Source organism: Micromonospora sp. NPDC050695 (assembly GCF_040654415.1).
In the GTDB taxonomy this organism is placed as follows: domain Bacteria; phylum Actinomycetota; class Actinomycetes; order Mycobacteriales; family Micromonosporaceae; genus Micromonospora.
In genome coordinates, this window is the sequence record NZ_JBFAHZ010000036.1 from 1 (window position 1) to 55,488 (window position 55,488).

Annotated in this window: 54 protein-coding genes and 1 pseudogene; 19 read left to right on the forward strand and 36 right to left on the reverse strand. The window is 71.6% G+C overall.

Annotated elements, in window-relative coordinates; all coding sequences use genetic code 11:
* Both AB0H52_RS23025 and AB0H52_RS23030 read right to left on the reverse strand, forming a co-directional pair.
* The coding region (locus tag AB0H52_RS23025) for a transposase family protein (protein WP_357949859.1) at positions 1-245 on the reverse strand (245 nt) is incomplete at its 3' end.
* A gap of 195 nt (positions 246-440) precedes the next feature.
* A complete protein-coding gene (locus AB0H52_RS23030) occupies positions 441-680 on the reverse strand; it encodes a hypothetical protein (RefSeq protein WP_151493247.1) in 240 nt (79 codons plus the stop codon).
* Positions 681-1,186: 506 nt separating this feature from the next.
* Between AB0H52_RS23030 and AB0H52_RS23035 the strand changes: the two genes are divergently transcribed.
* The gene (locus AB0H52_RS23035) at positions 1,187-2,857 is read left to right on the forward strand and encodes a hypothetical protein (RefSeq protein ID WP_357949862.1); all 1,671 of its coding nucleotides are present in this window, start codon (positions 1,187-1,189) and stop codon (positions 2,855-2,857) included.
* A gap of 374 nt (positions 2,858-3,231) precedes the next feature.
* Positions 3,232-3,624 carry a DUF4145 domain-containing protein gene (locus tag AB0H52_RS23040; RefSeq protein WP_192580530.1) on the forward strand — a complete coding sequence of 131 codons (393 nt, stop codon included), beginning with the start codon at positions 3,232-3,234 and terminating at the stop codon, positions 3,622-3,624.
* A gap of 117 nt (positions 3,625-3,741) precedes the next feature.
* Here AB0H52_RS23040 and treZ read toward each other — a convergent pair whose 3' ends face one another.
* Genes treZ through glgX form a run of 3 tightly spaced genes read right to left on the reverse strand, consistent with a single transcriptional unit; the run spans position 3,742 to position 9,888 of the window.
* Positions 3,742-5,466: a malto-oligosyltrehalose trehalohydrolase gene (gene treZ / locus AB0H52_RS23045; protein ID WP_357949865.1), complete on the reverse strand. Its 1,725-nt coding sequence runs from the start codon at positions 5,464-5,466 to the stop codon at positions 3,742-3,744.
* Entirely contained in the window at positions 5,463-7,769 is a 2,307-nt protein-coding gene (gene treY / locus AB0H52_RS23050; protein ID WP_357949868.1) for a malto-oligosyltrehalose synthase, read from the reverse strand. Before treY ends, treZ begins: the two co-directional genes overlap by 4 nt.
* A gap of 1 nt (position 7,770) precedes the next feature.
* Entirely contained in the window at positions 7,771-9,888 is a 2,118-nt protein-coding gene (gene glgX / locus AB0H52_RS23055; RefSeq protein ID WP_151491087.1) for a glycogen debranching protein GlgX, read from the reverse strand.
* Positions 9,889-10,175: 287 nt separating this feature from the next.
* Here glgX and AB0H52_RS23060 point away from each other — a divergent pair, with 287 nt between their 5' ends.
* Positions 10,176-11,621 (forward strand): glycosyltransferase family 4 protein, encoded by a 1,446-nt coding sequence (locus tag AB0H52_RS23060; protein ID WP_357949872.1) that lies wholly within the window; start codon positions 10,176-10,178, stop codon positions 11,619-11,621.
* Between the two features lie 294 nt (positions 11,622-11,915).
* Here the strand turns inward: AB0H52_RS23060 and AB0H52_RS23065 are convergent, their stop codons facing one another.
* The 4 genes from AB0H52_RS23065 to AB0H52_RS23080 form a co-directional block, all read right to left on the reverse strand.
* Positions 11,916-13,199 carry a citrate synthase gene (locus AB0H52_RS23065; protein ID WP_151491089.1) on the reverse strand — a complete coding sequence of 428 codons (1,284 nt, stop codon included), beginning with the start codon at positions 13,197-13,199 and terminating at the stop codon, positions 11,916-11,918.
* Between the two features lie 176 nt (positions 13,200-13,375).
* Positions 13,376-15,406 (reverse strand): sulfatase-like hydrolase/transferase, encoded by a 2,031-nt coding sequence (locus AB0H52_RS23070; RefSeq protein ID WP_151491090.1) that lies wholly within the window; start codon positions 15,404-15,406, stop codon positions 13,376-13,378.
* Positions 15,399-16,823 carry a methyltransferase gene (locus AB0H52_RS23075; protein ID WP_151491091.1) on the reverse strand — a complete coding sequence of 475 codons (1,425 nt, stop codon included), beginning with the start codon at positions 16,821-16,823 and terminating at the stop codon, positions 15,399-15,401. The genes AB0H52_RS23070 and AB0H52_RS23075 overlap by 8 nt, the downstream gene beginning before the upstream one ends.
* Before the next feature lie 17 nt (positions 16,824-16,840).
* Entirely contained in the window at positions 16,841-16,990 is a 150-nt protein-coding gene (locus AB0H52_RS23080) for a hypothetical protein (protein ID WP_167517342.1), read from the reverse strand.
* A gap of 169 nt (positions 16,991-17,159) precedes the next feature.
* On the opposite strand from AB0H52_RS23080, the gene AB0H52_RS23085 reads away from it, so the two are divergent.
* Entirely contained in the window at positions 17,160-17,285 is a 126-nt protein-coding gene (locus tag AB0H52_RS23085; protein ID WP_357949876.1) for a hypothetical protein, read from the forward strand.
* An 87-nt stretch (positions 17,286-17,372) separates the two neighbouring features.
* On the opposite strand, the gene AB0H52_RS23090 is transcribed toward AB0H52_RS23085, so the two are convergent.
* From AB0H52_RS23090 to AB0H52_RS23110, 5 genes are all read right to left on the reverse strand, one after another.
* A complete protein-coding gene (locus tag AB0H52_RS23090; protein ID WP_151491092.1) occupies positions 17,373-18,599 on the reverse strand; it encodes a glycosyltransferase in 1,227 nt (408 codons plus the stop codon).
* Positions 18,596-20,833, reverse strand: coding sequence for a glycosyltransferase family 39 protein (locus tag AB0H52_RS23095; RefSeq protein WP_151491093.1), 2,238 nt, complete (start codon positions 20,831-20,833; stop codon positions 18,596-18,598). The genes AB0H52_RS23090 and AB0H52_RS23095 overlap by 4 nt, the downstream gene beginning before the upstream one ends.
* 44 nt (positions 20,834-20,877) lie before the next feature.
* On the reverse strand, positions 20,878-22,329 hold the full coding sequence (locus AB0H52_RS23100) for a HAMP domain-containing sensor histidine kinase (protein WP_357949923.1): 1,452 nt from the start codon (positions 22,327-22,329) through the stop codon (positions 20,878-20,880).
* Between the two features lie 31 nt (positions 22,330-22,360).
* The gene (locus tag AB0H52_RS23105; RefSeq protein WP_151491094.1) at positions 22,361-23,107 is read right to left on the reverse strand and encodes a response regulator transcription factor; all 747 of its coding nucleotides are present in this window, start codon (positions 23,105-23,107) and stop codon (positions 22,361-22,363) included.
* Between the two features lie 97 nt (positions 23,108-23,204).
* Entirely contained in the window at positions 23,205-23,495 is a 291-nt protein-coding gene (locus tag AB0H52_RS23110) for a hypothetical protein (protein ID WP_225854618.1), read from the reverse strand.
* Positions 23,496-23,637: 142 nt separating this feature from the next.
* Here AB0H52_RS23110 and AB0H52_RS23115 point away from each other — a divergent pair, with 142 nt between their 5' ends.
* The 6 genes from AB0H52_RS23115 (at position 23,638) to AB0H52_RS23140 (ending at position 29,392) form a co-directional block, all read left to right on the forward strand.
* Positions 23,638-24,576 (forward strand): serine/threonine-protein kinase, encoded by a 939-nt coding sequence (locus tag AB0H52_RS23115; RefSeq protein WP_357949881.1) that lies wholly within the window; start codon positions 23,638-23,640, stop codon positions 24,574-24,576.
* Between the two features lie 69 nt (positions 24,577-24,645).
* Positions 24,646-25,071 (forward strand): OsmC family protein, encoded by a 426-nt coding sequence (locus AB0H52_RS23120; protein WP_151491096.1) that lies wholly within the window; start codon positions 24,646-24,648, stop codon positions 25,069-25,071.
* A 368-nt stretch (positions 25,072-25,439) separates the two neighbouring features.
* The gene (locus AB0H52_RS23125) at positions 25,440-26,201 is read left to right on the forward strand and encodes a hypothetical protein (RefSeq protein ID WP_357949926.1); all 762 of its coding nucleotides are present in this window, start codon (positions 25,440-25,442) and stop codon (positions 26,199-26,201) included.
* Between the two features lie 42 nt (positions 26,202-26,243).
* Positions 26,244-27,077, forward strand: coding sequence for an inositol monophosphatase family protein (locus AB0H52_RS23130; RefSeq protein WP_357949884.1), 834 nt, complete (start codon positions 26,244-26,246; stop codon positions 27,075-27,077).
* A 65-nt stretch (positions 27,078-27,142) separates the two neighbouring features.
* Positions 27,143-27,763: a helix-turn-helix domain-containing protein gene (locus AB0H52_RS23135; RefSeq protein ID WP_357949887.1), complete on the forward strand. Its 621-nt coding sequence runs from the start codon at positions 27,143-27,145 to the stop codon at positions 27,761-27,763.
* A 105-nt stretch (positions 27,764-27,868) separates the two neighbouring features.
* The gene (locus AB0H52_RS23140) at positions 27,869-29,392 is read left to right on the forward strand and encodes an FAD-dependent monooxygenase (protein ID WP_357949890.1); all 1,524 of its coding nucleotides are present in this window, start codon (positions 27,869-27,871) and stop codon (positions 29,390-29,392) included.
* Positions 29,393-29,413: 21 nt separating this feature from the next.
* Here AB0H52_RS23140 and AB0H52_RS23145 read toward each other — a convergent pair whose 3' ends face one another.
* From AB0H52_RS23145 to AB0H52_RS23165, 5 genes are all read right to left on the reverse strand, one after another.
* Positions 29,414-29,962 carry an ATPase gene (locus AB0H52_RS23145; RefSeq protein ID WP_151491931.1) on the reverse strand — a complete coding sequence of 183 codons (549 nt, stop codon included), beginning with the start codon at positions 29,960-29,962 and terminating at the stop codon, positions 29,414-29,416.
* A gap of 112 nt (positions 29,963-30,074) precedes the next feature.
* Positions 30,075-30,521, reverse strand: coding sequence for a response regulator (locus AB0H52_RS23150; protein WP_278122827.1), 447 nt, complete (start codon positions 30,519-30,521; stop codon positions 30,075-30,077).
* Positions 30,522-30,590: 69 nt separating this feature from the next.
* Positions 30,591-30,938, reverse strand: coding sequence for an STAS domain-containing protein (locus tag AB0H52_RS23155; RefSeq protein ID WP_151491933.1), 348 nt, complete (start codon positions 30,936-30,938; stop codon positions 30,591-30,593).
* Positions 30,939-31,043: 105 nt separating this feature from the next.
* Complete coding sequence (locus AB0H52_RS23160) at positions 31,044-32,093, reverse strand: cobalamin-dependent protein (RefSeq protein ID WP_151491934.1); 1,050 nt, start codon at positions 32,091-32,093, stop codon at positions 31,044-31,046.
* Positions 32,090-33,856, reverse strand: coding sequence for a PP2C family protein-serine/threonine phosphatase (locus AB0H52_RS23165; RefSeq protein WP_357949894.1), 1,767 nt, complete (start codon positions 33,854-33,856; stop codon positions 32,090-32,092). The genes AB0H52_RS23160 and AB0H52_RS23165 overlap by 4 nt, the downstream gene beginning before the upstream one ends.
* A 210-nt stretch (positions 33,857-34,066) precedes the next feature.
* Between AB0H52_RS23165 and AB0H52_RS23170 the strand changes: the two genes are divergently transcribed.
* Together AB0H52_RS23170 and AB0H52_RS23175 are read left to right on the forward strand one after the other, a co-directional pair.
* Positions 34,067-34,495 (forward strand): STAS domain-containing protein, encoded by a 429-nt coding sequence (locus tag AB0H52_RS23170; protein WP_225854709.1) that lies wholly within the window; start codon positions 34,067-34,069, stop codon positions 34,493-34,495.
* 76 nt (positions 34,496-34,571) lie between these two features.
* Positions 34,572-34,916, forward strand: a complete 345-nt coding sequence (locus AB0H52_RS23175) for an STAS domain-containing protein (protein WP_151491936.1) — start codon at positions 34,572-34,574, stop codon at positions 34,914-34,916.
* Between the two features lie 68 nt (positions 34,917-34,984).
* Here the strand turns inward: AB0H52_RS23175 and AB0H52_RS23180 are convergent, their stop codons facing one another.
* Positions 34,985-35,299, reverse strand: a complete 315-nt coding sequence (locus AB0H52_RS23180; protein WP_151491937.1) for a hypothetical protein — start codon at positions 35,297-35,299, stop codon at positions 34,985-34,987.
* A 202-nt stretch (positions 35,300-35,501) separates the two neighbouring features.
* Here AB0H52_RS23180 and AB0H52_RS23185 point away from each other — a divergent pair, with 202 nt between their 5' ends.
* From AB0H52_RS23185 to AB0H52_RS23195, 3 genes are all read left to right on the forward strand, one after another.
* The gene (locus tag AB0H52_RS23185) at positions 35,502-36,476 is read left to right on the forward strand and encodes a DUF2267 domain-containing protein (RefSeq protein WP_151491938.1); all 975 of its coding nucleotides are present in this window, start codon (positions 35,502-35,504) and stop codon (positions 36,474-36,476) included.
* Between the two features lie 79 nt (positions 36,477-36,555).
* The gene (locus AB0H52_RS23190) at positions 36,556-37,341 is read left to right on the forward strand and encodes a fused MFS/spermidine synthase (protein WP_151491939.1); all 786 of its coding nucleotides are present in this window, start codon (positions 36,556-36,558) and stop codon (positions 37,339-37,341) included.
* Positions 37,342-37,406: 65 nt separating this feature from the next.
* Positions 37,407-38,480 (forward strand): AI-2E family transporter, encoded by a 1,074-nt coding sequence (locus AB0H52_RS23195; RefSeq protein WP_151491940.1) that lies wholly within the window; start codon positions 37,407-37,409, stop codon positions 38,478-38,480.
* On the opposite strand, the gene AB0H52_RS23200 is transcribed toward AB0H52_RS23195, so the two are convergent.
* Both AB0H52_RS23200 and AB0H52_RS23205 read right to left on the reverse strand, forming a co-directional pair.
* Entirely contained in the window at positions 38,451-39,752 is a 1,302-nt protein-coding gene (locus tag AB0H52_RS23200) for an NAD(P)/FAD-dependent oxidoreductase (RefSeq protein ID WP_151491941.1), read from the reverse strand. The two genes, AB0H52_RS23195 and AB0H52_RS23200, sit on opposite strands and share 30 nt — an antisense overlap.
* Before the next feature lie 55 nt (positions 39,753-39,807).
* Complete coding sequence (locus tag AB0H52_RS23205) at positions 39,808-41,961, reverse strand: glycogen debranching N-terminal domain-containing protein (protein WP_357949900.1); 2,154 nt, start codon at positions 41,959-41,961, stop codon at positions 39,808-39,810.
* 119 nt (positions 41,962-42,080) lie between these two features.
* Here AB0H52_RS23205 and AB0H52_RS23210 point away from each other — a divergent pair, with 119 nt between their 5' ends.
* Entirely contained in the window at positions 42,081-43,562 is a 1,482-nt protein-coding gene (locus AB0H52_RS23210) for a M20/M25/M40 family metallo-hydrolase (protein ID WP_357949903.1), read from the forward strand.
* Between the two features lie 14 nt (positions 43,563-43,576).
* Here AB0H52_RS23210 and AB0H52_RS23215 read toward each other — a convergent pair whose 3' ends face one another.
* Entirely contained in the window at positions 43,577-44,119 is a 543-nt protein-coding gene (locus AB0H52_RS23215) for a GNAT family protein (protein ID WP_357949906.1), read from the reverse strand.
* A 183-nt stretch (positions 44,120-44,302) separates the two neighbouring features.
* Between AB0H52_RS23215 and AB0H52_RS23220 the strand changes: the two genes are divergently transcribed.
* Positions 44,303-44,863, forward strand: coding sequence for a CGNR zinc finger domain-containing protein (locus AB0H52_RS23220; protein ID WP_151492384.1), 561 nt, complete (start codon positions 44,303-44,305; stop codon positions 44,861-44,863).
* A gap of 184 nt (positions 44,864-45,047) precedes the next feature.
* Here the strand turns inward: AB0H52_RS23220 and AB0H52_RS23225 are convergent, their stop codons facing one another.
* From AB0H52_RS23225 to AB0H52_RS23270, 10 genes and pseudogenes are all read right to left on the reverse strand, one after another.
* Entirely contained in the window at positions 45,048-45,776 is a 729-nt protein-coding gene (locus AB0H52_RS23225) for a VOC family protein (RefSeq protein ID WP_347403761.1), read from the reverse strand.
* Positions 45,777-46,077: 301 nt separating this feature from the next.
* Complete coding sequence (locus tag AB0H52_RS23230; protein WP_192580449.1) at positions 46,078-46,245, reverse strand: hypothetical protein; 168 nt, start codon at positions 46,243-46,245, stop codon at positions 46,078-46,080.
* Positions 46,246-46,282: 37 nt separating this feature from the next.
* Complete coding sequence (locus tag AB0H52_RS23235; RefSeq protein ID WP_357949911.1) at positions 46,283-47,458, reverse strand: alginate lyase family protein; 1,176 nt, start codon at positions 47,456-47,458, stop codon at positions 46,283-46,285.
* 171 nt (positions 47,459-47,629) lie between these two features.
* Positions 47,630-47,824, reverse strand: coding sequence for an SDR family oxidoreductase (locus tag AB0H52_RS23240; protein ID WP_225854751.1), 195 nt, complete (start codon positions 47,822-47,824; stop codon positions 47,630-47,632).
* 47 nt (positions 47,825-47,871) lie between these two features.
* Positions 47,872-47,994, reverse strand: a pseudogene (locus AB0H52_RS23245) (hypothetical protein); the annotation flags it as partial.
* A gap of 138 nt (positions 47,995-48,132) precedes the next feature.
* Positions 48,133-48,426: a DUF6510 family protein gene (locus AB0H52_RS23250; RefSeq protein ID WP_151492382.1), complete on the reverse strand. Its 294-nt coding sequence runs from the start codon at positions 48,424-48,426 to the stop codon at positions 48,133-48,135.
* Positions 48,427-48,467: 41 nt separating this feature from the next.
* Positions 48,468-49,232: a ferredoxin reductase gene (locus tag AB0H52_RS23255; protein WP_357949929.1), complete on the reverse strand. Its 765-nt coding sequence runs from the start codon at positions 49,230-49,232 to the stop codon at positions 48,468-48,470.
* Between the two features lie 7 nt (positions 49,233-49,239).
* Positions 49,240-49,839: a sulfite oxidase-like oxidoreductase gene (locus AB0H52_RS23260; RefSeq protein ID WP_357949915.1), complete on the reverse strand. Its 600-nt coding sequence runs from the start codon at positions 49,837-49,839 to the stop codon at positions 49,240-49,242.
* A gap of 76 nt (positions 49,840-49,915) precedes the next feature.
* Positions 49,916-50,938 (reverse strand): TerC/Alx family metal homeostasis membrane protein, encoded by a 1,023-nt coding sequence (locus AB0H52_RS23265; RefSeq protein ID WP_151492380.1) that lies wholly within the window; start codon positions 50,936-50,938, stop codon positions 49,916-49,918.
* Between the two features lie 209 nt (positions 50,939-51,147).
* Positions 51,148-51,558 (reverse strand): DUF2267 domain-containing protein, encoded by a 411-nt coding sequence (locus tag AB0H52_RS23270; protein ID WP_151492379.1) that lies wholly within the window; start codon positions 51,556-51,558, stop codon positions 51,148-51,150.
* A 178-nt stretch (positions 51,559-51,736) separates the two neighbouring features.
* Here AB0H52_RS23270 and AB0H52_RS23275 point away from each other — a divergent pair, with 178 nt between their 5' ends.
* Both AB0H52_RS23275 and AB0H52_RS23280 read left to right on the forward strand, forming a co-directional pair.
* Complete coding sequence (locus AB0H52_RS23275) at positions 51,737-52,009, forward strand: DUF2795 domain-containing protein (RefSeq protein WP_151492378.1); 273 nt, start codon at positions 51,737-51,739, stop codon at positions 52,007-52,009.
* A gap of 42 nt (positions 52,010-52,051) precedes the next feature.
* Positions 52,052-52,720, forward strand: coding sequence for a DUF1345 domain-containing protein (locus AB0H52_RS23280; protein WP_151492377.1), 669 nt, complete (start codon positions 52,052-52,054; stop codon positions 52,718-52,720).
* A 205-nt stretch (positions 52,721-52,925) separates the two neighbouring features.
* Here AB0H52_RS23280 and AB0H52_RS23285 read toward each other — a convergent pair whose 3' ends face one another.
* From AB0H52_RS23285 to AB0H52_RS23295, 3 genes are all read right to left on the reverse strand, one after another.
* Positions 52,926-53,594 (reverse strand): hypothetical protein, encoded by a 669-nt coding sequence (locus tag AB0H52_RS23285; protein WP_151492376.1) that lies wholly within the window; start codon positions 53,592-53,594, stop codon positions 52,926-52,928.
* Positions 53,595-53,679: 85 nt separating this feature from the next.
* On the reverse strand, positions 53,680-54,651 hold the full coding sequence (locus tag AB0H52_RS23290; RefSeq protein WP_357949920.1) for a pirin family protein: 972 nt from the start codon (positions 54,649-54,651) through the stop codon (positions 53,680-53,682).
* 189 nt (positions 54,652-54,840) lie between these two features.
* Positions 54,841-55,035, reverse strand: a complete 195-nt coding sequence (locus tag AB0H52_RS23295; protein ID WP_151492374.1) for a hypothetical protein — start codon at positions 55,033-55,035, stop codon at positions 54,841-54,843.
* Positions 55,036-55,488: the final 453 nt, after the last annotated feature.

A 55,488-nucleotide genomic window follows, 5' to 3' on the forward strand; every position in this document is an offset into this window, starting at 1 on the left:
GCCTCGTCCAGGTCGTACAGCCAGTCGGCGATCGCGGCGAACGACGAGGCGCCGGCCAGGACCGCGCAGACCGCGACGGTCAGCAACGCGGCCAGGGGATACCGCACTCCGTGCGGATCACGCGGGTCCGGGATCACGCTGACAGCGTCCAGGAGCCCACGACGTTCACCCTCGGTGATCGGCGGTGATGGCGTCTCACCGCTGGGGGTTGTCACAGTCAGTACGGAGATCAGAGATGATGACATCTGCGGGTGGAGTCCTCGGTGTCGTGCAGTCCTAGAGAAACTCCATGATCACCCTGAGGGCTTCACCCGCTCCAACCGCCTCCACATAGGCCAATCACCCAGCATCATCCCAGCTCACCAGCTTACCGAACGAGAACGCAACAGCCCTGGTCGGTTCACGCAGCCTCAATTGGCGCATCTTAGCGTCGAAGCTGGCTACGCCCGCCAGGCGATTAGCAGGAAATAAAGACCTGCTGTTAATCGCCTAGCAACACGCCAACCGCCATCAGCCAGGACTTTTTCAGGCCGGCACTGGTCGATCATCAAATCGCGAACATTGGCCTGGCTCGAGCTTGACCAGGCAACATGTACACCGAAGCCAACTGACCCGATTGATTGGGTCAGTTCAGCCTCACATCCAATCAAGAGTGTCACACCAAAAATCACCGAACCCACGACGACTTAGATTATAAAAGCCAACGTGACGTCAACGCTCTGACCTTAGAAGACTGCAAGCTTGTGCGTCTGACCCAGAAGGGAGGCATCACCTGCTTCGTAGATCGGCGCAGCACTGTCACCACAAGCTCGGCGTGTCCGAAATCGGACAGTACGGCGGGTCGTGAATGACAATTTTTTCAGCTTGTCCTTGCTCCCTGGACCATCCAACGAGCAAGCAACCGCACCTAGCTGAGGGGGCGACGCTGGCGACGCCACCACGCCACGGCATCCCAGGGCAGCGCTGTTCAGACAGTCAGAGACAGTTCGGTTCGATAGCGGAAGTAAGCACTCAAGCCCTCAGCGGTAGGGCTCCTTTTGTCTGCAAGCGAGATATCAACTTTAGGGCCGATATTACGGTAATGACGGATCTCGCAGAAACCCTCGGGGGTTGCGGCGCAAATGACCTTGTGCTATCTGTTACCTTGCAATATGCATTTCTGACCAGAGGATGAGGATGTGTTGCCGTGCCGAGGACCCGTCGACTCCGGAGCGATTTCAACTTGGGAGCTGGACAGGCCGAAGCCGACCCCCTTCTCAGTGAAGCCTTCTATGAATCAGGCGATTACCGGGCGATCCGATCGCGCCGAGACCCTCGCTGCTTCGTAGTCGCACGTACCGGTGCTGGCAAATCAGCTGCCCTGACCCACCTTGAGGAAGAATTCCCGGGAAAGGTCATCAGGATTGCCCCGCAAGACTTATCACTCCCGTATATCACCGATATCCAGGCCGTCAAATACCTGGATCAGTTGAATGTGCGTTTGGATCTCTTCTTTGAGGCACTATGGAAGCATGTCCTGCTTGTTGAGATCATTCGCCACAGATACAGCGTCGACTCCCCTGTCGCAAAGCAGAACTTTCTCCAAACCCTAGTGGAGAAGATTAGCCGCGACCCAGGCAAGCGCGAGGCGCTAAAATATCTTGAAGAATTCGAGGGAAAGTTCTGGTGCGAAACCGATCAACGGGTTCGTGAGATTGTCGATAAATTCGAGAGGAGTGTTGAGCGAAATGCGGGCACCGATCTCGGCTGGAATCGGCGGGCTGGCGACCTGGGCGGGAATCGGCCCGCTGCATTGGACAAAGACCGAGCCGAGGAAGCAGACTATTATCAACGGATTGTCAACGAAACACAGCTCGCCCGCTTGAATAAGATGATCTCAGTCCTGAACGAAGACATCATCGACAGCCCGCAGAACGCGGTTTACGTCATCATCGATGATCTCGATACACAATGGGTGGACGAGCGCCTTTCAAACGATTTAGTGCGATGCCTGTTCAGCGCCGTTCTCAGCTTGAAGCGTGTTCAAAACCTGAAAGTCCTCGTGGCGCTTCGAACTAATATCTTCGAAAAAATTGACTTTGGTCAGCGCGGGGCGCAGGGCGAGAAGTTTCGTTCGCTAGTGCTAAACATGAAGTGGACCCGATCAGACCTGCGTGAAATGCTCGACGAACGAGCGCGGGCGGCCGGCCGAGAAGCCGGCCTAGAAATCGATTCAATCTCGGACGTTATTCCTCACACCAACACTCGCCGCGGGGATCCCATAAATCACATATTTGACCGGACCCTTCTCCGGCCCCGTGACGCCATCTCCTACCTGAACGAATGCTTCAGCTCGGCTATTGACGGTGGCAGCAGGCTCACATGGGAGGACATCAGCGGCGCGGAGAGGGCCTACTCGTCGGACCGACTATTAGCGCTTCGCGACGAGTGGGGTCCTTCATACCCGGGAATAATGGATGCCTTCGAGGTCTTCCGGGGGTGCCCGTACCCGATGACCAAGTTGGAGTTTCAGAGTTATCTCGACGAGGTCATGCTTCTGCCCGCAAAAAGGCATTTCGAAGGCGTCGAGTGGGTCGAGTTGCTCTCGAAGGACATGTGGAACTCAGGAAATGGAAAGCTCGAGTGGATCAAGGTCTACAAGCCCCTCATTGCCCTCTTCTTCAATTTTGGATTCATCGGCTGCAGGGAGGGAAGAAGCTCGGAAGCCTTATACGCTCACGATGAGCCAGACTACGTGGATCACGACATGAAGTTCACCCCGGATTGCCAGTTCTTCATCCATCCAGCTTTTCATTGCGCGCTGGATATCCAGATCGCAGAGTCGGAGCGCCGGCGCCTGTCCCTCCACCACCATTGATACCGCATGAGCGGCCCGACCGAGAGCAGGACAAAGGGTTGGATGGCCGCTCACCCACCTGTGGTTACTTAGGGGAAGATATGACTGCGCCACCTGCCAGGGACTACGGAAACTTCGTCGAACCCATGCCGGACCTTGACGCTTACCACTGCGCTTTTGCGAACTGCGCTACCTATACTCAACAGCAAGAGATGACCGTAACTTTCAGCCTGAAGACCATTGGAATCAAATGGCTGGCCCGGCGTTGCCAACGATGCTTTCGGCCTACCCTCTGGGCGATAGAGGATGCAACAGCGACTGACTGGAAACTGGTCCACCCGCCTCGCATTAGCGGCCAACCTGCCCACCCCGATATGCCTGCTCAGATTCTTGCCGTGTATCAGGAAGCTCAATCCGTGGCAGAGCTGTCCCCCCGCAGTGCTGCGGGCCTGCTTCGCCTTGCCCTCCAAATGCTGGTCGACGAATTGGTCCCCGGACCAGGCGCGCTCGACGGCAAGATTGGTAAGCTGGTAGCCCAGGGATTGGATCCTCGAATCCAGCGAGCCATGGACGTGCTACGCGTAATTGGCAACAACGCAGTCCACCCTGGTCAGATTGATCTCGAGGGAAACGCATCAATCGTTCGTTCGCTATTCGGCTTACTCAACCTTGTTATCGAGCAGATGATATCTAGACCAAAACACATCGATTCCATTTTCGATATTCTGCCTGAGGGGGCGCTCGAGGGCATCGAAAGACGCAACCTTAGAGCCGTCAATTCGTCCTAGCCTTAGGGACTACTTTGCCCAGCCAAAGCGCAAAGGTGCGACCGCAAGGCCGAGGGGCGTATTGCGCAAAAGGCACTGGCCCGAGCAGACACGAGGACGAGGCGGCTCGGCCACAGCTCACAGCGCCACGATCGCCGCAGTCTCCGCCGGCAGTTGGATCCGGTCCCGCATCACGGTAACGCCCTCCCCCGTGGCCAGCAGCACTCGCCGCGCCACCCCAGGCAGCGACACCCCCTGCCCCCGCCCGGCAAGGTTGGCGACAACCAGCGTGTCCCCTCGCCGCATCAGCAGGAACTGGTCCCCGTGCTGCACAGAAACAGCATGCAGCCGAGGATCCGAGAGATCAGGCAGGGACCGTCGCAAAGCGATCAACCGCTGGTAGAACGCCAGCATCGAAGCGTGCTCAGGCTTGTCCAGCTCAGCCCAGTCCAACCGCGACCGTACGAACGTCTGCGGGTCCTGCGGATCCGGCACGTCCCCCTCAGGCCACCCGTGCGACGCGAACTCCCGCCGCCGCCCGGTCCGTACCGCGGAGGCCAGCTCCGGCTCGGGATGCGAGGTGAAGAACTGCCACGGCGTGGAGGCAGCCCACTCCTCGCCCATGAACAGCATCGGAGTGAACGGCGCGGTCAGCAGCAACGTGGCCCCGACCCGCAGCAGCGAAGGCGACAGCGAGGCGGAGATCCGATCCCCGGTGGCCCGGTTCCCGATCTGGTCGTGGTTCTGGAGGTAGGCCACGAACCGGTGCCCAGGAATCCGGGGATCAACCGGTCGCCCATGGTGACGGTTGCGGAAGCTCGACCACGTGCCCGCGTGGAAGAAGCCGCCCGTCAGCACGTCCGACAGCGTCTCCAGGGAGCCGAAGTCACCGTAGTAGCCCTGCCGCTCCCCCGTCAGCAGGGTGTGCAGCGCGTGGTGGGCGTCGTCGTTCCACTGGGCGTGCAGACCGAAGCCGCCCGCCTCCCGGGAGGTGATCAGCCGTGGGTCGTTGAGATCGGATTCGGCGATCAGCGACAGCGGCCGACCCAGGTGCGTCGACAACGACTCCACCGAGACGGCCAGCTCTTCCAAAATCGGAACAGCCCGCGAGTCGGGCAGGGCGTGTACGGCGTCCAGGCGTAGCCCGTCGACGTGGTAGTCGCGCAGCCACATGAGCACGCTGTCGATGATGTAGCGGCGGACCTCGTCGGAGTGCGGGCCGTCCAGGTTGACCGAGCGGCCCCAGGTGTTGCTCTGCTCGGCGAGGTAGGGCCCGAACTGCGGCGCGTAGGCCCCGGAGGGCCCGAAATGGTTGTAGACGACGTCGAGGATCACCCCCAGACCGCGAGCATGGGCGGCGTCGACGAACCGTTTCAGGCCGTCGGGGCCGCCGTAGGGCTGGTGCGGGGCGAACCAGCAGACGCCGTCGTACCCCCAGTTGTGTTCGCCGTTGAAGGCGTTGACCGGGAGCAGTTCGACCAGGTCGACACCGAGGTCGACCAGGTGGTCGAGGCGGTCGATGGCCGCGTCGAAGGTGCCCTCCGGGGTGAAGGTGCCGATGTGCAGCTCGTAGAGGATGCTGCCGGGCAGCTGCCGGCCCGTCCAGGAGGAATCAGTCCACTGGAACGCAAGATGGTCGTAGCGGCGGCTCGGCCCGTGCACTCCAGCAGGTTGCCACGGCGAGCGGGGGTCGGGCAGGGGTGTGTCGTCGTCGTTCAGCAGAAAGGAGTAGTCGAGGCCGGCGTCGGGGACGTCGACCTGCCACCAGCCGTCGGCGGCGGCGCGCATCTCGTGGTCGGTGTCGCCGGTCAGGCGCAGGCGTACGCGGGTGGCGTCCGGAGCCCAGACGGAGAATTCGGTCATGAAACGGCCTCCTCGGCGGCGGTGAGAGGAGCCAGCAGAGCGACGGGATAGTCGGCCAGAAGAGTGTCCAGCGACGTCTCCCCGCCACTGTAGACCCGGCCGGTGAACAGGTCCTTCACCTCGTTAACGGGAAGCGACAGGATTGTGTCGCGCCACCCACCGGCGCGCGCCAGACCCAGCGGCAGTCGGGTCGCGACGGCGATCGCGCCACCCCGGTCGAAGGCCACCACGTGCCGGGCCGCCGGCCCGTCCACGGGCACCGGCCGGTAGCCGGTGAACAGCTCCGGGTGCGCCCGCCGCAACCGCAGGGTCCGCGACACGACGAGCAGCTTCGCCGCTGCGTCGGTGTCGATCGGGGGACGCCAGCCGTCGTCGAGCCGTGCCAGCATCTCTCGGCGTACGTCGAAGTCGACCGGGCGGCGGTTGTCGGGGTCGACGAGGGAGTTGTCCCACAGTTCGGTGCCCTGGTAGGTGTCGGGCACGCCGGGCATGGCCAGTTGCACGAGCTTCTGGCCGAGCGAGTTGCACCAGCCGGCGGGGGTGAGGGCGGCGGCGAGTTCGATCAGCTCGGCGTGCAGCTGATCGTCGTCGTACATCCGGTCGATGACCGCGTGCATGGCCTGTTCGTAGGCCGGGTCGGGGTCCGCCCAACTGGTCGAGGCCGCGGCCTCCCGGGCGGCCTTCTCGGCGTACGCGTGCAGCCGCTCCCGTTCGATCGGCCACGCGCCGACGGCGGTCTGCCACAGCAGGTGGGCGAACGCCGGGTCGGGCAGCGGGGCGTACTCCATCCAGGCCGTGACCTGCTCGCCCCAGCGGCCCGGCAGTTCGCTGAGCACGGCGAGGCGGGCGCGGACGTCCTCGCCGCGTTTGGTGTCGTGGGTGGCGGTGGTGGTCATGCTGGCCGGCCAGCGGACCTGGCGCGCGTTGGCGAAGCGGTGGAACTCGGCGAGGGGCACGCCGAAGTGGGCGGGGCTGCCGCCGACCTCGTTGAGCGCCACGAACCGGGTCCACCGGTAGAACGCCGTGTCCTCCACGCCCTTGGCCATCACCGCGCCGGTGAGCTGCGGAAACCGTTGGCCCAGCTCGTCGTCGGGGTCGCGCAGCCGGCGAGTGATCGCGTCCAGGGCGGTCGCCAGGTCGGGGCGGCGGCGGCCCGCCTCGGAGCGGGCGGCGGCGAGGTGCCGGACGCCGTGCGGCGGGTAGCCCCGGTAGACGGGAAACGCGGCGGCCAGCTCGGCGAGCGCGGTGCGCGCCTGTTCGGTCGGCACCTCGGGGGCCAGCGCGGCCAGCCGGGTCAGCTCGGCGGCGAGCAGGTGGGTGGCGGCGGCCAGTTTCGTGGCGTGGGTCAGGTCCTCCCACGAGGTGTGCCGGCCGGTCAGCCGGGTGTCCAGCACGGTGAAGTCGCCCTCGGCGTCGGTGTCGACGAACAGCCCGTTCACCGCGGCGAGGGCGTCGTAGCCGGTGGTGCCGTCCACCGGCCAGTCCGGCAGCTCCTCGCCGTACTCCAGGATCTTCTCCACCACGATCCAGGCGTCCGGCGCGGCGGCCCGCAACCGGGTCAGGTAGCCGGCCGGGTCGCGCAGGCCGTCCGGGTGGTCGACGCGGATGCCGTCGACCTCACCGGCGGCCGTCCAGCGCAGGATCAGCTCGTGGGTGGCGGCGAACACCGCCGGGTCCTCCACCCGCAGACCGGCCAGGCCCGCGATGGCGAAGAACCGGCGGTACGTCAGCTCGGCGTCACCGCGCCGCCAGGAGATCAGCTCGTAGTGCTGCCGGTCGTGCACCGCTCGGGCATCGCCGTCGCCGGTGCCGTCGGCGATCGGGAAGCGGTGCTCGTGGTAGCGCAGCTCACCGTCGACCAGCTTGAGGTCGTCGAGGGCGGCCGGGTCGTCGGCCAGCACCGGCAGCAGCAGCCGGCCCCTGTCCCAGTCGATGTCGAACCAGTCGGCGTACGACGAGTCGCGCCCCCGACGCAGCACGTCCCACCAGGCCGGGTTGGCCGGGGGTACGGCGACACCGGCGTGGTTGGGGACGATGTCGACGACCAGGCCGAGCTGCCTGTCGCGCAGTGCGCGCAGCAGCCGTTGCCGAGCGGCCTCGCCGCCCAGCTCCGGGCCGACCGCCCGATGGTCGACGACGTCGTAGCCGTGCTGGGAGCCGGGGGTGGCGGCCAGCAGGGGTGCGCTGTAGAGGTGGCTGACGCCCAGGTCGGCGAGGTAGTCGACGACGGCGGCGGTGGCGTCCAGGTCGAAGCCGGGGCGGACCTGGATCCGGTAGGTGGCCTTCGGAGGGGTGGCCGGCATGTCAGATCGTCCTCTCCAACACCACCAGGGAACGGTCCGGCACCCGGATGGTGCCGCCCGCGCTGATCACCGTGACGTCGTCCGGTTCGGGTTCGGCGGTGCTGATCACCCGTTCCCACTTCTGCCCGTACTCGCTGCCCGGCAGGGTGAACTCCAGCGGCGCGTCGTGGGCGTTGAAGCAGAGCAGGAACGAGGCGTCGTGGTGGCGCTGGCCGTACTGGCCGCGCTCCGGGATGCCCTCCCCGTTGACGAACAGCGCCACCGAGCGGCCGAAGTCGTTGCCCCAGTCCTCGCCGGTCATCTCCCGCCCGTCCGGGGTGTGCCAGGCCAGGTCGGGCAGCGGCTCGTCGATGCCGCGCCCGCCGACCGGCAGGCCGGTGAAGAACCGGCGGCGGCGGAACACCTGGTGCCGTTTGCGGAACGCGGTCAGCGTCTGGACGAACTCCAGCAGCTGCGAGTCCGCGTTTTCCCAGTCGACCCAGGCCAGCTCGCTGTCCTGGCAGTAGACGTTGTTGTTGCCGTGCTGGGTGCGGCCCAACTCGTCGCCGTGGCCGATCATCGGCACGCCCTGCGACAGCATCAGGGTGGCCAGGAAGTTGCGCCGCTGCTTGGCCCGCAGCGCGAGCACCGCCTCGTCGTCGGTGTCGCCCTCCACGCCGCAGTTCCACGACCTGTTGTGGCTCTCGCCGTCGCGGTTGTCCTCGCCGTTGGCCTCGTTGTGCTTGTCGTTGTACGACACCAGGTCGTTGAGGGTGAACCCGTCGTGCACGGTGACGAAGTTGATGCTGTGGAACGGGCGGCGACCGTCGTCCTGGTAGAGGTCGGCGGAGCCGGAGATCCGGGACGCGAACTCGGCGAGGGTGGCCGGCTCACCGCGCCAGAAATCCCGCACGGTGTCGCGGTACTTGCCGTTCCACTCGGTCCACAGCGGCGGGAAGTTGCCCACCTGGTAGCCGCCCGGGCCGACGTCCCACGGTTCGGCGATCAGCTTGACCTGGCTGACCACCGGGTCCTGCTGCACCACCTCGAAGAAGGTGGACAGCCGGTCCACCTCGTAGAACTCGCGGGCCAGGGTGGCGGCCAGGTCGAAGCGGAAACCGTCGACGTGCATCTCGGTCACCCAGTAGCGCAGCGAATCCATGATCAGTTGCAGCGAGTGCGGGGCACGGACGTTGAGGCTGTTGCCGGTGCCCGTGTAGTCGACGAAGTAGCGGCGGTCCTCCTCGCTGAGCCGGTAGTAGCTGGGCGCGTCCACGCCCTTGAAGCTCAGCGTCGGGCCGAGGTGGTTGCCCTCGGCGGTGTGGTTGTAGACCACGTCGAGGATGACCTCGATGCCCGCCGCGTGCAGCGCCTTGACCATGCCCCGGAACTCCTGCACCTGCTGGCCGAGGTGGCCCAGCGCCGAGTAGCCGTGGTGCGGGGCGAAGAAGCCGATCGTGTTGTAGCCCCAGTAGTTGCGCAACCCCAGGTCGACGAGCCGGTGGTCGTGGACGAACTCGTGCACCGGCATCAGCTCGATCGCCGTCACCCCGAGCCGGGTCAGATACTCGATCATCGGCGGGGAGGCGATGCCCGCGTACGTGCCGCGCAGCTCCTCCGGGATGTCCGGGTGCCGCATGGTCAACCCGCGTACGTGCGCCTCGTAGATCACCGAGTGGTGGTACGGGGTGCGCGGCGGCTTGTCGTTGCCCCAGTCGAAGTACGGGTTGACCACCACCGACTTCGGCATGAACGGCGCCGAGTCGGTCTCGTTCATCTTCTCCGGCTCGCCCAGCTCGTAGTCGTACACCGCCGGATCCCACGTCACGTCACCGTCGATGGCCTTGGCGTACGGGTCGAGCAGCAGCTTGTGCGGGTTGCAGCGCAGCCCGTTCGCCGGGTCGTACGGGCCGTACACCCGGAAGCCGTAGCGCTGGCCCGGCTCGATGCCGGGCAGGTACGCGTGCCACACGTACGCGTCGACCTCACGCAGCTCGACGCGGCGCTCCGCGCCGGTGTCCCACTCGTCGAACAGGCACAGCTCGATCCGCTCGGCCACCTCCGAGAAGATGGCGAAGTTGGTGCCCATCCCGTCGTAGGTGGCGCCCAGGGGGTACCGCTCGCCCGGCCAGACCTGCATGTCGCTCCCTCAAAGCACGGTCATGTGCGGCCGTATTGCCCCGCGCCCCGGCACGCCAATCCATCCTTTCAGGCGATGGTCGAAATCCAGCTGTCCGATGCGCGCTACACCCCTCAGGTGTCTTCCGTCACCATGGCCTCTCTCGAGGTGCGGTATCGCGCTCGATGCCCTTTCCTTGTTGGGGACACGCGCCCGCGCGTGCCCACTCGGCCCTCGGCCACCCCGACACCTCACACTCCGCCGCCACTGATGCCGGCGCGCACCACCATGCCTGGACGGAGATTGATGTGACGACCCTGCGGGTCGGCGAGTTGCTCGCTGACGCCACGGACCGAGCCCACCTGCCCACCCTGACCGCCCGGCCCCAGACCCCCGCGCAGCCCGGTCTCCCCGCGCAGCCCGGCACGCCCGCGCCGGCGCCGCCCGGCCCGGGGGTGCCGCCGCGGACCCGTCGCATCCTGATGCTGTCCTGGGAGTACCCGCCGGTCCTCGTCGGCGGTCTCGGCCGGCACGTGCACGCCCTGTCGGTGGCCCTGGTCGCCGCCGGCCACGAGGTCACCGTCGTCACCCGCCACGCCGAGGGCGCACCCCTGGAGGAGTACGCCGACGGCGTGCGCATCCTGCGCGCCCCCGAAGACCCGGTCACCTTTCCTTTGGCCACCAGCTCACTGCTGGCCTGGACCATGGCGTTCAACCACACCCTCACCCGCACCGCCCTGCGCGCCACCCAAGCCGGCAGCTATGACGTCATCCACGCCCACGACTGGCTCGTCGCGCACACCGCCATGACCCTGCGCGACCACCTGGACATCCCCCTCGTCACCACCATCCACGCCACCGAGGCGGGGCGGCACCAGGGCTGGCTGCCGGAGGAGATGAACCGCACCATCCACGGCGTCGAGCAGTGGCTCAGCAGCGAGTCCGGTCGCCTGATCGTCTGCTCCGGGTACATGCGCGACGAGGTGAACGCGCTGTTCGGCGTACCGGCCGGGCGGGTCGACGTGGTCGCCAACGGCGTGGAGCCGCACCGCTGGAAGGTGCCGGCTCGCGCCGTGGCCGCCGCACGCGCCCGGTTCGCCGGGGACGGCCCGCTGGTCACCTTCGCCGGCCGGCTCGTCTACGAGAAGGGCGTCCAGCACCTGATCGCCGGCCTGCCGCGTCTGCGGGAGCGGCACCCCGGGCTGCGTGCCGTGATCGCCGGCGATGGCCCGTACCGCGCCGAGCTGGAGGCCGAGGTGCACCGCCACGGCCTGGGGCACATGGTCACGATGCCGGGCTTCCTCGGCGGCACCGACCTGCCGGCGCTGATGGCCGCCTCCGACTGTTTCGCGGTGCCGAGCATCTACGAGCCGTTCGGCATGGTGGCCCTGGAGGGCGCCGCAGCCGGAGCGCCCCTCGCCGTAGCCGCCACCGGCGGCCTCGCCGAGATCGTCGAACCGGGCGCGACCGGCATGACCTTCCGCCCGCACGACCCCGACGGGCTCGCCGACGCCGTGGACGCGCTGCTGTCCGACCGCGAGCGCGCCCGCGCCATGGCCCGTCGCGCCCGCCGGATGGTCCACGACCAGTACGGCTGGGCGGCCATCGCGCAGCGCACCGCCGCCAGCTACGCCGCCGCCATCGCCACCGACGCCGCGTTCACCGCCGAGCGCGCCGAGCAGCGCATGTCCCACGGGCGGGCGCTCCCGGCGCTGCCCGAGGGCAACCTGCTCGCCGCCGCCGGCCTGCGCTGAGGTGCACGTCGCGCGCTGACGCCTCTTGATCGACGCCAGTTCGCGCTGATCGCCGCCGGCTTGGGTGGCGCAGCGCGCGCGGGCGGGCGGGCGGGCGCAGACCATCTCCGCCTTCGGAGCCGGACAGCCCTCGCCGGCCCAGCAGGCTTCGTCCTGATGAGCGTGATGCCTGTGAGTCATCTTGATGACTCACCGGCATCACGCTCATCAGGGAACCCGTGGCGGCGGCCGGAACACCGCAAGCCGCCGACCCCGGATCGGGTCGACAGCCTGCGGTGGTGCGTACGGCGAAGGTCAGCGCTCGTTGAAGGGGACGTAGTCCCGCTCGGCGGAGCCGACGTAGACCTGCCGCGGACGGCCGATCTTGGTCTCCGGGTCGCTGATCATCTCGCGCCACTGGGCGATCCAGCCGGGGAGCCGGCCGAGCGCGAAGAGGACCGTGAACATCTTCGTGGGGAAGCCCATGGCCTTGTAGATCAGGCCGGTGTAGAAGTCCACGTTCGGGTAGAGCCGACGGGAGACGAAGAAGTCGTCGGCGAGCGCGATCTCCTCCAGCTCCATGGCGATGTCCAGCAGCGGGTCCGGCTTGGCCATCCGGCCCAGCACGTCCTGCGCGGCCTTCTTGACGATCGCCGCCCGCGGGTCGTAGTTCTTGTAGACCCGGTGGCCGAAGCCCATCAGCTTGACGCCGTCCTCCTTGTTCTTGACCTTGCGGACAAAGGAGCGGACGTCGTCGTCGCCGGCGTGGATCTGCTGGAGCATCTCCAGCACCGCCTGGTTCGCGCCGCCGTGCAGCGGGCCGAACAGCGCGTTCACGCCGGCGGACACCGAGGCGAACAGGTTGGCGTTGCTGGAGCCGACCAGCCGGACGGTCGACGTGGAGCAGTTCTGCTCGTGGTCGGCGTGCAGGACGAACAGCATGTCCAGCACCTTCGACATCACCGGGTCGACCTCGTACGGCTCCGCCGGCACGCCGAAGGTCATCCGCAGCAGGTTGTCCACGTACCCCAGCGAGTTGTCGGGGTAGAGCAGCGGCTGCCCGATGGACTTCTTGTACGCGTACGAGGCGATGGTGGGGACCTTCGCCATGAGCCGGACCGTGGAGATCTCCACGTGCTCGGAGTCGAACGGGTCCAGGCTGTCCTGGTAGAAGGTGGAGAGCGCGCTCACCGCGGACGACAGCACCGCCATCGGGTGGGCGTCGCGGGGGAAGCCGTCGAAGAACCGGCGCATCTCCTCGTGCAGCAGCGAGTGCCGCCGAATCCACTCGGTGAACTCGGTCAGCTGCTGCTCGGTCGGCAGCTCACCGTAGATGAGCAGGTACGAGACCTCCAGGAAGGAGGACTTCTCGGCCAGCTGCTCGATCGGGTATCCCCGGTAACGCAGGATCCCCGCGTCGCCGTCGATGTAGGTGATCGCGGATGAGGCAGCGGCGGTGTTGACGAAACCGGGGTCGTACGTCGTCATCCCGGTTTCCTTCAGCAGCTTGCTCACCCCGATACCGGCGGGGCCCTCGACCGCGGGATGTACCGGCATCGACAGCTGCCCACCGGGGTGATCGAGCTTGACTTCCGTCATGTGGTTCCTCGCTTCGCCGGCAGATCTACGTTGAATTGCCTTCGCTTCTACCGTAATTGCGGCTCGGGGGACAACGCCCGCCGTGGTTCGGCGGTGAGGCATGCGTCACCCGATTCCCGACCGGATGGCCGGGAAACCCCCTTCCCGGCAGGCGGAACCCGGGATGCGAGGTCGGCTCAGGACAGCGCCAGGCGTCGCAGCGTACCGTCCCCGGCGACCTGGTAGACGTCCAGCTGGTTGGTGCCGGCCCGGAACAGCCGGTCGTCGGTGAGCAGCGCGGCGAACCGTCGTCCGCCGGGGTCCGGTGGCACCACCGGGACGACGGCGCCGACGCGGCCGTTGACCGCCACGGCGAGCAGGGTGCCGTCGGGTATCCGGTCCGGCACGTCGCCCCACACCAGCGCCGGAAGGGTGCCGGTGTCCGGGTCCATCGACCGGAACGCGGCCAGGTCGGCCACCCTCGCGTCGCCCTGTGTGGCACCGGCGCGAACCTCGGTGCCCACCAGGGGGTGCGGCGTCGGCAGGGGCGGTGGGGCGGGCACCCCGCCGGGGAAGGTGACCGGTTCGCCGGGCCGGTCGTAGAAGTGCTTCGTACCGTCGGTGCGGGGGGCCTGTCGGGCGGAGCGGCCGTCGACGCGCCAGGGCAGGCGGACGCCGGCCTCGTCGGCGACGGTCGGCAGCAGGTCGACGTGTTCCCAGTTGCGGTCGTCCACCCGGCCGGTCTGCTGCCGGGGTTCCTTGATGACCATCGGCACCCAGGCGACCTGCCCGGCGGCGGCCTTGATCGCGTCCATGCCCCGGCCCTGGGCGCCCGGTGTGAAACTCACCCCGTGGTCGGCGGTGACCACGACGAGAGCCTGGTCGTAGAGGCCGCTGGCGCGCAGTGTGCGCAGCGTCTCGCCGATCAGCCGGTCGGTGTAGCCGAGCTGCGCGAGGTGGCGCTGCCGGGCCAGGTCGATCCAGCCGGCGCCGTCGTTGGGCAGGTCCTCCGGGGCGTCGTAGCGGGCGCCGGACGGCAGGTACGCCCACGGCGAGTGCGGCATCAGCAGGTGCAGGAAGTGCAGGGTGGGTCGGGCGGTCGGCTTCAGGCCGGCCAGGAAGCTCGTGAACCGGGCCGGCTGGTTGTCGTCGAGGCTGTCCCAGCGGAACTTCGGGTCGTCCGGCACCGGCTCGGCGGCGTCCAGGCCGGCCTCGGCGCGGGTCCTCTCCCGGTAGGAGTCCTCCGGGTCGACCGCGCTCTCCGTCGGCCCGGCGACCTGCCCGAGCAGCTTGCCGGTCTCGCGGACCAGCACGCCGAGGCCCTGTTCCGGGGCGACCGGCTGTTCGCAGCGGCTGGGCGGGCAGAGTCGGGTGATGCTCTCCTCGGCGCGGATGTCGTACAGGCCGCCAAAGGCGGTGAAGAGGTTGTCCGGGTACTGCGAGTAGTGCGGGGCGACCTGCCGCTGCGGGTACTTCCCGGTGAGCATGGCGGGCAGCGCGTTGGGGGTCCAGCCGCTGACGCCGGTGGCGTTGCGGTACCAGGTCGAGGCGCCGACCAGCTCGGCGAAGTTCGGGTACCGGGCCGCGTCGATGCGCCCGTCCGCGCCGAGCAGGCTGACCAGGGGCAGCTCGTCGAGGATCAGCATGACCACCGGCGGGTGCACGCCCGTACCCTGTGCGGTGCCGGCGGCGCCGCCGTCGCCGCGCGGCAGCACCACCGCCGAGGTGGGTGAGACGACCAGGAAGAGCGCCACGAACACCAGGGGTCCGACGGCGGCCAGCCGCAGCGCCCGGCCGGGCGCCCGCCACCGCCGGTGCGCGGCAGCGCCGGCCGCGCCGGCCAGCAGGGCCACAACCAGCAGGGGTACGCCCCGAAGCGGCGTCACGTGCCGGCCCACCTGCACGGCGAGGGCGGCCAGCAGCAGCCCGACCAGCCCGGTGTGGGCGCTGGCGCGGACGGTCCGGCCGGCGAGTCGACTGAGCGCGCCGAGCAGCGCCACCGGCACGGTGGGCACGACCGCCACCAGGGCCGTCAGCAGCAGGATCTGCCCCGGGTCGGCGCGGTGGAACAGGAAGAAGTCGGGGCTGCGGCCCAGCACGTCCAGCAGCGGTTGGGTGACCACCAGCCCGACCAGCGCCACGACCTCCAGCAGCCGGCCCAGCTCACCGCGCCAGCCCCGGTCCCGCCGCCCGACATCGGGTGGTGGCACGGCGACCGGTTCAGTCACCCAGCACCGCCCGGTAGAGCGTGCGGGTGCCCGAGGGCAGCTCGAGACGGTCGGTGACCCGGCCACGGGCGGCGAGCAGCCCCTCGAACACGTCCCGCCGGTAGTCGGGGAAGAGGCCCTCGGGTTTGTTGGCGAGCAACCGCCGGGCCATCGGGTCCTCGGGGTGGACGAACTCCACCACCACCGCCCCGCCGGGCGCGGTCAGCCCGGCCAGCCAGTCGACGACCTCCGGCAGCGGCACGTTGCGCCCGATCGCCAGGTGGTGCACCACCGCCAGGGCGAGCACCGCGTCGGCGGCGGCCCGCTCGGCGAACCCGGCCCGCTCGACGCCCCGCCAGCCGCCGCCGGGTGACGGGTCGGCCAGGTCCAGCACCAGCGGGAGGATGCGCTGCTGCCCCTCGGAGCGCAGCGCCCGGTACAGCTCGTCGACGACGGCCGGGTCCTGCTCGACGGCGACCACGTAGTCGGCGTACGCGGCGGCCAGCCGCGAGTAGCGGCCGTCGTTGGCGCCGAGGTCGAGCACCAGGCGGGGGCGGGTGCCGGCGGTCAGCGCGGCGGTCACGAACTGTTCCTTGGCCGTCCGGTCCTGCGCGGAGTAGCCGCAGGTGCGCTGGTAGTCCGCCCAGTGGCTGTCGGCCGGGCGGCGGTCGAGGCGGTGCAACAGCTTGTCGATGCCGCGCACGGTGGCCAGCAGCAGATCGCGGGAGAAGCCGGCGGCGCGCAGCTGGTCGCGTACGTCGGTGCTGCTGGCGGCGGCGTTGCGTTGCTGCATCGCGCCGTGCAGGTGCAGGTGGGTCAGGACGCCGGGGCGCAGCCGGCGGGTGCCGCCGAACAGCGGCCGGAGCTGCTCGGCCTCGATGCCGTCGACCTGGGCGCGCAGCCACGGTTGGAAGTCGACGCCCAGGTGGGCGGTGAGCAGCAGCGGGTAGAGCGCGGTCTGGCAGAACTGGCGGTAGCCGGCCCACGGTTCGCCGTCACGGACCGGCTCGAAGGAGCCGATGTCGATGAAGACGGGTTGGGCGCCGTGCCACTGCAGGTTGTAGGCGGAGCCGTCCTTGGTGGTGAAGCCGTCGCCGAGCGCCGCCCGCAGGATCTCGGTGTGCAGCAGCGCGGCGTCGCGCAGCATGGTGAACGACCACTCGTACGGGTGCGAGACGAACGGGATCCGCTCGTGGCGCAGCACCGCCGCCCACGGCGTACCGGCGGGCACCAGCGCCGGCGGTGCGTCCTCGGTGGCGCAGACCTTGCCCGCAGCAACCAGTGCGGGGAAGAACATGCTGGCGCGCAGCGCCCGCCAGTGTTCGGCGGCCCGCGCGTCCAGCCCGCGCAGCACCTCGTCGCCGACGTGGAAGACCCGGTTGGCCGGGTCGCGGAAGGAGGCGGGCTCGGGGCGTACCCGGGTGGGTGCGGTCGTCATCGCCGGAACGGACCGGGTCACCGCTGGTCGGTGGGCTGCCGACGGAACCGGTCGACCAGCCGCCGCCAGTAGAGCTTGGCGGCGACCGCGACGCCGGCGACCCCGCCGACGACCGCCTGCACGATCAGGCTGCCGGACCCCGCGTCCAGGTAGGCCAGATGGATCACCGATCGCTCCTTGTCCTCGCCCCGTCTCAACACCGGCGTCCCGAGTGTGCAGCGGTGAGGCTTTTGACCCAGAAAGCCGGACTTGTCTGCCACCGTACGCCGAACGCCAGCGCCGTCGCGGGTACATCGGCGTACTCCCAGCCTCACCACAGAATGTGGCCGGGACGTCGTGGACGCGCCACTGGACTCCTCCGGCGCGGAGCGGGCACCGGCCGCGCTGCGCTGGCCGGACCTGATCGCGCTGGTCACCCCCCCCCCCTGGCGCGCGCCGACCGGCTACTCGACATCAGGGTGACCGACCGGAACGTCGACGAGGACCCCGACGGGCGCCACACGCGACGCGTCGTCGAGGTCCTCGCACCGGCGCCGGCCGGTCGACGCCTCAGCTCCTGCGGTGGTGCATGCCGAGGCGCAGCAGCACGAACCGCAGCACGGTGGCGGCCAGGTTCGCGGCCACCAGCACCGCCAGCTCCACCGGCCGGGCGGGTACGGCCTGCACCGCGTGCAGCACGGCCAGCGAACCACTGGTCAACGCGAGGCCGAGCCCGAAGGCGAGCAGCCCCTGCACGTGGTGTCGACCCGCGTGCCGTCGCCCGCTGATGCCGAACGTCAACCGCCGGTTCGCGGCCGTGTTCGCCACCGCGGTCACCAGCAGCGCCAGCAGGTTCGCCGGCTGCGCGCCGAGCGCCCCTCGGGTGGCCACGAAGAGCAGCAGGTACGCGAGCGTGCTGGCCACCCCGACGGCGGCGAACCGGACCAACTGCCGGGGCAACCCGACCGGCACCTGCGCCGGTGGGGCGGCCAGCGGTGCCCGGCCGAGCTGCGCGCGCAGCTCGGTCAGCGGCAGCGCGCCGGTCAGCAGCGCCCGCCCCAGCCGACCCATGCCCCGCAGGTCGGCCAGGGCGGTGGCGACGATGTCGACGCGGCTGTCCGGGTCGTCGACCCAGTCCACCGGCACCTCGTGGATGCGCAGCCCGGCCCGCTGGGCGAGCACCAGCAGCTCGGTGTCGAAGAACCAGCCGGTGTCGCGCACCAGCGGGAGCAGGCGGCCGGCCACGTCGGCGCGGATCGCCTTGAACCCGCACTGCGCGTCGGAGAACCGCGCCGCCAACGCGCCGCGCAGCAGCAGGTTGTACGCCCGCGAGATGACCTCCCGTTTGGCGCCGCGCACCACCCGCGAGGTACGCGCCAGCCGGGTGCCGATCGCCAGGTCCGAATGCCCGGAGATCAGGGGCGCGACCAGCGGCAGCAGTGCCGCAAGGTCGGTGGACAGGTCCACGTCCATGTACGCCAGCACCGGCGCGGACGACGCCGACCAGGCGGCGGAGAGCGCCCTGCCCCGGCCCTTGGCGTCCAGGTGCAGCACCCCGACGCCGGGCAGCTCACCGGCGAGACCCTCCGCGACCTTCAGGGTGTCGTCGACGCTGGCGTTGTCGGCGATGGTGATCTGGAACGGGTACGGAAAGTGCTCGCTCAGGTGGGCGTGCAGCCGCCGTACGCATGGTCCGAGGTCGGTCTCCTCGTTGTAGACCGGGATCACCACGTCGAGCACCGCACCGGTGGTGGGGCGTGCCTGAACGGCGGCGCGGGGGGCGCTGAACGCGCTCACGACGCGTTCCCGCCGGTGCTCAGGTCGTAGACGGTGACACCGTCCACGGTCTGCTCCGTGAAGGTCTCCGCTACCCAGGTGGAGATCTCCTGCGAGGCGGAGCTGCCGCCGTTGGCCCGGAAGCCGCCACCACCGACGAAGTAGTGGATCTTCCGGTCGGCGACGTAGCGCTGGAACTGCGCGAGGGTCGGTGACGGGTCACTGCCGTTGAACCCGCCGATCGGCATCACCGGATCGCCGGTGGCGAGCTGGTAGCCGGAGGCGTTGTTGGAGCCGATGGTGGCCGCCACCCAGGTGTAGCTGTCGCTGTCGCGCTCCAGCAGCTCGCGCAGCGCGGCGCTGGGCTCGCGGGCGTCGAGCAGCCCGCCCATCCCGCCGCCGGCCTCGCGGCCCTGCCCGCCACCGGGGAAGCCGGGCATTTGACCACCACCCGGGAAGCCGGGCATTTGACCACCGCCCGGGAAGCCGGGCAGCTGGCCGCCGTTCTGCCCGCCCGGGACCTGACCGCCGTCTCGTCCACCGTTGCGGCCGTCGCCGGGGAACTGGCCGCCGCCCGGGAACTGCATGTCACCGGGCGGTCGCCCGCCGGGGAAGCCGCCGCGCCCGAATCCGCCCTGCACGAAAGGGCCGGCGCTCGGGATCGATCCGGTGTGCGGGGTCGAGGCGGTCTGCGCCGCGTACGCCGCCGGGCCGGTGAGGGCCGCCGCCACGCCCAGGCCCAGCACCACCGGCACGAACCGGCGGGGCAGCCGGGTGACCAACAGGAGCAGTGCCGCGCCGAGCAGGCCGGCGACGAGCACGACGACCCGCAGCCACGGGTACCAGTCGGGGCTGCGGCCAAGCAGCACCCACGCCCACCAGACGGTGACCGCGAGGGTGCCGGCGAGGGTCACCGTGGCGGCGAGGGGACGCCACCGCTGCCAGCGCGGCGCGGCGGCCGGAGCGTCGTCCGACGCGGACAGCGGCTCGCCGGTCGACGGCGCCGGACCGCTGGCGGCCGGGACCTGGTCGCGCTGGCGCCACAGCAGCGGCACGCCGATGCCGACCAGCGCGCCGACGGCCGGGGCGAGCGCCACCGTGTAGTACGCGTGGAAGATCCCAGACATGAAGCTGAAGATCAGGCCGGTGACCAGCAGCCAGCCACCCCAGAGCAGCAGCCCGGCCCGGGTCCGGTCGGTACGCGCCGCCCGCCCGGCCACCACCAGCCCGGCGACGAGCAGAATCAGCGCAGCCGGCAGCAGCCAGGAGACCTGACCGCCGATCTCGCTGTCGAACATGCGCAGCAGTCCGGTCTGCCCGGAGAACGGGCCACCGCCTCCTCCGCCCATGCGGCCGGCCCCGCCGCCGACGCTGCCCACCTCGTCGCCGGTGATCCGTCCGAGGCCGTTGTAGCCGAGGGTCAGCTCCAGGATGCTGTTGCCCTGCGACCCACCGATGTACGGTCGGGCGCTGGCCGGGACCAGTTCGACGACCGCCACCCACCAGCCGGCGGACACCACCACCGCGAGGCCGGCCAGCAACAGTTGCCGGACCCGCCGCCACAGCCCGGTCGGCGCGGCCAGCAGGTAGACCCCGGCGAAGACCGGCACCAGCAGGAACGCCTGCAACATCTTGGTCAGGAACCCGAAGCCGACCAGCACGCCGACCAGCACGATCCACCGGGTGCTGGCCGTCTCCAGCGCGCGGACGGTGGCGTACGCGCCGGCGACCAGCAGCAGGACCAGCAGCGCGTCGGGGTTGTTGAACCGGAACATCAGCGTCGCGACCGGGGTGACGGCGAGTACCGCACCGGCGATCAGGCCGGCGACCGGCCCGTACCAACGCTTCACCGTCGCGTACAGCACGCCCACCGAGGCGACCCCGCAGAGCGCCTGCGGCACGAGCATCGCCCAGCTGTTCATGCCGAACACGCGCACCGACAGGGCCATCAGCCACAGCGAGGCGGGCGTCTTGTCGACGGTGATGGAGTTGGCCGCGTCCGACGAGCCGTAGAAGAACGCCTTCCCGCTCACCGAGCCGGCCTGCACGGCCGCCGCGTAGAACGAGTTGGCCCAGCCGGAGGCGCCGAGGCCCCAGATGTAGAGCAGGGCGGTGGCGAGCAGCAGGACCGCCAACGCGGGCCGGGTCCAGGCCGGCGAGCGGCGCTGCGGCGGCGAGTGTTCGTCGGGGCGCGTGGCCGTCGCCGGCGGGTCGGGTTCGGCGGGTGCCGGCAGCAGGGTCTCTGATGTGTCCATGCGGCCAGCCTCGACGGCGGGGCTGGTGCGAGGCCGTGCGTCGCCTATGCGTCAGCTGTGGGATTCGGCAACCGGACGGTGAACACCGTCCGCCCTGGACGGCTGTCCACCGCGACCGTGCCGTGGTGGGCCTCCACCACGGCCGCGACGATCGCCAGGCCGAGCCCGGTGCTGCCGTGTGCCCGGGACCGGGAGCTGTCGCCACGGGCGAACCGCTCGAACATCTCCGGTTGCAGCTGCGCCGGCACGCCCGGCCCGCCGTCGGCGACGGCGAGCACGGCCGCGTCCCCCTCGACGCTCAGCGTGGTGGTCACCGTCGTGCCGGGCGGGGTGTGCACCCGGGCGTTCGCCAGCAGGTTCGCCACCACCTGGTGCAGCCGGGCGGTGTCGCCGGGCACCCGGATCGCCACCTCCGGCAGGTCGAGCTGCCAGCGGTGCTCGGGGCCGGCGACGTGCGCGTCGCTGACCGCGTCGACCACCAGGGCGGTCAGGTCGACCGGTTCGACGGCGAGCGGCCGGCCGGTGTCGAGGCGGGCCAGCAGCAGCAGGTCGTCGACGAGGTGGGTCATCCGGGTGCTCTCCGACTCGACGCGGCGCAACGCGTGCGCCACGTCGGCGGGGACCTCGTCGCGCCCGCGCCGGGCCACCTCGGCGTACCCCCGGATCGCGGCCAGGGGCGTGCGCAGCTCGTGGCTGGCGTCGGCGACGAACTGGCGTACCCGGGTCTCGCTGGCCTGCCGGGCGGCGAGGGCGTCGGCGACGTGGCCGAGCATCCGGTTCAGCGCGGCGCCCACCTGGCCGACCTCGGTGCGCGCGTCGGTGTCCTGGGCCGGGACGCGCACGGCGAGGGCCACCTCGCCGCGGTCCAGGGGCAGCTCGGTGACCCGGGTGGCGGTGGCGGCCACCCGGTTCAGTGGGCGCAGCGTGGCGCGGACGATCAGCGCCCCGGCGGCCCCGGCGATGACCAGCCCGACGGCCGCCACCGCGGCCTGCGCGGCCACCATCCACCAGATGGTCTCCTGGACGCCGGACAGCGGGATCGCGACGACCCGTACCCGGCCGTCCCAGTACTGCCGGGCCACGGCCCGGTAGTCGCCGCGGGCGCCGAGGTCGACGGTGCGCGGGGCGACGCCGACCGGCAGGTCCGCCAGGGTGGCGACCTCCCCGACCGGGACGGCCTGCTCGTCGGGGAACGGGTCGGCGCTGGACGGGCTGTTGGTCAGGGTCCGCGCGCTCGTCACCCGACCGTCGGTGATCTCGGCGACCACCGTGCCGGACGGCAGCCCGGGTGGGACGGCGGGGCCGCTGCCCGGGAACGCCGGCCGCCCCGGACGGTCGCCGCGCATGGCCGTCGCGGGCGCCAGTTGGCCGTCGAGCCGGTCGATCAGGAAGTGCCGCAACGCGATCGTGGTCAGCCCGCCGATGGCGACGCTGACCACGGCGAGCAGCGCGACCAGGGCGAGCACCAGTCGTGTCCGCAGGGACCGGCCGGCCATCCACCGTCGGGCGGCGCGCAGCAGCCGGCGGCTAGTCGGCGGGTTTGAGGACATAGCCCGCGCCGCGCAACGTGTGGATCATCGGCGCCCGACCGGCGTCGATCTTCTTGCGCAGGTACGAGATGTACAGCTCGACCACGTTGGCCTGGCCGCCGAAGTCGTAGTTCCACACCCGGTCGAGGATCTGCGCCTTGCTGAGCACCCGGCGCGGGTTGCGCATCAGGTACCGCAGCAGCTCGAACTCGGTCGCGGTGAGGGTGACCAGCTGCCCGGCGCGGCGGACCTCGTGGCTGTCCTCGTCGAGGCTGAGGTCGCCGACGGTGAGCACCGCGTCCTCGCGGGCGGCGACCGCGAAGCCGGAGCGGCGCAGCAGCGCGCGCAGCCGGGCGATCACCTCTTCCAGGCTGAACGGTTTGGTGACGTAGTCGTCGCCGCCGACGGTCAGGCCGGCGATGCGTTCCTCGACGGCGTCGCGGGCGGTCAGGAAGAGCACCGGCACGGTGGGGGCGTGCTCGCGCAGCCGGCGCAGCACCTGGAAGCCGTCCAGGTCGGGCAGCATCACGTCGAGCACCACGGCGTCCGGTTGGAACTGCCGCGCCGCGCTCAGCGCCGCCATGCCGTTGCCGGCGCTGCGCACCTGCCAACCCTCGTAGCGCAGCGCCATCGACAGCAGGTCGGTCAGCGTCGCCTCGTCGTCGACCACCAGCACCCGGACCGGCTCGCCGTCGGGGCGGCGCAGCTCGATCCGGCCCGGCGCGGCCTGCCCGTCCATGACCATGCCCCCCATCGTGGGCGTGGCACCTGTGCCCCACCCCTGCGGCACCTGTGTGCCAGCTGTGCGGCCGGGTCGGCGGCCGGTGCGCGTCACCGCCCGGTCACTCGGACACCCCGAACGCGTCGGTGCGGACGAACCGCATGCTCCAGCCGCCCAGACCGTCGGGCTGGTCGCGTTCGTAGAGGTGGTCGGGGCCGGGCTGGGTCGGGCCGGTGCCGTCGGGATGTCGCATGATCCAACGCTGCGGCGGGGCGCCGTCCGGATCGGCCGGGACCTGCCGGACCAGGCCGTCCGCGGGCCCGCCGACGAAGCGTACGGTGACCTCGCTCATCGCGGCGTTCCCCTCGGTGACCGCGCCGGCACGCTCGGTGCGGCCGGCTCTGGATCGCAAGCTACCGCACCCACCGTTACCCCGCAGCGGGGTACGGCGGGATCGGCCGCGCACGCTTCCCGCGCCGGTTTGCCCTGCTCGGAGCCCGGGTACCGCGAACGAAGACACCCGCCGCCGGCGGGTCGGGGACGAGGAGCGGTCGATGCGGACGCTGGACGGGCGGTACCGGCTCGAACAGCGCATCGGCGTCGGTGGGATGTCGGAGGTGTGGCGGGCCCACGATCAGGTGCTGGACCGGCCGGTCGCGGTGAAGCTGATCCTGCCCGGCCCGGACGGGCAGCACGACCCGGTGGAGCGGATCCGGGACGAGGCCCGTTCGGCGGCCCGTCTCGTGCACCCCAACGTGGCGAGCGTGCACGACTTCGGCACCTCCTGCACGCAGCCCGGTCGCCCGGTGCCGTACATCGTCATGGAACTCGCCGAGGGCGAGACACTCGCCGCGCACCTGCGGGCCGGTCCGCTGGACTGGCGGATCTCCACGCGGGTGTGCGCGGAGGTGGCCGCGGCGCTGGCCGCCGCGCACGCCAGCGGCATCGTGCACCGCGACGTGAAGCCGGCCAACGTCATGCTCACCCCGGCCGGGGTGAAGGTGCTCGACTTCGGCATCGCCACCCCGACCGGCGCACCGGACCCGCTGCCGCCCGGGATGCTGATGGGCACCCCGGCGTACCTGGCGCCCGAGCAGCTCGACGGCGCGCCGGCCACCCCCGCGGCCGACATGTACGCCCTCGGCGTGCTGCTCTACTACAGCCTCACCAGCCGCCTGCCGTACCAGGCGGACAGCACCAGCGAGCTGCTCGGCGCGCGTCGGCGCCGGCCGCCGGACCCACTGCCGGAGATCGACGGGCTGCCGCCGGAGGTGGCCGAGCTGTGCCACTCCTGCCTGGCCGACGATCCGGCGCAGCGGCCGACCAGCCTGGTCGCCGCGCTGCTGCTCGCCGAGGCCGTGGACGCCCGGGTGTACGTGCCGATGCTGGTGCCGAGCCCGCGTGAATCGGCTTCCACGTCGCCGTGGACCGAGCGGGCGGCGACGGAGGTCACCGAGGCGGTGGCGGTCTTCGACGGGCGGGACGGGCGCTGACCGTGGCGCTCGCGGCGTTTCGCCGGGCCACGGCCGGGTAGCCGAGCCGTGAGCGACGGGAGAAACGCGATGCCGGATCAGAGTTCCTGGCTGCGTGAGGCCACCGCGACCGCCGAGGGCGGTCACGTACGCACCGATGATGGCGGGCTCTCCACCGCGCTGGCGTCACCGCTGGCGCCGCACTGCACCGGTCTGACGCCGGAGCAGTTGCTGGCGGCCGCCTTCGCGTCCTGCCTGCACCACGCGGCGGTGGAGGTGGCTGGAAAGATCACCGACGAGGCGCACACGGTCCAGGTGCGGGCGGAGGCGAAGCTGGGGCGCGACAACGACGGCCGCTACCGCGCCGACGTGCACGCCGAGATCTCCTCGGCCGGCCTCAGCCGAGACCAACTCGCCCACCTCGTGGAGTACGCCGACCGGCTCTGGCCGTTCTCCAGCGGCGACAACACCCGGCACCGGCTGACCGTCACGCCGGCGGAGAACGGCCGGCACTGACCCGGTCCGACCGACGGCCAGGCGGCCGAGGTCAGCCGTTCGGCGGATCGGTTGATCGCCCGTACGGGTGAGGTCGGACGGGCGGCCGGAGTCGGCGCGACGGCTCGACCCGGTGACCGCATTCGCCCGGCCAATCGGAAATACCCGTCTGGCCCGATCGGCGAGGTTGCGCGTACTCGGAGGGCATTTGCCGCTTATCGCGCGCATGATCCGGGCAAATTGTGGCGCATGCCACCGTAAGGGCCGATGGCATCGCGCACTGAGCTATCTAGCCTCGTCGGGTGCATTCCGACGACCCCGCCGACCATGAGCTGACCGACGCGCGCCCGACCACCCTGCTGGGCGACGCCGCATCAACCGAACGGACGATCGGCCGTCACCGGGCCCCCGAACCACCCCGCCGGACCCTGCTGGGCTCGACGCCGGTCCGGGTCGCCCTGGCCACCGGTGTCACCTGCTGCCTCGGCCTGGCCGCCGTGGTCACCGCCCGAGGCGCCGAGGACGACACCCGCCCCGTGGAGCCGCTCGCCGAGGCGATCGCCGACCGCGCCGCCATCGCCGACGAGCGCGCCTCCCGCTCGCTGGACCGCGACCTGGCCCCCGCCCGGGTCACCCCCAGCCCGGTGGCGACGCCCACCCCCAGCCGCGCGGCCGTGCGCAAGACCCCGAAGAAGCCTCCCAAGCCACGCCGGCCCCGCCCGGTCGCCGGCCTCGACCAGGCCCAGATGGACAATGCCAAGGTCATCGTCGACGTCGGCCGGGAGATGAAGATGCCGCGGCGCGCCCTGGTGGTCGCGCTGGCCACCGCGATGCAGGAGAGCAACCTCTACAACCTGGCCAGCGACGTGCTGCCGGAGTCGTTCGACTACCCGAACCAGGGCAGCGGCTCCGACCACGACTCGGTCGGCCTGTTCCAGCAGCGGCCCAGCAGCGGCTGGGGCACGGTGGCCGAACTGATGCGCCCGTCGTACGCCGCACGGGCCTTCTACTCGGCGCTCAACGAGATCCCCGGCTGGCAGGACATGAGCGTCACGGCCGCCGCGCAGGCCGTGCAGGTCTCCGCCTACCCCGACGCGTACGCCCAGCACGAGGAGCGGGCCACCACCATCGTGGCGGCCCTCATCGTCTGAGCGGGGCGGCGCCCAGCGGTGGCCGCATCTATGGTGCGTGGCATGTCGACCACCGACCGGGATCTGGTCATCGAGGCGGCCACCGCCGGAGCTGCGGTCGTACGCGCTCACTACGGGGCGTCGTTGACCCGCTTCGAGAAGTCCGGCGGGGACTTCGCCACCACGGCCGACATCGAGGCGGAACGGGCCATCCTCGACGTCCTGCACGCCGCCCGCCCGGACGACGTCGTGGTCGGGGAGGAGAGCGGGCGCACGGGCACCGGCGGGAACGGACGCGAGTGGCTGGTCGACCCGCTGTGCGGGACGCTGAACTTTGCCGTACACACCATGCTGGCCTCGGTCAACGTGGCGCTGCGCGCCGGGACGCGGGTCGTCGTGGCCGCCTCGGCGGATCCGTTCGCCGATGAGGTGTTCTGGACGGACGGCGCCGGCGCGTACGTGCGGCGCGGGGGCGTGGACGAGCGACTCGTCCCGTCGGCCGGGTCGACGCTGGTGGATGTCAACCTTGATCCACCGTTTCCCAACGCGTCGGTCTTCCGCGCCGCCCGCCTCCTTGCCGACGACGGTTTCATCGGGCAGTTCCGTCCACGCGTCGTCTCCACCACCCTGGCGGTGGCGTGGGTCGCCGCCGGGCGCCGCGCCGCCTACGTCACCGACGGGCACCTGCACGACAGCGTCCACTTCGCCGCGGGCATCGCCCTCTGCCAGGCGTCCGGCTGCGTGGTGAGCGGGATCGACGGCCAGCCGCTGCACACCGGGGCGGGCGGTCTCGTGGTGGCCGCCGACGAGCGGACGCACGCCGCCCTGCTGGCCCTTGTCGGCAACCAGCGGGCACCCGTCAGTGCGGACGGCGTGCTCCCGGCCCAGGCGACGTGAGGGCGGACATAAATTTGCGTGGCGCGCATCTTTGCGTGTCACGCAACTAATGCTAGCGTGGTGGCATGACGGGACTGCGGGAGCGCAAGAAGGCCGAGACGCGGGCGGCGCTCGGCTGGGCCGCGATCCACCTCACCGCCGAACGCGGCTACGACAACGTCCGCGTCGAGGACATCGCCGAGGCGGCCGGTGTCTCCCCGCGCACCTTCAACAACTACTTCTCCAGCAAGGCCGAGGCGATCGCCTCCCGCCACCTCGACCGCAGCCTGCGCACCGCCGCCGCGCTGCGCGAACGCCCCGCCGACGAGCCGCTCTGGGCGGCGCTCACCCGGGCCGCGCTGGAACAGTTCACGCCCGGCCCCGAGGTCGAGGCGATGCCCTCCCCCGCACACGCCCAGTGGGTGGCCGGCGTACGCACCATGCTCGCCGAGCCCGCACTCCAGGGCGAGCGGCTGCGCGCCGTCGCGGTCGCCGAGGCCGAGCTCGCCGCCGCCGTCGCCGAACGCACCGGCACCAACCTCGCCACCGACATGTATCCGCGGCTCGTCGCGGCCGCCGCCAGCGCCGCCGTGGCCGTCGCCATGCAGCACTATCTCGACAGCCCCGACCCGCCCACCCCGATCGATCGCCTGATCACCGACGCCTTCACCCAGGTCGCCGCCGGCCTCCCGCCGCCGCCCCGCTGACGCCCCGCCTCGCACCCACCTCTGCAGCCGCGTCACACCCGCGACGGGCCGGCCACGCGCCGCGTCCGCCGTGGCGATGACGCACACCCGGAACGGATCACGATCATGATCGATGTCCTCATCGTCGGAGCCGGCCCCAACGGCCTCATGCTCGCCTGCGAACTGGCCCTCGCCGGCGTCCACCCCGTCGTCCTCGAACGCCACGCCGAGCCCACCGGCGAACCCCGCGCCAACGGCCTCGTCGGCCAGGTCGTCCGCCTGCTCGACCGGCGCGGCCTCTACGCCCCGCTCAGCGGCGAGAGCACCCCGCCGACGCCCCAACCAGCCTTCGTCTTCGGCGCGTTTCCGCTGGATCTCACGACGCTCGCGGACAACCCGCACTACGCGCTCGGCGTGCCGCAGGCCCGGCTCGAGGCCGTCCTCGCCGCCCGGGCCGGCGACCTCGGAGTCGACCTGCGCCGCGGCCACGAGGTCGTCGACCTGCGCCAACGCCCCGACGCGGTCGAGGTCCGCCTCGCCGACGGTACGCGGCTCACCTCCCGCTTCCTCGTCGGCGCCGACGGCGGCCGCAGCACGGTGCGCCGCCTCGCCGGCATCGCATTTCCCGGCACCACCGTCGACACGTCGGTCTCCCGCACCGCCACCGTGACCGTCCCCGCGTCGTCCCTCGACCCCGCCACCGGCGGCCTGCGCGTTCCCGGCTACGGCGTCGTCCCACCGTTCCAGCACACCCGCACCCCCCGCGGCCTGATCGCCTGGGCGCCGTTCCCCGGCCGGCCGGCGATCCTGAGCACGACGGAGTGGCCCGACACGCCACCGAGCGACGAGACCCCGATGAGCCTGGCGGAGCTACGCGCCAGCGTCGCCCGGGTGCTCGGCGCCGACGTCCCCTTCGGCCCGCCCGACGGCCCCGGCCTGCTGCGCCGGCTGACCGGCGGCAACACCCGCGTCGCCGACCGCTACCGCGCCGACCGGGTGCTGCTGGTCGGCGACGCCGCGCACGTGCACCCCGCGATGGGTGGCCCCGGCCTCAACCTCGGCCTGCAGGACGCCGTCAACCTGGGCTGGAAGCTCGCCGCCACGGTGCGCGGCTGGGCACCGCAGGGGCTGCTCGACACGTACGAGACCGAGCGCCGCCCCGTCGCCGAACGGGTCGTCATGTCCACCCGGGCCCAGTCGGCGCTCATCGCCCCCGGCGACGACATCACCGGCCTGCGGGAACTCTTCGCCGAACTGCTGCGCAAGCCGGAGGTGACCGGGCACATCGCGGCGCTGATGTCCGGCGCGGACGTCCGCTATCCCGCCGACCCCACCGACCCGCTGGCCGGCCGCAACGCCCCCGACGTCATCGTGCACGGCGACCACGGCGCGCTCCGCCTCGCCGAGCTGACCCGCACCGCCCGGCCGCTGCTGCTGGACTCCACGGGCGCCTTCGCCGAGGTCGCCGCGCCCTGGCGAGACCGGGTCGACGTGATCACCGGCCCGCTGCGGGGCACCACCGCGACCGCGTTGCTCGTCCGCCCCGACTGCTTCGTCGCCTGGTCCGCCGGGGACGCCGACACCCTGCGCGCCGCACTCATCCACCACTTCGGTCCCGCCCGATCACTGTCCGCCAGCGCGTCGGCGTGAAGCCGGCAGGGCCGCGGACACCTACCGGGTGTCGGTCGCGGCCCGCCCACTCGGCGACTCGGCGGCCCGGCCGCCGGCGGCCACCCGGATCGCCGGCACGCCGGCAGCCGCCGTCACGGTGTCGGCGGGCACCGGCTCGGCGGCCCCCTCGCTGTCGACGGTCACCCCGCTGAGGATCTCGTCCGCCCGGGCCGCACGCCGCCGACGGGCGTGCAGTGCCGCCTCGAACTCGCGGCGGGCCTGCACGGCCTCGGCGTACGCCCGCTCACGCACCAGCCGCGCCTCCGCGCGGGCGTCGTCCAACTCGACGCGGGCCTGCGCCAGGATCTCCGCCGCCTCCCGGCGCACCGTGTCACCGGCGTACCGGGTCACCGCGGCGTCGCCCAGATCGAGCCGCTGGAGCAGCCCGCTGAGCCAGGCCGCCTCCTCGCGGATCTCGTCCCACTCCCGGGTGGCCCCGGCCACGCTCTGCGCCCGCGCGGCGAGCCGGGCCAACCGGACTCCCAGCTCATCCAGGCAAAAATCGACCTGCCGCTGGTCGTAACCGGTCTCAACGACGGAGAACCTCATACTGTCGCCCCCCAGGCAGCTGCTGTTACTTCCCCACCTGGATCCTCGACGGCGGCGGCAGTGGTCGAGGGGGTTCGGGAAAAATGTTCAGCATCCGAGGGGCGCGCCTGGGTCAGGGGCGCTTGGGCAGGACGACCACCCGTCCGAAGAACTCGTCGATGCGGCGCACCACGTCGTTGAAGTCGTCCAGGTCGATCGGCTTCGTGACGTACGCGTTGGCCTGCAACGTGTAACTGCCGACGATGTCGGTGTCCGCGTTGGACGTGGTCAGCACCACGATCGGGATGGTACGCAGGTCCTCGTCCTGCTTCACCGCGCCGAGCACCTGCCGCCCGTCCATCCGGGGCATGTTCAGGTCCAGCAGGATGACATCGGGGCGTCGTGCCTGCTCGTGGCGGCCCTCGGCGCGGAGGAACTCCATCGCCTCCTCGCCGTCGCTGACCACGTCGATGATCTTGTCGACGTCGGAGTCCGCCAACGCTTCCTCGATCATCAGCACGTCGCCCGGGTCGTCGTCGACCACCAGGATGCGTACCGGCTGCGGGCTGTCTACGCCCATCACTACCTGCCTCGAAGTCAGCGGAGGCGGGACCTGACGGTCACCGCGCTGGCGGGGAAATCTAGCCCATCAGGGGGCGCTGTGGGACGCCGGGTCGACAGTGTCCGGTTCGTAGCGCAACACCTCGGCCAGGCCGGTGACCCGCAACACCCGCTCGACCCGGCCGTTGGCACCGACCACCCGCAGCCAGCCGCCGTCGGCCGCGGCCCGGTTGTCCCCCCGCACGAACACGGCCATCCCGGTGGAGTCGCAGAACGTGAGGTCGGTGAGATCGAGCAGCACCCGGCGCTCGCCGGCCTCGGTGAGCCGGTCGATCGCGGCGGTCAGCTCAGGGGCCGTGCTCAGGTCCAGTTCACCGGCGAGCCGAAGGCAGGCGCCACCACCGTCACGCCCGGCGTACCTGACGCTGAACGTCACCGTTCTCCCCCTCGCTCCACCGCTGGGTGGGACGTTTGCAGTGCGGCAAGTATACGCAGGGGCACCCCGCCGACCGCACGGCACGGTGATCCACCGGGGGTGCCGTCAGCGGGCGGCGCGGGAGCCGGCGGCGGACGTCTCGGCCCGGCCGAGCGCCAGCGCGTAGGCCGCGCGGGGAAAGTCCCGCAGCACGCCCGCGTAGTGCTCCAGGGTCAGGTCCGCCGCGGCCGCTGGCACCCCTCGACTCGACAGGATCCCCACCAGCCACTCGACGAACTCGGCGAACAGCGACGGGTCGTCGACGTAGAGCGCGGCGGCCAGGAAGTCCACGATGTGGCCCAGGTCGCTCACCGTCGCGTCGAGCTGGGCGACCGTGTAGTCGCGGGCGGCCGGCACCCGCTCCCGCAGGTCGGCCAGCGCGCTGTCGATCAGCTCGCCCCGGCGCCGGATGAGGCTCGCGTACTCGTCGTCGGCCAGGTGCGACAGCTGCGCCGGCGCAACCCGACGCAGCGCCCGCTCGTCGGCGACCAGCTCGGCCGCCGCCGGTGCGCTCGGCGCCCACGCCGCGCCGAGCTTCGCGGCCCACCGCCCGTCCGTGCCGAACCCGCGCCCGCCCACGACCACCGGGACGTCCGAGCGGCGGCACGCCTCGATCATCCGGTGCGCGTGCGGCAGCCGCATCGGCAGCGCGCACGCCAGCGCCACCGCGTGCGCGTCGTGCCGGTGCAGGTACGACACCAGGTGCGCCGCCGGCACGCTGGCGCCCAGAAAGGTCACCTGCCAGCCACGCAGCCGCAGCACCTCGGCGACCAGCCGGGGAGGCAACGCGTGCCACTCCCCGTCCATGCAGGCCACCACGACGCGCCCACCGGTCGGGCGGGTGTTGGCGTGCGCGGCCACCGCCGCCACCACCCGCTCGCTGATGTGCGTGGCGGCGTGCTCCTGCGCCACGCTCCACTCGTTGCGCGCCCAGCGCTCGCCCACCTCGGCCTGCGCCGGCGCGACCAGGTCGAGCAGCACCCGTTCGGCGGGCACGCCCGCGTCGAGCAGGGCGAGCGCCACGTCGATCGCGGCGTACTCGTCGGCGTCGGTGAGACAGTCCAGGTAGCCGCGGTACGCGTCGGTCGGGTCGGCGGCGGCCGTCGGAGCGCTCACGCGTCGGTCTCCCTCTGCTGCTCGGCGCCGACCGGCTCGGGCACCGAGTGCAGGTGCCGAGGGGCGCGACCGCTCGGGCCGACCGCGCGCAACGCCAGCACCGCGATGTCGTCGTGGTCGCCGTGCCCCAGCCAGTCGCAGGTGACCTGCTCGACCCGCTCGGCCAGGGCCGGCGCCGGCATCCGCTGACAACCGGTCACCGCGGTGACCAGCCGCTCCGGGCCGAACTGCTCGTCGCCCCGGCGCCCGCCCCGGGCCTCGGTCACCCCGTCGCTGTAGAGCAGGCACGTCTCGCCCGGTGCCAGCCGGACGGTCACCTCGCCGACGCGCGGATCGGGCACCACGCCGATCAGCATGCCGCGCAGCGACACCGACTCGACCTCGCCGGACGCGCGCAGCACCAGCGGGGGCAGGTGCCCCCCGCCGGCCATGGTGAGGGTGAGACCACCGTCGCGGTGCGGACGGGCCACGCCGAGCACCATGGTCGCGAAGCGGCCCTGACCGTGCGCCTGGGTCGTCTCCAGCAGGGCGTCGTTGAGCAGCCGCAGCAGACGCCCCGGATGCGACTCCAACCGGTGCAGCGCCTGGAGGCACTGCCGCAACTGACCGGTGAAGACCGCCGCCTCGACACCCTTGCCCGACACGTCGCCGAGGAAGAACACCGAACCGCCGTCGGCGAGCCGGTGCGAGCCGTAGAAGTCGCCGCCGATCCGCAGCCCCGCCTGCGCCGGCCGGTACGCGGTGCCCCACTGCACGCCGGCGGCCTCGACCGGCTCCACCGGCAGCAGGCTGGCCTGCAGGGTGTCGGCCACCTCCGCCTGGTCGCGATAGAGCAGGGCGGTGGTCAGCGCGGCGCCGGCCCGGGCCGCGAAGGCGCGGATCAGCTGCACGTCGTCCTCGTCGTACCAGCGGGTGTTGCGGCGGGCGACGAGCAGCACCCCGACCGGGGCGTCGCGGCCCGGCAGCGGGACCACCCGGGCGGCACTCTCGGCGCCGCTGAGGCCGGGCAGCCAGCCGGCGTCGACCGCCTGCTCCACCAGCCAGTCCACCGCGTGCGGCTCCACCCCGGTCAGCCCGTCGGCGATGGCCGCCGGCAGGTCGACGCCGGGCAGCACCCCGCTGTCCACCAGCGGCGTCTCGTCGTCGCAGCGGGAGGCACGCCACCAGCGGGCCCGGCCGGCCCGCGGTGCGAGCACCAGCACGGCCACCTCCGCCAGGGACGGAACGGCGAGGCGGACGACCGCGGCGGCGGCCCGGTCGGGATGCAGGGGGTTACCCAGCTTGTCGCCGACGACGGCCAGGAAGGCCGAACGTGCCCGCTCGGCCAGCAGCGCGTCGGCGCGGCTGGCGCTCTCGGTGACGTCCTCGACGTACCAGCAGCACCGGGCGCCGGAGAGGGGCACCTGGCGAGCGGTGAGCTGACGCCCGCGATGGGTGAAGGTCACCGGGCTCCCGTCGCCCAGAGCGGGCACGCCGGCGGCGGTGAGCAGCTCGCCGGGGACCACCTCGGGCAGCAGTCGCTCGGCCACCGGGCTGACGTGGCGCACGACGCCGGCGGCGTCACAGACCACCAGGCCCTCGCGGAAGTGCTCGACGACCTCGGACCAGTCGGGCTCGGCGCCACCCCGGTCGGGCGCCAGCGGCGGCAGGGCGGCGGCGGGCCGGAGCGAAGCGTCGGCGGACCGCGCCAACGCCCGCGTGGTACTCGGCGTGGAGATCCGTCCGTCGCCCGGGTCGAAGCCCCTGACGTCGGATGCAGTCACCAGCTGAGCCTCACTCCTTCGTCGTCCACCGAATCCGCACGGGAACCGGCGTCTGGGGTCAAATCTCTCCGGCCCACCCTACGCCGGTACGCCGAAACCGGCACCTCGCGGCAGCTCGCGGGCCCTCGTCGCGTACCCGGCAGGCCCGGTCGCGGGTTGTTACGATCCCCCTCGAACCGGCCGGAGCGGCAGCGGTGGAAAGGCGTGATCGTGAAATCCCCAGTGCGGCGACCCAGGACCAACCCACTGACCACGACCGTCGATCTGTCCGACCCGAACGCGCCCCTGATCCGGGTCGGCGGCGAACTGGCGTACGCGACGTCCGCGCCGCTGCGTGTCGAGGTCGACCGGCTGCTCGCCGACGCGCCACCGACCGTTGTTCTGGACTTCGCCGACCTGCACTTCATCGACAGCACCGGCCTCGCCGTGATCGTGTACGCGTGGCGCGAGGGCCGGCAGGTCGGCACCGCGATCCGACTGCGGGCGGTGCCCCGGTTCCTGGCGTCCATCCTCGACATCACCGGGGTGGCCGGGCTGCTCGCCCGGCCACTGCCGCAGGCGCGGCCCACGCAGGCACTGCCCACGCAGGCACTGCCGCAGGCGCGGCCGGGTGACCAGCGGCCGGCGGCGAGCGCCTGAGCGTCGCCGGCACGACGCGGGTCACGTGTCGGCGCCCCGGCTTTGCGTTCGGGCCGAGGACTGGGAACATGGTGGGGTGCCCGACCAGCTGCTGACCATCGAGGTGACCCGGCTCGACGCCGGGCACGTCCAGCTGCGGTTGACCGGCGAGCTCGACTACGACACCGCACCCGAGCTGATCGAGGCGGCGGCGGAGCTACGCGAAGCGGGCCGCCAGCAGGTGCTCATCGACCTGACCGGAGTGACTCTCTGTGACTCCTCCGGGCTCAGCGCGCTGCTGGTGGTGCACCGTGGCGCCGAGTCGATCCGGTTGACCGGGGTCAGCCCGCAGCTGCGGCAGATGCTCGACCGCACCGGCCTGAGCGAGCTGCTGGCCGTGGAGCACACCGCGACCGGCGACGACCTGCGCGCCATCGGCTGATCGGCGCCACCCCGCCAGCCGGGGTGGCCCCCGACCCTGGGACCTGGGGTCGGGGGCCGGAGAAATGTCTAGGGCGCCGTCATCGGCTGGAGCCGGGGGCCGTCGTCGCGCAGCTCGCCGATCGGCGACGCGTCGGCGTCCTCGGGAGCGCCGGAATCGGGCGTCTGGTACAGGTAGCGGACGAACTCCCCACCCGCCTCGTTGTCGTCCGCGCCGGGCCATTGGCCGATGCAGTCCATGCCGACCACCTCGCGGCCGGTCCCGTCGGCCTCCTCCAGCAGCGCCCACAGGCTCACCGGGTAGCACCGGGTGGCATCGGGCGTGAGCTGCCAGCGGGCGTACCAGCCGGGTCGGGCGGGGACGATCTCGACGATCCGCTTCATGACGACCTTCCTTCCGCGTACCTCGGAAGAACTCCGGTCCTGCACCCGATCGTGCGGGCCGTGCGGGTGAGCGCCCATCACCCGTGGCGGATGAAGCCCGCCGAGGCCCGGCCGGCCCACCCGGCAGCGTCCGTTTCGGCTCCCTGTAGGGCGGGAAGGCGACGGACACAGCCACGATCCCCAGCGGAAGGGGTGCGTCACCATGCGCAAGCAGATGGAGGGCGACAACCAGCGGCGCCGGGCACTGGCCCGGCAGGCCCGCGAGCAGGGTCGCCAGCCCAGCGAGTTCGGCGCCAGTCTGAGCGCCTCCAAGCAGATCACCAGTCTCGACCAGAGCAAGCGGGCCGGCCCGGCAGCGGCCGGCCAGCACAAGCAGGACTCCACGCGCGGTGGGCCCGCCCCGCCCGCGGTCGGCACCGCGGACAATCCTCGACCGCAACCGTCCCCGCCGGCCGGTGCCGCCGGAGTGAACAGCGTGGGCTACCAGGATCTCGTCGGTGAGGTGGGGCGCCGGGCCGGCGTGGACTTCCAGTCGGCCAAGGTCGGCACGGAGGCGACCGTGCTGGTCCTGGCCTTCGCCCTGGAGGCCGCCGAGCGGCAACGTCTGCTCGACGCGGTGCCGAACTCGCTGCACGACGTGCTGCCGGTCGACGGTATCGAACGGCACCATGACCTGCCCGGCTTCCTGGCCGAGGTGGGCCGGATCAGCGGCCGCACCCCGGAGCAGGCCCGCTACCAGGCCGAGGCGACGCTCGCGGCGCTCGCCGACCAGGACGGCGACCTCGTCGAGTCCCTGCACGTACCGGACGGGCTGCGCGAGTTGCTGAACCCGCCGGAGGCCGGCGGTGGCATCGTGGGCGCCTCCACCGCCACACCCACGCTGGACCAGGCCCAGCTCGATGCGGCGCTGGACGACCTGCCGTACTGGGCCGGTGACAGTGACGGCCTGTACCGCGTGGTCGCGCTGCCGCCGGACAACCTGGACCGGGTGCTCGACCGCCTCGACCGGCTGCGCCAGGAGACCGGACGCGGACCGAGCATCGGCCGTCCCGGCGGCACGGCCGCCGTGCTGACCGTGCGGACCAACCAGGCCGACGGGGTGACCGCGCTCGACGTGGACCTCGCCCACCGGATCGACGACGCGATCGACGAGATGGGTGCGGGGATGGCCGGCTGACCGGCCACCGCGGCGTATGGCGGCCGGCGGACGCGGGGTACGCCCCGCTCCGCCGGCCGGCTCGGCTAGCGTGCCGGTCATGAACCGCGCCGCCGACCGGCTTGAGCTGGTCACCGATCCGGTCCGCCGGACCGGGCGGACCCTGCTCTCTGCCGGCGTCGAGCAGTCGTACGTGGATGTCGAGGATCCTCGGCACCTGCATTTCGAGTACGTCCGACGGATCGCCGCGGCGGCGGAGCTGACGGCCCCGGCGGGCGTCCCACTGGACGTCCTGCACCTGGGCGGGGGCGCGTTGACGCTGCCGCGCTGGCTGGCGGTCACCCGTCCCGGCTCCGCGCAGCGGGTCGTCGAACGCGACGCGGCGGTGGTTGAGCTGGTCGCCCGGGAGCTGCCACCGCTGCCGCCCGAGGTGCGGGTGGAGGTGGCCGACGCCCGGGAGGCGGTCACCGCCACCGCGGCGGGCAGCTACGACCTGGTGATCGCCGACATCTACCGGGCGGCCCGGATGCCCCGGCACGTGCGTACCGTGGAATTCGCCGCCGAGGTGGCGCGGACCCTACGCCCGGACGGGTTGTACCTGGTCAACGTCACGGATCTGCCGCCACTGGTCGGCACCCGTGTGCAGGTGGCCACCCTGCGGGCCGTCTTCGGGGACGTGTGCGTGCTCGGGGACCGGCGGATGCTGCGCGGCCGCCGCTACGGCAACCTGGTGCTCGCCGCGACGCCCCGGCCCGGTGGGCTGCCGGTCGGCCGGCTGGCGGTGGCCGCCCTGCGTGACCCGGTGCCCGGGGGTCTGCTGCACGCCGCCGCGCTCGACACGTTCGTCGCGGGCGCCCGACCCTCCACCGACGACGACCCGCACTGACGGGACCGACCGCAATCACCGGTGATGCCGGGTTTCCGACGGTGTGCGCGGGGAAGGCCCGGCGGGTGAGCGACGCCGACACCCGGACGACCGCCCGCCGAACCCTGATCGTGATCGGTCTGGTGCTGGCGACGGCGTTCGCGCTGGCCTTCGTGTACGCGACCCGCCGGGTGCTGGTGTGGGTCGTGGTGGCCGCCTTCTTCGCCATCGCGCTCAAGCCCCTCGTCGACCGGCTGCAACGCCGGCTCGTACGGCGGCGGGCACTCGCCACGCTGCTGGTGTTCCTCGCCGCGCTCGTCGTGCTGGCGGCCCTGGCCGCCGTCATCCTGGCGCCGCTGGTCAACGAGGTGGGCCGGTTCGCCGACCGGGCTCCGGAGCTGCTGCACGACGCCCGTGCCGGTCGTGGTCCGCTGGGGCAGGTGCTGGAGCGCACCGGCGTCCGCCGCTACGTCAGCGAGCACTCCGACCAGGTGCGCGACCTCGGCTCCCGACTGCGCCAACCCGTGGTCGGGGTGCTGCGTGGCGTGGTGGAGACGGTCGCCGGGCTGGTCACGGTCGTCGTGCTGGCGTACCTCATGGTGCTGGAGTCGCCGCGGATCACCGGCGGCCTGCTCGCGGCGGCCGGGGACGGTCAGGGTGAGCGGTTGCGCCGGGTGGGGCGGGAGGTGTCGCGGGCCGTCACCGGCTACCTCACCGGCAATCTGCTGATCAGCGTGATCTGCGGCGGGTTGACCTTTCTGGTGCTGACCGTCACCGGCGTGCCGTTCGCCGCCGTGATCGCCCTGCTGGTGGCGGTGGCCGACCTGATACCGCTGGTCGGCGCCACCCTCGGCGCGGTGATCGCGGCCGGTGCCGGCTTCCTGCACTCCCCCACCGCCGGCGTGGTGGTGCTGGTCTTCTTCGTGATCTACCAGCAGCTGGAGAACCACCTGCTCCAGCCCCTCATCCTGTCCCGCGCCGTCCGGCTCAACCCGCTGACCGTGCTGGTCAGCGTGCTGCTCGCGGCGGAGCTGGCCGGGCTGCTCGGCGCGTTGCTGGCCATCCCCGCCGCCGGCATCGTGCAGACCCTGTTGCGCGAGTACGGGCCGAGCCGCCTACGTCCGGGCCGCTCAGCGGCCGCGGGCCGCGACCTCGGGTGAGGTGCTCTCCAGCGGTACGGCGTCCGCCGGCACCAGCCCGAGCTGGACCGCCGAGCGGGTCAGCGCGGCGTCCAACACCCAGTCGGCCCCGACGCGGGTGCGGTTCCCCGGCATCGCCATCAGGTGGTACGCCCGGGTGACCGCCTTCGCGGGCAGCCCGGCCAAGTTGACGTGCAGCGGGTTCGCGGCCGCGTCCTTACCGCCCAGGTCGACCACCCAACCCAGGTCATGATGCTTGTACGGCTTGCGCCGGCCGAAACCGTACGACGCGGCGATGTTGTGCGCGGCGAGCTTGCCCTGCCGCTGCGCGTGCTGGGCCGTCATCCCGCAGATCTGTCCCGGGTTGACCAGGTCCGGCACGGCGGCGGCGTCACCGCAGGCGAACACCTCCGGGTAGCCGGGGACGTTGAGGTACTCGTCGGTCACCAGCCGGCCCCGCTCGGTGCGCAGCCCCAACTCGTTGACGAACGGGTCGGGGCGCACGCCCACACACCACACCAGGGTGCAGGTCGGCACGTACTCGCCGTCGGTGAGCTTCACGCCGTCACAGGTCGCCTCGGCCACCGAGGTGCCCATCCGGACGTCCACCCCGCGCCGGTTGAGGACCTTGTGCGAGGTGTCCGACATCCGCTTGTCCAGCTCCGGCAGCACCCGGGGCGCCACGTCGAGCAGCATCCAGCGGGGCCGGACGGTCAGCCGGGGCCGCTGGGCGTGCAACGCGTCGGTGAACAGCTGCCCGTGCGCGGCGACCTCGGTGCCGGTGTAGCCCGCGCCGACCACCACGAACGTCGACCGGGCCTCCTGCTCGGCCGGGTCCTCGGCCTGCTCGGCCAGCTCGATCTGCCGCACGATGTGGTCGTGCAGGTAGACGGCCTCGGGCAGCCCGCGGAAGCCGTGCGCGTACTCGGTCACCCCGGGGATCGGCAGCAGCTTGTTGACGCTGCCCACGGCGAGCACCAGCCGGTCGTACGCCAGCCGGTTCTTCTCCCCCTCCGGCTGGGTGAAGCCGACCCAGCGGTTCTGCAGGTCCACGTGGTCCGCCTCGCCGATCACCACCCGTACGCCCTTGAGCGTCCCGGTCAGCGGCACGGCGATCCGTCTGGGCTCGACCACCCCGGCGGCCACCTCGGGCAGCAGCGGCAGGTACAGGAAGTAGTCGGTGGAGTTCAGCACCACGATCTCGGCCCGGTCCCGGGCGATCCGGCTCAACGTCTTCGCCGCGTGGTAACCGGCGAACCCGGCCCCCACGATCACCACACGAGGTTTCGTCATTGCGGGCCGTTTCCCGTCGCAGCCCCGGACAAACGTCGGTAGCGCCTGTGTGCGGTCAGCTCCGCTCAAGCCAGACGCGACCGCTGGAGCCCGTCGCCTCCACACCCCACTCCTCACCGAAGGCCCGCACCCGGTTGGCCGAGATCTGGCCGACCTCCGGTGGGATCGCCGGGTCGAGCACGAGCCGACCGTCGACCGGGTTGAGCCCCAGCATCGCGCGGACCAGCGCCAGCGGCGTGCCGGCCGCCCACGCCTGCGGGCTGCACGCGGTGGGATACGGGATGGCGAACAGCAGCCGTTGCCGGTCGGCCCCGCTGAGCGCCTCGGGCAGCCGGTGGCCGAACTGCTCGGCCGCGTCGATCATCGCCAGGCTGATCCGGTTCGCCTCCGCCCGATAGCCGTAGCGGGCCAGGCCGAGCGCGATCAGCGAGTTGTCGTGCGGCCAGACCGTGCCTAGATGGTAGCCGAGGGGCCGGTAGAGGCGTTCCTCGGCGGACAACGTCCGGATGCCCCAGCCGGAGAACATGTCCGGTGACATCAGCTGGCGCACCACCGCGTCCGCCCGCCCCGGCGGCACGATGCCGCTCCACAGCAGGTGACCCATGCTGGACGTCTTGCAGTCGACCACGTTCTTGTCGCCGTCGAGGGCCACCGCGTAGTAGCCGCCCCGCTCGTCGACCCAGAAGTCCCGGTTGAACCGCTTGTACAGGGTGCCGGCCTCGTCGCGCAGCCGTGCCGCCAGGGTGGGGTCGCCCAGCGGGCCGTCGAACAGCTCGGCCAGCCGCACCTTCGCGTCGAAGGTGTAGCCCTGGATGTCGGCGGTGGCCAGCGGCAGCACCGGGATACGCCCGTCGGCGAAGCAGACGCCGTCCGGCGAGTCCCGCCAGCACTGGTTGCCCAGCCCTTCCGGGGACCGGGTGGCGTACTCCACGAAGCCGTCGCCGTCGCGGTCGCCGTACTCGTCGATCCACCGCAGCGCGGCCACCGCGTTGTCGCGCAGGTGCCGGATGGTCTCGTCGTCGCCGGTCCAGCGCCAGTACTCCGAGAGCAGGATCAGCCAGAGCTGGGTGGCGTCGGCGGTGCCGTAGTACGGGCCGTACGGCTTCTGGCCGGTGCGGGTCAGCTCGCCGCTGCGGACCTCGTGCATGATCTTGCCGGGCTCCTCGTCGGTGAAGTCGTCACAGGCGTCGCCCTGCAGTCGGGCGAGCGCGAGCAACGCCCCCTTCGCCAGCGCCGGCCCAGCTACCAACGTCTGGTACGCGGTGATCAGCGTGTCCCGCCCAAAGACGCTGAGGAACCAGGGCAGTCCCGCGCCGGGCAGCAGGATCCGCTGACCTTTGACCTCCAGGTCGAGCCGCAGCGCCGCCAGGTCGTTGCGGGACTGGCGGACGGTGCACTCCAGCGCCTGGCTGTCGCTGCGTAGCACGGCCCGGTCCTCGGTCCACCGGCGCAGCGGGTCTTCGGCCCGGCCTTGAATGACGTCGATGATGTCGCCCCGCACCGGCTCGACCACGCCCAGGCCCGGCGCCAGCGGCACGTGCAGGTCTACCAGCCAGCTCTCGCGCGGACGCAGGTGCAGGTCCCAGACCAGATCGTCCCCCTCGATCCGGTCCGCCGGGGTCGCGCAGCGCACCCGGGTCTCGGCGGTGAAGTCTCCGTTGCGGTAGGAGAAGCACAGCTCGGAGCCGTCGGCGGCGTGGCCGCGGACGATCTGCGCGGAGCGGTCCCGGACCACCGACTTGACCTCGAACAGGTCGGCGAAGTCCACGTCGACGGCGAGGCGCAGCTCCGCCCGCACCGGCTCGGGCTGGTACGACACCAGCTCCAGCCGCTCGTGGAAGCCGTCGCCGACGTAGCGCAACCGCCGGACGGCGAGACCGTTCGGCGGCAGCCCGGGCAGCTCCGGGTTGGTGAGCACGTACTGCGCGGAGTAGTGCTCGATGGTCTCGGCCCGCAACACCAGCAGCTCACCGCCGTTGACGGTCAGCGTCCAGCCGCTGATCAGGCGGGTGTCCAGGTGGACCAGCCCGCCGATGCTGCCGGGCGGCACGTCGCCACGCGCGTTCGAGTACAGGAACGTGGGGCCGCTGAGAACGGCGAGCGAGTCGGGGCCCAGCTCGGGCGGCATCGCCCGCTGGTCGCCGCTCGCCCCCGTCACGGGAGGCATGCCGACGGTCGGGTCGGCGGGGGTCGCGCGCACGACAGCCATGACACCCACCGTAGGAACGGTCGCCACGCGGTGTCATCACCCGGTCCGGGTGAAAGCTCCGCAGCCATCCACGCTCAACGATATGGACAGCCACCATCATCGATGGGCAGGATGCCGGAATGGGATCAGACGACACCGGCGCACGACCCACGAGGTCCACCCGCCGCACCTTCCTGTCCACCTCGGCCGCCGCCACCGTCGCGGTGCCCGCGCTGGCCGGACCCGCCGCCGCGACCGCCCTTCCGGCCGGCCCCGGGCACCCGGCCCGCGCCCAGCGGCCCGACCGCGAGCTGCGCGACCTGCTGCGCCAGGTCGACCCGCGCCGGATCGAGGCGATCGTGCGCCGGCTGGCCGCGTTCGGCACCCGGCACACGCTGTCCAGCCAGGACGACCCGCAGCGGGGGATCGGCGCCGCCCGGGACTGGATCTACGCCCGCCTGCAGGAGTACGCGGCCACCTCGGGCGGCCGGATGACCGTCGAACTCCAGTCGTACGTCCAGCAGCCCGCGTCGCGGATTCCCACCCCCACCCGGATCACCAACGTGGTGGCGACCCTGCGCGGCCAGAGCACGCCGAACCGCACCTACGTGGTGACGGGCCACTACGACTCCCGGGTCACCGACGTGATGGACGCGGTCAGCGACGCGCCCGGTGCCGACGACGACGCCTCCGGCGTGGCCGTGGTGCTGGAGCTGGCCCGACTGATGGCCACCCGGCCCACCGCCGCCACCATCGTGTTCGCCGCGGTGGCCGCCGAGGAGCAGGGCCTGTACGGCTCGGCGTACCTGGCCGCGCAGCTCAAATCGGCCGGCGCCGACGTGCAGGGCATGTTCAGTGACGACATCGTGGGCAGCAGCACCGCCGACGACGGCACCCGCGATCCGTACGCCGTGCGGCTGTTCGCCGAGGGCGTGCCGACCGCGGAGACGCCGGCGGAGGCCACCACCCGCCAGTCCGTCGGGGGCGAGAACGACTCACCGTCGCGGCAGCTCGCCCGGTTCGTGCGCGACGTGGCGGAGAACGACGCCACCGGCATGCTGGTACGCGTGATCTACCGGCGGGACCGCTACCTGCGCGGCAGCGACCACATCTCGTTCCTGCGCGAGGGCTGGCCGGCGGCGCGGTTCACCGAGCCGAACGAGGACTTCGCCCACCAGCACCAGGACGTCCGGGTGCAGGACGGGCAGCAGTTCGGTGACCTGCCGGAGTTCTGCGACTTCGCGTACATCGCGCGGGTGGCGAGGGTCAACGGCGCGGCGCTGTGGTCGCTGGCCCAGGCGCCCGGCACGCCCAAGGGCGCCGTCATCGTGACCACCGACCTGACCAACAACACGACGCTGCGCTGGCAGCGTGGCGACGAGCCGGGGCTGGCCGGTTACGAGGTGGTGTGGCGCGAGACCACGGCCGCCGAGTGGCAGCGGGTGATCGCGGTCGGCGACGTGACCGAGGTGAGCATCGACCTGTCCAAGGACAACGTCTTCTTCGGCATCCGGGCGGTCGACCGCGCCGGCCGTCGCAGCCCGGTGGCCTACCCCCCGCCCCGGCGCCTGAGGTCCCCTTGTGATCAAGAGGTTTGCGTCACGACACGCCGTAGCCGATGACGCAAACCTCTTGATCACGCGGAAGGGGTGGGTGGGGTGGGTGGGGCGGTTATGGCCCAGCGCTCGTGGTCGCGCCACTCGCCGTCGACGAACAGGTAGTTGGGGGAGAAGCCCTCCAGGCGGAAGCCGAGCTTGCGGGCCACCCGCCGGGACGGCTCGTTGCCCGGCTGGATGTTCGCCTCCAGCCGGTGCAGACCGGCCGTGGTGAACGCATGGTCGATGACCAGCGCGATGCCCGCCGAGGCGTGCCCGGTGCCGCTGAACGGCGCGAACGCCGCGTACCCGAGGAAACCGCCGCGCAGCGCGCCCAGCACGATCCCGCTGATGTTCACGTAGCCGGCGATCGCGCCACTGGCCCGGTCGCAGATCAGGTAGCCGGCGCTGTCCCGGCGGCGGATGCGGGCCAGGTAGCGGTCGTACTCCTCGGCGCTCGTCGGCGCGACCAACCACGGGTGGTGCAGGTCCCGGCTGCGTCGCGTGGCCGCGACGAACTCGTCGGCGTCGGTGGGCCGGGGCCGGCGGATCGCGGCCAGAGCGCCGGTACGCAGGTATCTCACGGCGGACCACTCTGGCCGACCGCCCCGGTCGTTGTCCAACCGGTCGCTCAGCGTGCCGGGACGTCGGTGCTCTCCCGTGCGAGCACCAGCAAAACGGCTTTGCCGGTGTAGTTCCGACCCTCCCTTGCAGGCGTTTTCACACCTGTCAAGGCGCTACGGTGGTGTTCAGGAGAGGGGTGGTCGGTGGACGAGAACGACGCGGTACCGGCCGCTGCACGGCTGCTGCGGGACTTCGTGAACACCGTCGAGCCACAGATCGCCGACGAGACGCTGACCAGCCCGGAGCGGCTGCGGGACTGGCTCGTCGAGCGGCGCCTGCTGCCGGCCGACGTACGCCTCGGGCCGGCCGACCTCGACGCGGCCGTGACGATCCGGGAGGGCCTGCGCGCCGTGCTGCTCGGGCACGCCGGCCACGCCGGTGACCCGGCTGCCCTCGACCGCCTCAACCAGGCCCTGGCGGCGACGCCCGTCGCGCCGCGCTTCACCGCCGACGGCCACCACCTGGTCGCCGTCGGCGGCGCGCCGCTCGACCCGGCGGTGGCCGGCCTCGTCGACGCCATCCGGCAGTGCGATGTGGACGGCTCCTGGCGGCGGCTGAAGGTCTGCGCCCGGGACACGTGCCGCTGGGCCTACTACGACGCCTCCCGCAACCAGGCCCGCCGCTGGTGCTCGATGGCCGGCTGCGGCAACTACGTCAAGATGAAGCGGGCGTACGCCGTGCGCACCGGCCGCACGCCCGCCTAGACGAGCACGTCGCCGACGCCGCAGACCTCGCGGGCCTCGCGCGCGGTGGCCACGGACGCTGACCCGTGGGGCCGACGGCCAAATCCCCGGCCGGCCGGCAGCGATCACCGTCAGTCACCTCCGTCGGGGCGGGAGGTTGCGCTCGCGGGCCTCAGGTCGGTGTTGCCGGGGACAGCCGACCGCCCTAGCGGGACGTCAGCAGCCGGAAGTGGGTGCCGTCGGGATCGGCCAGCACGACCGCGCCCTCCTGGTCGGCGTCGACCAGGGTGGCGCCGAGGGAGAGCAGACGGTCGACCTCCGCCTGCCGATCACCGTCGCCGCTGACCGCGAGGTCCAACGTCACCCGGTCCCGGTCACCTCTGGGCATCAGGGGTGGGCCACCCCAGGTGATCTTCGGGCCGCCCAGGGGTGACTGGATGGCGGTTTCCTCGTCCTGATCCCAGACGAGCGGCCAGCCGAGCGCCTGACTCCAGAAGTAGCCGACGGCCTGCGAACCGTCGCAGGAGACGTCGCCGAGGAACCCGCAGCCGGCGAGGAACTTGTTGCCCGGGCCGAGGACGCAGAACTCGTTGCCCTCGGGGTCGGCGAGCACCTCGTGGTCGTCGTCGGGGTCCTGGCCGATGTCGACGTGCCGCGCGCCCAGCTCAAGGGCGCGGGCGATCGTCTGCTGCTGGTGGTCCAGCGACTCGCTGGTCAGCTCGATGTGCCCCCGGTTCTGGAGCACCTTCGGCTCGGGGATCGCGGGAAAGCGCAGCCGGAAGCCGGTTTTGTCGTCGGGCAGCACCAGGGCGCCGTCGCGGGGGTCGTCGACCAGCTCCCGACCGAGAATCTCGGACCAGAACCGCGCGACGACGAGGGGGTCGTTGGCACCGAAACACACCGCGAACAGGTCGCTGGCCATCGTCGCGCTCATCTCCGATCCGGGAAGGTCGAGACCCAGTCGGCCCGGGGACCGGAAGCCTACGAGCGGCCCGGGCCACGCGCACGCGATTAATCGACGCCGAGCGACGCCAGGCCGAACTGGCCCCCACGAGACGGGGGCGACGCCAAGCCAACCCACGACACAGGCCGATGCCGACGCCGACGCCGACGCCGGGATGATCCACTCGACATCGCCGATGTCGGGGTATCCCGGCGCTCGCTCGGACAGCCCCACGTCGGTGAAGCGGAGTCGATCACGTAGCCGGCCGAGCCGACGGGCCTGACGGCAGGGGTCAGTGGCGCTTGGCGAAGGTCACGAAGGCGCGCCAGGCCGCCGGGGCGACGACCAGCACGGCCGCCGACACGACCAGCCGAGCCCGCAGCGGAACGTCGCGCCACAGACCGGTGCTCTGCCGGCCAGTCTGCCGCTGGCGCCTTCCGGGCCTCGGCTCAGGGGCCATCCCGTGTCGAGGCCCGGAAGCGCGCGTTCGGCGCGGGCTACGCCGGGTTGTTGGCGTGGGTCAGTGTCTCCCAGGCGACGAAGAGGTTGTTCGTGCCCTGGGGACGCTTGCGCTCGGTGTAGCTCTGGGTGTTGGCCATGCCGATACCCATCCGGTTGTGCAGCGCGTTGAAGCCGACCTCCGTGATCGGGCCGAGGCCGAGGGTCACCGAGCCGCCGCACACGCTCGACGGGACGGCGGTGCCGTTCTCGAACTTGGTGTGGAAGCCGAGCGCGTGCCGCAGCCGGTCCTGGAGCTCGGGGTAGAGGTCGCCGCCCTGGATGCGGGTGGTCTCGGCGACGTGCGAGATGGCGGAGAGGCTGTAGCCGGTGTGGACCCAGTCGCGGCAGGTCTCCTGCGCGTGGCCGTCGGTGTAGGTGGCCTGGCCGTGCCAGCGGGAGACGAGTTCGGCGGGCGTGTCGACGCTGGTGGCCGGCGGGTACAGGGGCCGAACCCCGTCCGCGGCGATGTAGATGGAGGCGGCGGCCGCTGCCCGGAACCGGGCGAGCGCACGGTCGTACGACGTGCGGTCCTCAAGGAAGATCGAGATGCCGATGGCCGCCTCGGCGAGGGTCAGGTCCCAGTTGCTGGTGCGGGAGTCGCCAGCGATGACCACGGGCAGGTAGACGGTGCGCAGCATGGTGGCGAACCGCGCCTGGTTGGGCCAGTTGCCGTACGTGTAGCGGATGATCTCGGCGGCGCGTGGCCACACCGAGCCGGCCCAGCCGGTCTGCAACGGGGCGTTGGAGTTGGTGTGCCGCTGGATCGTTGCCGACCAGGCGTCCATCAGGGCGATCGACTTCTGCGCGTACGCCGAGTTGCCGGTGATGTACCAGGCCAGCGCGTCGGTGTACGCGGCGATGGCGTCTTCGCGCTCGTCCGTGCAGCCGTAGTTCGGGTTGGACGTCTGGCCGCACTCGACGGTGGCCCGAGGCGCGGGGACTCGGGACAGCGAGGCGTACCGGCTGCCCATCATCTGGTTGTAGGCGTTGCGCCACGGCTGTTCGCCGGCCTGCACCTTGGCCTTGACGAAGTCGAGTTGTGGGCGGCTGACCAGCACGCCGGGGTGGGTGAAGGTGGCCGGGGCAGCCTGTGCGCTCGGAGGTTCGGTGATCGTCACCGCGCCGGCGGCAAGCGCGATGACCACCGCCAGGAGTACGCGTCGACAGCGCATGGCGGTCTCCTCAGTACGGGTGAATGAATAGACAGCTGCCTTAACAGTTGTCGGACATCCGACCCCAGGCCGCGAAACCGAGCAAGAAGACATCGATAAATTTAAGACTACGCTAAATCCATATCCACTTTCATCGATCGGGCGCGCGCCCCCGACCGGTGACGAGGGGGCTCAGCCCGGCAGAGAGCTGAGCTCGCCTCCGTTGGCGATCACCACGGTTCCGTTGACGTAGCTGCTGCGGTCATCCACCAGGAACAGGACGACCTCGGCGATCTCGTCGGGCGCCCCGATCCGACCGCGGATGTTGACCGTCCCGAGCATCTCCACGTTCCCGCCGAGCATCTCTTCGGTGCCTTCGGTGCGCACCCACCCACCAGGAGGAACGGCGCCCGCGTGTTGATCGCGACGTGCCGGTCGAAGCTCGCCGTGCTGGTGTCCAGCGTGCTGGTGAAGTCGTAGATCCCGGCGTTGTTCACCAGGATGTCCACCTCGGCGAGCTGTCCCTGGTGCTGCTGACGGCTCTGCAGTGCGGGCACTCCTGAGTCAGACGATGCGCAACACCCAGCCGATGCGCGCGTCGATGGACTCCGCCCTGGCCTACATCCGCTCGTTCACACCGGTGCCGTAGTCGCCGCCGTGCTCGCCGGATCGGCAGGTGTGGCGCAGAGTTCTCGTCAGAGCGGCTCGGGAAGTGCCTGCTCCATCGGCATCGGCACCTGGAGGTAGGTGACGCCGCGCATGTCCAGCCAGGCCCGGTCCGGCCCGCGCACCAGCCGCACCATCACCGACTCGCAGGACGGGCAGCGGGCGACCAGACCCGGCGCGTGCGGGTAGACGTGCAGGCTCGCCATCGAACCGGTCATCCCGCAGTTCTCGCAGCGGCCCATGGCGGTGCTCAGATCGACGGCGAACAGCTCGCGCAGCGGACCGTCGAGCATGTTGCCGTCCAGGTAGGACATCTCGGTCATCGGGTCTCCTCGACGTTGCCATGGGCGAGCGGGGTGGGCGGTCAGCCGGTGGGGCCGAAACGTTCGGTCTTGATCCGCCGCGACGGGTGCCCCAACCCGACCAGCAGGTCGGCCACGGCCTCCACGAACCCGGTCGGGCCGCAGACGTAGGTGAGCGGTTGCAGGTCCGGCGGCCAGCCGTGGGTGTTCACGTCGGCCAGCCCGACCCGGTGCGGCTCACCGCGCCAGTCCTCGGGTGCCTCGCGGGTGTACACGTACGCCACATCCAGGCCGAAGTCGTCGCGGACCCGGCGGCGCAGCTCGGCGGCGTAGATCACGTCCTCGGGCGTGCGCACCGAGTAGATCAGCCGGAACGGCACCTTGCTGCCGGTCGCCCGGCGCGACCGGATCATCGCCATCAGCGGCACGATGCCGGAACCACCGGCGACGAGCTGCACCGGCTCGGTCTGCTCCGGCCGCCAGATGAACCAGCCACCGAGCGGTCCGCGGACCTCCAGCGGGTCGCCGTCGGCAAAGACATCGATGAGGTACGGGGACACCTCGCCGTCGTGCACCCGCTGGACGGTCACCTCGATCCGGGGGCCGCCCGGGCCGTCCACGGCCGGCCCGGCGATGGAGTACGACCGGGCGGCCTGGTAGCCGTCCGGCGCGGTCAGCCGCACGTCGACGTGCTGCCCGGGCAGGTGCCCTGGCCAGTCCGGCACCTGGAGCACCAGCGTCTGTGCGGTGGGTGTCTCCACCCGGCGCTCCACCAGCCGGGCCACCTGCCAGGTGATCGGAGCGCGGGCCGGAGTGCCCGTCGCCACGGCGCGCTCAGTCACCCTGGTACCGCTGTTCGCGCCACGGGTCGCCGTAGTCGTGGTAGCCGGCCGTTTCCCAGAACCCCGGCTCGTCCATCGTCTTGAGCCGGATGCCGCGCACCCACTTGGCCGACTTCCAGAAGTACAGGTGCGGCACCAGCAGCCGCGCCGGGCCACCGTGCTCGGCGGGCAGCGGCGCGCCGTCGAAGGTGTGCGCCACCCAGGCCCGGCCGCCGCGCAGGTCGTCCAGGGGAAGGTTCGTGGTGTACCCGCCGTAGGAGTGCGCGACCGCGAAGTGCGCGCCCGTGTCCACACCGTCGAGCAGCGTGTCCAGGGAGACGCCCCGCCAGGTGGTGCCGAGCTTGGACCAGTGGGTGACGCAGTGGATGTCGACGGTCGGCGTCTCCTGCGGAAGCGCCATCAACTCCTGCCACGACCACCGGTACTCGGAGCCGTTCTCGGCGGCGATGACGAACTCCCAGGTGTCCAGAGACACCCGCGGCGTCGGGCCGGCCGAGAGAACCGCGAAGTCCTCGGTCAGGTACTGACCGGGTGGCAGGGCCGGCTCCTGTGATCGGGGCCGACCCTGAAAGCCCGGTGACACGATTCCCATTGCACAGTCGTACCACCCGCGCCGGGCGGGGCGGGAGCTTTCCCGCGTACCCCCCCGTCGTCGCGGCGCGGCGCGGTCAGTGCCGTTCCGTGACGACCTCGCGCTCCTCGGGGGTGCCGCCCCGGGTGGCGCGCAGGCTGGTCAGGGTGACCACCACCAGCACACCGATGATCACGCCGAGCGAGGCCAGGGTGGGGATCTGCGGCACCGACTCCCAGATCCCGTGCGCCCAGTGCAGGCCCAGCTTGAGACCGATGAACGCCAGGATGATCGCCAGGCCGTAGCTGAGGTGCACCAGCCGGCTCAGCGCCGCGTGCAGGACGAAGTAGAGCGCCCGCAGGCCGAGCAGGGCGAACGCGTTGGTGGCGAAGACCAGGTACGGGTCCTCGGTGATGCCGTAGACCGCCGGCACCGAGTCGACGGCGAAGACCACGTCGGTGGCCAGCACCGCGACCACCACCAGGGCGAACGGGGTGAGTGCCCGCTTCGCGCCCTGCCGGACCGTCATCCGGGTGCCGTGGTACTCGTCGACCACCGGCATGATCTTGCGCAGCAGCTTCACCGAGCGCATCTTGTTGATGTCGACTTCCTGCTGGTGCCCGGAGAGGGCGTCGCGCAGCAGCTTCACCGCCGTGGCGATGAGGATGACCGCGAAGAGCAGGAACGCGAAGTCGAGGGTCTGCAACGCCGCCGCACCGAGGGCGATGAAGACCGCCCGCAGCACCAGAGCGCCGGCGATGCCGTAGAGCAGCACCCGCTGGGCGAGCACGGCCGGCACCGCGAACGCGGCCAGCAACAGCATGAAGACGAAGAGGTTGTCGACCGAGAGCGACTTCTCCACCAGGTAACCGGTGATGTACTCCACGCCCTGCTGAGAGCCGTAGCGCGCCCAGATCCAGCCGCCGAACGCCAGCGGCAGGGCTATGTAGAACGCCGACCAGCCGAGCGCCTCCCGCATGGACACCTCGTGCGGGCGGCGCGTGACCAGGAAATCCAGCACCAGCAGGGCGAGCACACCGGCGATGGTCACCGCCCACAGGGTGGGCGTGCCCACCGAGGACAACTCGCTGGCAGCGGACAGGTACGATACTTCGGTCATGGGGCCTCCTCGAACACCGTGTCATGTTCGAGGTCTCCTTCACCCACCACCTGGTGGGCAATCACCCGAGGCGCGCCGGGCACGCCGTACTGACCGGAATGATTCGTGGGAAGTACTCCCCTCGCACGGACAAGGTTAGGCCAGGCTGATTCGCCACGCCAAGTGGGACGTCGATGGTTGCCCTGGTAAACCGCTGTACGAGGCCGGTGTCAGGCGCGGCGCAACGTCGCTCCCGGGGCCATCGCCTGCTCCACCAATCCCCGGTAGTCGCGCGGCAACTGGGTCGCCACGTCGTCGAACTCCCCACCGGTGATCGCCTCCCGCAGCGTCGTGAAGACCGCCCGTACGGCGTCGCGGGCCGCCGGCTCCTGCACATTGGCACGCAGTGCCACCCGCGCCACGAACTCGGCCGCCCCGAACCGGTCCGCCTGCTCGGTGCTCGGGCTCGGCTTGAGCACCAGTTGCAGCGGCTGCGGCATCTGCGCCGCCAGGTCCAGCACCTCGCCACCGGTCAACCGCTCGGCGAACGTCTCCAACACGGCCCGCGTCAACTCGACCGCCCGCTCGGACGACGTCGACGTGCGCTGGGAAACCTGGTCGATGAAGGTGTCGTAGTTCATCCGCGTACTCCCTCGGGCTGGCGTCGGCGCCTGCGGGTACCCGCGGCGGCCGGGTGGAAACGGCACCGATGACCGCCCGGGCGCGCGTGACATTTCCCGGCGGGGCGGGCGTGACGCGACGGCGGGCGGGTAACCGCCGCCGGTCGTGACCACATCGATGCCCGAGGGAGCCGCTGCCATGGCGAGCTACGCCGACGTCCTGCAGTACCTGTCGAGCCTGGACTACCCGGCCGAGAAGAACGACGTCGTCCGCGAGGCCGAACGGGAGGGCGCCCCGCCGGACGTCCTGAAGGCGTTGCGCGCCCTGCCGCCGGTGGACTACGCCAACGGCACCGAGGTCGCCCGGTCCGCGGGCATCGAAGCGGCCCCCGAGGTGGGCCCCTCGCAACGTGCCGCGCAGGCCCGGGACAAGAAGCACAACCGGGTCTCGCAGCACCTGCGCGGCATCTGACCCGGCGGTGACGGCCGCAGACCTGACACGCCGGTCGTCGGGATGACCCGCACCGGGCCGCTGTCCCGCCCGCCGGACGGGCACACCCCGGCCGCCGCGCAACTCGCCCTGGTGGGGGTCGTCGGCGTCGTCGTGGGCGTTGCCCTGGCCCTGCTGCTGCCACCGTCGCTCGCCCCCCTCGCCGGCTGGGACGTGGCCGCACTGAGTTGGCTGGTGCTGGTGTGGCGCAAGATCTGGCCCCTGGACGCCGGACGGACGGCCGCGCTCGCCGTGCACGAGGACCCCAACCGGGCCATCCGCGACGTGCTGCTGCTCATCGCCTGCCTGACCAGCCTCCTGGCCGTGGGGCTGGTGGTGGCCAGCGCGCACGCGGCGCCCCCCGGCCTCGCCCGCGACCTTTACGGCGGACTGGGCGTGTTCAGCGTGCTGCTGTCCTGGCTGGTGGTGCACACCGTGTTCGCCGCCCGGTACGCCAGGATCTACTACACCGGCCCGGACGGCGGGGTGAACTTCAACCAGCCCGAACCGCCGCGCTACTCGGACTTCGCGTACGTCGCGTTCACCATCGGGACGACGTTCCAGGTCTCCGACACGAACCTGACGAGCAACGAGATGCGGCGCACGGTGCTGCGGCACTCCATGCTGTCGTACCTGTTCGGCGCGTTCATCATCGCCGTCACGGTGAACCTGCTGGCGGGCCTGGCCCGCTGATCGCCGGGACAGGCGGGCGCCCCCGGGTCACGAACCGCGACCGGGGGCGCCAAACCTGCCCAGGCGGTGAAACGCGCCCGAACCGGGCGCGACCACCAAGCGGTGGATGCCCGCTCGAACCGAGCGGCCAGCACTGCCGAGTCCAACCATACGACAGAACATCCTCCATACGGTCAGTTTTTGCTGAACTGTGGGCCAGGGCACGTCAGGGCCGACCGGCCAGCTCCCCGTACCGGTGCTCCAGATCGACCCGTGCCAGCGCCCCCACCAGCCACGCCAGCCGTTCCGACTCCCCACTGGCCAGTCCCGCAAGGTCAGCCGCGGAACGGCCCAACCCGAGCCGCCGCGCCGCGGCGAGAGCCCGCCGGTCCGCCACCGGGGCCACCTCCCGCCACAGCGCCTGAGCCTCCCGCAGGAACAGGTCGATGACCTGACCGTCCACGCCGGGCAACTCGGCCAGCAGCGCCCGCTCCCGGACCGGATCGTGGTGCGCCGCCGACCGCAACCGGCGCAGATCGCCCCGATAGCGCTCGACGACCGCACGAGCCAGGTCACCCACCACGACGGCCACCGCGTCCACGTCACCGCGCTGACCGCTGTCGCGCAACACCCGCACCCGGTCCTCATGCAGCGAACGGGCCAGCCGGGCAGGACTGTCCCACCCCGCGTCGCGCAGCGCCCGCGCACCGTCCAACGCCCGCCGGAAGTCCCCCCGACGGGCCAGCAGCACCGCCAGGTAGAGCACCTGGAACAGGCTCGCCGGATTGTTGGTGACCCGGAACCCGTACTGCTCGGCGAAGCCTCGCCCGCTGCCGGCGAGCCGGCGGGCCAGACGCTTCCGGTCCTCCACGGGGGTGATCAGAGTGGTCGGCATGCCGGCGACTACCCGCGCGACCGCCGGTCACACGACCGCCTGTCACCGCCCGTTGGTCGCCCGCCCGTTGGTTGGCCGCCCGGTTTCAGCCGTGCAGGTCGCCGGTGCGGTCGCGGGCCTTGAGCCGGGTGGTGGGCAGGGCCGGTGCCGGCAGCGGCGGCGCCGGATCATCCGCGACCACGCCGAAGCGCCGCCCGGCCATCCAGTCCTCCCGGGCCTCCGCCACCTCCTCGTGCGAGCGGCCCACGAAGTTCCACCACATCACCAGCGGCTCGTCGAACGGCGTACCACCCAACAGCAGCAACCGCGCCCCCGCGCCACCGCGGACGGTCACCTCCCGCCGACCCGACCCGAGGTAGAGCAGCGCCCCCGGCTCGAACCCCACCCCCGCCGCCTCCGCCGACCCGTTCATCGCCAGCAGGGCGTACTCGAAATCGGGCCGCAACGGCAACGTGGTCGGCGCCGTACCACCCAACTCCAGCTGCGCCCCCATCAGCGGGGTGTGCACCACGGCCGGCGACCGCTCGCCGGCAAGCTCACCGACCAGCAAGGTGACGTCCAACTCGCCGTCGCGCCATCGCGGCAGGTCGGCGTGGTGGGCGAAGTCCGCCGCACCGGCCCGCGCCGGATCCGGCAGCGCCACCCACAGCTGCACGCCGTGCATCACCGGCGGATGGACGGCCGGCGACCGCTCGGAGTGCGCGATGCCCCGCCCCGACGTCATCACGTTCAACTGACCCGGCCGGATCGCCTGCACGCTACCGAGGCTGTCCCGGTGGATGATCTCGCCGTCGAGCAGCCACGTCACCGTCTGCAGCCCGGTGTGCGGGTGCGGCGGCACCTCCATGCCGGGCCGCTGCGCCACGTCGTCCGGGCCAAAATGGTCGACGAAACACCACGCGCCGACCATCCGGCGGGGACGCTGCGGCAAGAGCCTCCGCACCGTGGTGTAGCGGCCGAGCGGCACGTCGTGGCCCGGCAGCAGCACGCTGCCGGGATCGGCGTCGGCCACGCCAGGCGGTCGGGTCTGCGCCAGCATCGATTCGGTACGCTCCACCGTCCGACTGTACGCTCGCGCCCACCCGCGACCCCGACGCTTCACGCCGTTGCCAGGTTCTCGGGTCGGTGGCAGGCCCTCGGGTCGGTGGCAGGCTCTCGCGGCGGCGCTTGCGTCTACCGACCGCCGGTTGGCTGACGTGGCCGGCGTTTTCGCTGGCGGGCGGTTGGCGGGCGGGCTGCGGCGTGTTCAGCGGGGGCCGGTGTCCACCGTCACGCTGTTGGCCCCCGCCACCAGGTCGAGGTAGAGCCGGTCCGTCGACCGGTCCCAGCCCGGCGCACCCAGCAGCGAGCCCGCAGCCACGCCGTTCCACCGTTCGTCGCCGACCACGACGGAGCCGGCACCCGCGCCCACCCGCACCCGTACCGGAGGCTGGCCGGGCACCCGCACGTCAAGCTGACTCGTGCCGCCGCGGCGGCCAACAACATGCGAGCGCCGATCGACCACCGCCCGGGTGCGGTATCGGTTCGCGGCTCTGCCGCCGGTTGGAGTTCCGGCTGCTGGCCTGCCTCGTGAACTGCTTCGTGCTCGGTGCCGTCACCCACTGCGGCCATGCCTCGTCCCTCCGCCGGTCCCCCACCGGGAGGTACGTACCCGTCCGCCGATCGGATCACTCCGCGCCGATCACGCCGCTCCGCTATGTCGTCCCCGCCGATCACGTCTGGGTACGACGAAGGCCGGCACCCTGTGCGGGTGCCGGCCTTCGGTGTTGTTCTGCGGGTCAGCTGTTCCAGTGCTGGCCGACCAGGTCGGTGGCCTGCTGTTCCCACTGGGCGTAGGCGTCCGGGTAGGCCGACACCTGCACGGTCTGCGCGGCGTCGGTCAGCGCCATGTCCT

Excerpts from the sequence above, each read along its gene's own strand:
- AB0H52_RS23280 (WP_151492377.1), top strand. The coding sequence starts at position 52,052 with ATGACCCGCACCGGGCCGCTGTCCCGCCCGCCGGACGGGCACACCCCG.
- AB0H52_RS23270 (WP_151492379.1), bottom strand. The coding sequence starts at position 51,558 with ATGAACTACGACACCTTCATCGACCAGGTTTCCCAGCGCACGTCGACG.
- AB0H52_RS23100 (WP_357949923.1), bottom strand. The coding sequence starts at position 22,329 with ATGGCCGGCCGGTCCCTGCGGACACGACTGGTGCTCGCCCTGGTCGCG.
- AB0H52_RS23135 (WP_357949887.1), top strand. The coding sequence starts at position 27,143 with ATGACGGGACTGCGGGAGCGCAAGAAGGCCGAGACGCGGGCGGCGCTC.
- AB0H52_RS23150 (WP_278122827.1), bottom strand. The coding sequence starts at position 30,521 with ATGGGCGTAGACAGCCCGCAGCCGGTACGCATCCTGGTGGTCGACGAC.
- AB0H52_RS23185 (WP_151491938.1), top strand. The coding sequence starts at position 35,502 with ATGCGCAAGCAGATGGAGGGCGACAACCAGCGGCGCCGGGCACTGGCC.
- AB0H52_RS23250 (WP_151492382.1), bottom strand. The coding sequence starts at position 48,426 with ATGACCGAGATGTCCTACCTGGACGGCAACATGCTCGACGGTCCGCTG.
- AB0H52_RS23190 (WP_151491939.1), top strand. The coding sequence starts at position 36,556 with ATGAACCGCGCCGCCGACCGGCTTGAGCTGGTCACCGATCCGGTCCGC.
- AB0H52_RS23225 (WP_347403761.1), bottom strand. The coding sequence starts at position 45,776 with ATGAGCGCGACGATGGCCAGCGACCTGTTCGCGGTGTGTTTCGGTGCC.
- AB0H52_RS23180 (WP_151491937.1), bottom strand. The coding sequence starts at position 35,299 with ATGAAGCGGATCGTCGAGATCGTCCCCGCCCGACCCGGCTGGTACGCC.
- AB0H52_RS23260 (WP_357949915.1), bottom strand. The coding sequence starts at position 49,839 with ATGGGAATCGTGTCACCGGGCTTTCAGGGTCGGCCCCGATCACAGGAG.
- AB0H52_RS23205 (WP_357949900.1), bottom strand. The coding sequence starts at position 41,961 with ATGGCTGTCGTGCGCGCGACCCCCGCCGACCCGACCGTCGGCATGCCT.
- glgX (WP_151491087.1), bottom strand. The coding sequence starts at position 9,888 with ATGCAGGTCTGGCCGGGCGAGCGGTACCCCCTGGGCGCCACCTACGAC.
- AB0H52_RS23265 (WP_151492380.1), bottom strand. The coding sequence starts at position 50,938 with ATGACCGAAGTATCGTACCTGTCCGCTGCCAGCGAGTTGTCCTCGGTG.
- treY (WP_357949868.1), bottom strand. The coding sequence starts at position 7,769 with ATGCCGGCCACCCCTCCGAAGGCCACCTACCGGATCCAGGTCCGCCCC.
- AB0H52_RS23145 (WP_151491931.1), bottom strand. The coding sequence starts at position 29,962 with ATGAGGTTCTCCGTCGTTGAGACCGGTTACGACCAGCGGCAGGTCGAT.
- AB0H52_RS23115 (WP_357949881.1), top strand. The coding sequence starts at position 23,638 with ATGCGGACGCTGGACGGGCGGTACCGGCTCGAACAGCGCATCGGCGTC.
- AB0H52_RS23200 (WP_151491941.1), bottom strand. The coding sequence starts at position 39,752 with ATGACGAAACCTCGTGTGGTGATCGTGGGGGCCGGGTTCGCCGGTTAC.
- AB0H52_RS23140 (WP_357949890.1), top strand. The coding sequence starts at position 27,869 with ATGATCGATGTCCTCATCGTCGGAGCCGGCCCCAACGGCCTCATGCTC.
- AB0H52_RS23095 (WP_151491093.1), bottom strand. The coding sequence starts at position 20,833 with ATGGACACATCAGAGACCCTGCTGCCGGCACCCGCCGAACCCGACCCG.
- AB0H52_RS23285 (WP_151492376.1), bottom strand. The coding sequence starts at position 53,594 with ATGCCGACCACTCTGATCACCCCCGTGGAGGACCGGAAGCGTCTGGCC.
- AB0H52_RS23075 (WP_151491091.1), bottom strand. The coding sequence starts at position 16,823 with ATGACGACCGCACCCACCCGGGTACGCCCCGAGCCCGCCTCCTTCCGC.
- AB0H52_RS23210 (WP_357949903.1), top strand. The coding sequence starts at position 42,081 with ATGGGATCAGACGACACCGGCGCACGACCCACGAGGTCCACCCGCCGC.
- AB0H52_RS23105 (WP_151491094.1), bottom strand. The coding sequence starts at position 23,107 with ATGGTCATGGACGGGCAGGCCGCGCCGGGCCGGATCGAGCTGCGCCGC.
- AB0H52_RS23235 (WP_357949911.1), bottom strand. The coding sequence starts at position 47,458 with ATGCGCTGTCGACGCGTACTCCTGGCGGTGGTCATCGCGCTTGCCGCC.
- AB0H52_RS23130 (WP_357949884.1), top strand. The coding sequence starts at position 26,244 with ATGTCGACCACCGACCGGGATCTGGTCATCGAGGCGGCCACCGCCGGA.
- AB0H52_RS23065 (WP_151491089.1), bottom strand. The coding sequence starts at position 13,199 with ATGACGGAAGTCAAGCTCGATCACCCCGGTGGGCAGCTGTCGATGCCG.
- AB0H52_RS23230 (WP_192580449.1), bottom strand. The coding sequence starts at position 46,245 with ATGGCCCCTGAGCCGAGGCCCGGAAGGCGCCAGCGGCAGACTGGCCGG.
- AB0H52_RS23120 (WP_151491096.1), top strand. The coding sequence starts at position 24,646 with ATGCCGGATCAGAGTTCCTGGCTGCGTGAGGCCACCGCGACCGCCGAG.
- AB0H52_RS23275 (WP_151492378.1), top strand. The coding sequence starts at position 51,737 with ATGGCGAGCTACGCCGACGTCCTGCAGTACCTGTCGAGCCTGGACTAC.
- treZ (WP_357949865.1), bottom strand. The coding sequence starts at position 5,466 with ATGACCGAATTCTCCGTCTGGGCTCCGGACGCCACCCGCGTACGCCTG.